The organism is Arthrobacter sp. MDT2-16 (assembly GCF_054510925.1).
The window spans coordinates 1-57671 of record NZ_JBTNDP010000012.1 but is presented as its reverse complement, the minus strand read 5'-3'; the positions used below and the strand labels follow the sequence as shown (position 1 = coordinate 57671).

Here is a 57671-nt window from a genome sequence, read left to right as displayed (position 1 = left end):
GTGTTGAGAGCCGAACTCAGTCATCCAGATGCCACGGACTGCCTTGCTAAGAAAGCGTTGTCGGGTCTCTCGTCGGCGGTCTCGATTGGAGGCGCTGCTGGTACCTGCGGATTTTCTTCGTCGTGGAAGCTCGAAACTGGGGCCAGTATGAAGTCCTGTGCTCCCTGGAGGACCTCTGCGTATTTCTCGGTGATGACGGTGGCGTCGATGAGATCGAAGGCTCGGCAGAGGGAGACTTGGCCGAGTTTGCTGCTGTCGGCGAGGACGAACGTTTTCTGGCTGTGTTCGTGGGCGAGTCTTTTCTTGTTGGCTTCCCGGATGTCGAAGGTTGTGATGCCGGCTGACCGGCTGATGCCGTTGGTGCCGATGAAGGCTTTGTCGAAGAAGAGGTCGTTGAGCATGCGGTCGGTGAGCGCGCCGACGATCGAGCCGAGGTCGGGCAGGTAGTCGCCGCCGAGCACGGTGATGTCGATCGTCGGACTGATCGGGCCGGAGAAGACTTGCGTGTTGGATGTGATCACGTGGACGCGGGTGCCTTGGAGGTGCTCGAGCATGCTGGTAGCCGTGGTGCCGGAATCGAGGTAGATGGTGTCGCCGTCCTCGACCAGACTCGCTGCTGCCCGCGCGATGGACGCCTTTTCTGGCTGGTTCAGTAGTGACTTGGCGGCTGCGGGGAGTTCGATGAACCGGTGGTCACGTCGAACGGCTCCGCCGCGCAGGCTGACGACCTGGCCCGCCTCCTCCAGGACGCGGATATCACGGCGGACGGTCGATGGGGACGCTCCGGTTGCGGCGATCAGCTCGTCGATGGACACTGCATCGCTGTCGCCGATCTTGTCAAGAATCAGCTGATGACGTGAATACGCTTTCATTCGGTAAATCCTTCCATCTCGGCATGCTCGCTTGCGCACCCACGCCCATCACTGTGAGAGAGGCGACGAGTGTGGCGGCTGACGCTGCAACACTTACTGGTCTCCCTTCGAGCAAGGCGACCGCGAACGCCCCGACGAACGAGTCACCCGCTCCAGTTGTGTCCACCGCCTGCACTGGCTCGGCAGGAACAAATTCTGACCCCTGGTCGGTGGCTACGACGCTACCGCGACTGCCCAGGGTGAGGATTACTCCTTGTCCGTAGCCACGGAGGTCCTGCGCAGCGACCTTCATCAGGTCGACGTCGGCGGAGTCACCGAGTGGCCGATGCAGGTAGAACGAGGCCTCGTCTTCGTTGACGACGAACCAGGTGCAGAGGCGGGACACCGACTGTGGGATCTCGCGGGCCGGTGCGGCGTTGTAGATCACAGGTACTCCCGCCTCGTGAGCGAGGCGGATAGCGCAGGCATTGGCTTCGGATGGAATCTCGTTCTGGAGGATCAGCATCTCGGCTTCCGTGATGCTGGTTCGGTGCCGCGTCACGAACTCCGCATCGACTGACCCGTTCGCGCCGTCGAAGATGGTTGCATAGACCTCGCCGGCACCCGTGATGTGTACGACGGCAGCTCCGGTACCAAAGGATGAATCGCGGAGGATTGCCTGGATATCGTGCGCCTCAAGGTTGGCGCGGCTCTGACGGCCGGTATCGTCGGAACCCACCGCCCCGAGGAATTGGACCTCGGCGCCGAGCCTGGCCGCCTGGACCGCCTGATTGGCACCCTTACCACCGAACGCCCCCTTCATGGAGGACGCAGGGAACGTCTCGCCGCGCCGCGGCAGGCGGTCCTGGGTCAGTAAGTAGTCGTAATTGATGCTCCCGATGACCAGGATGCTTCCCACCGTCATCTGCTCCTTCGCGTCGACGTGAAGCGCCCTGTGAAGGCGCACGTGATGTAGTGCACGGATCGTTAAAACGAGCGTACGGGGTCATGACGAATAGCGTCAACGATGCCCATTATGGCTACGTTGGTCAGAGCTACGGCGGCTTTTGTGACATTTTTTGGGAAGTCTTGACCATGGTGGTCATCGTGCGTATCGTTTCGGTCATGAAGTTCGCCATTCGACTCAACTCGTTCAACGCCGGCACCGGCGCCGAAGCCGCTATCCGACGGGTCGCTGCCATCGATGGCATCGACTACGTCGACCTCAATTACCCCGAACATTTCGTCGACCTCGAGCCGACGGCCATGAAGGGGCTTCTCGATGAGCTCGGGCTGACGCTCAACAGCGTCGCCATGCGTTTCCGCAAGGATTTCGCGCAGGGCGAGTACAGCAACCGTGACGAAGCAGTCCGCCGCGAAGCCATCGAGCTCACCAAGCGTGGTATCGATGCGGCCGTCGCCGGCGGCAGCGACCTCGTAACCGTCTGGCTCGGTTTCGATGGCTTCGACTACACGTTCCAGAAGGACTACGTCGCCGATCAGGCACGCATCGTCGAGGCCTTCCAGGAACTCGCCGACTACAACCCCGCCGTCCGCCTCAGCATCGAGTACAAGCCCTACGAGGAACGCGTTCACTCGATGATCCGCAGCCTCGGATCGACGATGCACATCCTGCGGCAGATCGACCGACCTAATGTCGGGGCTACGCTGGACTTCGCCCACATGCTGATGGCCGGAGATGCACCCGGATTCGGTGCCGCCCTGCTCCTCGCCGAGGACAAGCTGTGGGGTGTCCACCTCAATGACGGCAACAACGCACACGACGACGGACTCATGATCGGCTCGATCCACCCGTTCGAGACCGCCGAGTTCATCTACTACCTGCTGCGCTACGACTACGACGGCGTCATCTACTTCGACACCTTCCCCATCAGGGAAGAGGCCGAAGCCGAAGCGCTGGCGAACCTTGAGACCGTGAAGCTCCTCGTCGAGAAGGTCAAGGCCGTCGGAGTCGACCACATCACAAGCGTCATCGAGAAGGCCGACGGCATCGAGTCCCAGCGCCTGCGCAACGAGCTTCTGAGCGCAGCTCTCCTGAGCCGGGTCTCGTAGGCAGGATTTCGTGCGCAGGGCAAAACCCTGCCACCGCCGGCCCGGGGCCTCACGTCCCGGGCCGGCCCGGACACCATCCATACCAAGCAACAACGCAGTGTCTTAGAGGCCCTGACAGCAAGGTGACCTCAGGACTGCACGCTCCGCGCACCGCGAGAGCCAGCACGACCAATAAAGACAACAAATCCCATGACTAGTGGCATGACGGCATGCCCCGATCATTAGGTGGAGACGCAATGGCGCGATCAAGAACGGTTTTCTCTCTGTCCCTCGTACTGGCGATAGCCCTGGTGGCCCTGGTGGCCGGGGTCGTCGGTGGTCGGGCGACCGAGTCGAATGCTTCATCCGGCGGCGGCGGTGATGCCGGTGCTGCTGCGGGCGTGAGGGTGGATGTCATCATCCGGGCCAGCGATTCCGCGTACTGGCAGACCCTGCTCGCGGGTTCCGAAGCAGCTTCGGCTGACTACGGCATCGATGTCTCCAGTTTCGGGCCGACGTCCGAGACGGACATCGCCGGGCAGGTGCAGCTTGTCGAGAATTCCGTGTCCCGAGGAGTCGACGCGATCCTGATCGCTCCGAGTTCCAGTGAAGCGCTGAATGCCTCTATCGACGCTGCCCGCGAAGCCGGTATCAAGGTAATCACCGCCGATACCCGGGTGACCGCGGACATCGAGGGACACATCGGTACCAACAACATCCTGGCCGGCACCGTTGCCGGCCAGCGCATGTGCGACCTGCTCACCGAGCAGGGAAACACCACAGGCAAAGTACTGGTCGAGGCGCCGATCGCCGGCATCGAAGCCAACCAGGATCGCGACGCCGGCTTCCGGGCCGGGTTGGCTGAAGGCTGCCCGGACATCAACTCGGAGCTGCAAAGCTACAACAACAACGACATCGGCACCGCCGCAGCCCAGGTCAATGACGCCATCTCGGCGAACCCGGATCTGGTCGGAGTCTTCGCGGACAACAACAGCTCCGGGGTCGGCGCTGCAACGGCGATCGCTGACAACGACGCCGCCGACCGGATTGCCGTCGTCGCTTTCGACTCCGACCCGGCCGAGAATGCCGCACTGGCGGCTGGCACGATCGATGCACTGGTGGTTCAGAACCCCTGGTTCCTTGGCTATCAGGGAGTCGTCGAAGCCGCAATGTCCACTCAGGGTCGCATTCCTCCGGCCGCTCTCGATCCGGGTGTCGCCCTGGCAGACCGGGACAACATGGAAACTCCCGAGATCAAGTCGCTGCTCGAACCGCAGACAGCGGAAGTCAGCGAATGACCATCGTCCAGCCTGATGGCCAGGCGGTCCTCGAGCTCGACGATGTATCCAAGGCATTCGGCCCGGTTCAGGCCCTCAGCAACGTCTCCCTGAAACTTGTCCCCGGTCAGGTGCACTGCCTGGCGGGAGAGAACGGCGCCGGGAAGTCGACCCTGATCAAGATCCTCACCGGAGCCCTGCACCGCGACAGCGGCGACTTCGACATCGAAGGCCAACCGGTCACGACCGCCACACCAGCCGCACTTCGCACCGCGGGGGTCCAGGCGGTATACCAGGAGTTGAGCCTTCTGCCGCACCTGTCGGTGGGCGAGAACATGTTCATGGGCAGGCTCCCGTCCCGTTCCGGGGTCGTCCGGGCAGGCGATCTTCGCAGCCGCTGCCGCACCGTTCTGGATGGGCTGGGCCTGGATGATGTGAGCCCCGATGTCATCGTCGAGCGCCTGCCCGCCGCTACGAAGCAGCTGGTGGAGATCGCAAAGGTCATCACGGCCGCCGAGGTCAAGGTCATCGTCTTCGACGAACCGACCACCGCACTGACGGAGGCGGAATCGGATCGTCTTCTCGATCAGATCCGCCGGTTCCGCGAGCAAGGCGTGGCGATCCTTTACGTCACCCACCGCCTCGAGGAGATGTTCGCAATCGGTGACTGGGTCACGATCCTGCGCGACGGAGCCGTTTCGCAAAGCGGACCGATGAGCAACTACACCGAGGGCACGCTGATCAACGCGATGGTCGGCCGCGAGGTGTCCTCGCTCTACCCGGATGAATCCCGCAACACCGGTGCTGCCCGCCTCACCGTGCAGGGCCTGCGGCGGACAGCCGACAGTCCGCCGGTGGATCTCGAAGCCCGGGGCGGGGAGATCCTTGGCATCGGAGGACTTCTGGGCTCCGGGCGCAGCGAACTGCTGTTGAGCATCTTCGGCTCTGAACCCATCGCGGAGGGTGAAATCAGGGTCGACGGTGAGGTCGTCACCCCGGACAGCCCCCGCACCATGATGAATGCCGGAGTCGCGCTGCTAACCGAAGACCGCAAGGTCCTCGGGCTGCTACCGGAACTGTCGATCCGGGAGAACGTCACCGTGGCAAGCCTGCGCTCCGGGTCCCGGAAAGGGCTGCTGCCGGCCAAATCCCAGGCCGCTGAGGCAGATGCGCTGCTGGACAGCCTTCGCCTGCGGGCCGGTTCCTATGATCAGCCCGTCTCCACCCTCTCGGGGGGTAACCAGCAGAAGGTGTTGCTGGCGCGATGGCTCCTCACCAAACCCAAGGTAATCATGTTCGACGAGCCCACCAAAGGCATCGACGTCGGCGCCAAGGGCGAGTTGTACGACGTCATCAACGACCTCGCGCGGCAGGGCCTGGCGGTCATCGTCGTCTCGTCCTACCTGCCCGAGCTACTCGGCCTCGCGGACCGGGTCCTAGTCCTACGGGAAGAAGCTATCGCCGGTGAGCTCGACGGCGACGCCTCCGAAGAAGACGTTCTCCGCCTCGCCAGTGGCGGCACCGTCCAGGAGCCGCACCCGGATCACCTGCACGGCATCCCGCCACTGGTACACGACCCTCGACTGAACCCGGCCATCCCACAGAACATCGAAAGAGCACCCAATGCCTAAGCTAATGTGGCGTGAACCCATCGAAACCGCTGTCATCAAGACAGCGCGCCCCGACGACGCAGGCCCGGCAGGGAACGGCACGGGTGGGGAAAGTGCAGCTGGTGCTGGTGCGCGACCTAAGTCCCGAGTGGTGACCCTGGGCAGCATCGCGGGCCGCGAGAGCGGGGTACTCGTCGTGTTGCTGGTCGTCTTCGGTGCCCTGACCCTTGCCAGCGACGATTTCCTTACCGGCAACAATCTCGCCAACCTTGCCCGTCAGGTATCGATCTTCGGGATCCTGGCCATCGGACAGCTCCTGATCATCCTCACCGCCGGCATCGACCTCTCCGTCGGATCCATTCTCGGCCTTGCCGGTGCAGTCACAGCCCAACTGCTCGTCGCCGGGATGCCGATCGTGCCTGCCCTGCTCGTCGGCGTCCTCGTCGGCGCCGTCCTGGGCCTCGCCAACGGTCTGCTCATCACCCGGTTGAAGCTACCGCCCTTCATCGCGACGCTGGGTATGCTCGGCGTCGCCCGCGGCATCGTTCTGGTGATTACCGACGCCAACACGATCCAGGGACTGCCGGAGGGCTTCCTCACCATCGCCAATGGCTCGGTCCTCGGCATACCCAACCTGTTGATCCTGTTCGTGGCCATCACCGCCATCGCGGCGTTCGTCCTCAAGCGCACAGTGTTCGGCCGCTACGTGTACGCCGTGGGTTCAAACCCCGAGGCCGCACGCCTCGCCGGAGTCCCGGTCACCCTCGTGACCGTCGCCGTGTACACCATCGCCGGGTTGCTCTTCGCCGTAGGCGGCGTCCTGCTGACCTCACGCCTCGGAGCTGGCGTACCGACGGCGGGAACCGGGTTCGAACTCCAAGCGATCGCCGCGTGTGTCATCGGCGGAGCAAGCCTTTCCGGAGCCCGCGGCAGCGCCCTCGGCGTCGCATGCGGCGCCGTGCTCATCGGCGTGCTGAACAACGGTGGCAACCTCCTCGCCGTCAACTCGTTCTACCTCCAGATCGCGATCGGCCTCCTCATCCTCGTAGCCGTCGCCTTCGACCAGCTGAACGCGCGAGCCGCAGCCCGAGCCTGACCTCACGGCAGCCCGACGGCCAGCAACCCGATCACCGACACCATGTAGCCGCCTCCGCCACGTCCGCTGAGGCGGCTACAGGTTCCCGGACACACGACCAGAAGGACGGCAATGCTTAAAGGAATAGACCGCGCGATTTCCGCCGAACTGCTCATGGTGCTCATGTCTATGGGCCACGGGGACGACCTTCTCGTCTGCGACGTCAACCATCCCGCCGCCACGATCGCCAAGCACACCACCTTTGGCACCGTGGTCAACATGACAGGGTGCGACATACCACGCGCAGTGGAGGCTATCCTAACCCTGATGCCGCTCGACACGTTCGTGCCCGCGCCCGTCAAACGCATGAAAGTCGTCGACAACCCCGAGCAGCTCATGCCGGTGCACGAGCGTCTCCAAACCGTCATCGACCAAGCGGAAAGACGATCAGTAACCGTTGAAGCCCTCGAACGCTTCGACTTCTACGCCACCGCCCAACGCGCCTTTGCCGTCGTCCGCACATCAGACCCCGGACCCTACGGCTGCTTCATCCTACGAAAAGGCGTCATCTAACGCTCTACCTGCTATGCCGGAAACAGTAGCTCCACGAGATGTTGGCGGCTCGAACAACCTCGCTTCGGCCACATTGAGGCCACAAAATACATGCGGCGACCCTCCTATCTGCGCGAACAGCCGAAAACACCTGTTGAGTGCACCATGCCGGAAGCGGATGAGATGCGCATAAGGTGACCGATGGACAAGGGCCCACGACTTTTTAGTCCTGACAACGCGGAAGGAACCCATGCCCAACGACGAGACTGATCGGACGGTCTTTACCGAGCGGCTCATGCAGGAGGCCGGGGGAGCGCGCATCATCTGGGACTTCGATGGGGTAGTTGGCCATACTGAGCCGTTGCACGAAGCCAGCTATCGGGAGCTGGGCCAGCGGCGGGGATATTTCTTCGTGGTCGACTTCTTCGATGCCCTGGTTGGGCATACGGAGCAGTGGATCTGGGAACGATTGATCGCCGAAGGGTTTCCGGCCGCGTTGGATGAGATAGCGGCTCTGCACCGGGAACGAGGTGAGGTCGTCGCGCAATTGGCTCTAAGTCACCTTCAACCTTCGTGGCTCGCGGCCACGCTGATGCCGGCGCTTGCTTCCGTCGCATCCGAGCAGGTCGTCGTCTCCAACGGGGATCCCGACCTTATAGCAGCCCTACTCGCTAGGTGGAACCTCGGGTCCTTCGTGGAGGTCGCACGGAGAAAGCCGGGCCGCGATAAGGAAACGATTTTCCGAGTTCTGTGTGTCCCTCCGTGTGTCGTTCTGGAAGACAGCGATGCCTACTTGGCCCTCGGCAGGGAACTAGGAGCTTTCACCGTCAGCGTGCGACATTCCTACAACCGTCGTGCCGCACTCGAGGCGGACATCAGAACGCACCTTTGAAATCACACCGACCAGATCGAGGACCATGATGACCGCTCTGCCCACCAAGCCCGTGGTGCTGCTTCGGCCTGCTCCCCAGAAGCGCGACCGCATCTTCACTCCTGCCGCGTTGACTGCACTTCATGACGTGTTCACTGTCATCGACCTGGAGGACTCCTCCGATGATGAGGTCTTCGACGAGTACCTTCCAGAGGCTTTCGCGATTATCGGGCAGCCCGACCTCGACGCAGAACGGTTGTCCCGGGCGAGTCGGTTGAAGGCGCTCATCAACGTGGAAGGGAACTTCTTCCCCAACGTCGATTACGCCGCCGCTTTCTCCCGAGGCGTTCGGGTGCTGGGGTGCGGATCGGCTTACTCCCAGGCGGTGGCCGAGTACTCACTAGGACTGGCCATCGACCTCGCCCGGGGTATCAGCCATCAGGACGGCGCCATGCGCACAGGAGCTGAGAAGTATGTCAGCGAGTCGAACACCGGTGCGGTTCTCCTGCACCGGGCCACGGTCGGGATCCTTGGGTACGGGAACCTGGGACGGAGCCTGCACCGTCTCCTGCAGCCTTTTCACAACACCCTTCGCATCTATGATCCGTGGCTGCCGGCAGCGGTCATCGAGGACACCGGAGGAATCGCCTCGAGCCTGGAAGAAACGCTGTCCGCAAGCCAGTTCGTCTATGTCTTCGCGACGGCTACTGCGGACAGCGCTCACCTCCTCGACGGTCCGGCCCTGGACCTGCTACCGCCGGGTGCACGGCTGATTCTGGTGAGCCGAGCTGCGGTTGTTGATTACGATGCGCTGCTTGAGCGGCTCATCGCAGGCCGATTCCTCGCGGCCATCGACGTCTGGCCGATAGAACCAGTACCCGCGGACAGCCCCTTCAGGCGTCTCGAGAACACGGTCCTGTCTCCCCATCGCGCAGGAGGAATCACCCAGGCCTTCGAATCGATCGGGGACATGGTCGTCGATGACCTGAGCCTCATGGCGCGGGGGCTCGCACCGGTGCGCCTGCAGGCAGCGGCACCGGAACTGGTGGGCCGGTACCGCAACAAACCGGTCACCTGACCGAGCCGACACGCTCTGTCTATCTCTTGGGACGCAGGCGCGGGGGCTCGAGGAGTTGGCGGGCGACCTCGGAGTCGGTGATGAGGACGTTCACCCAGCCGCCGTTGATCGCTCCACGGATGGCATCGAGCTTGCGCATTCCACCGGCGACGCCGATCCGGCGGGGTATGCGGAGCATCGCCTCGGAGCTGATGGACACCATCCGCTCTTCGATCGCTGAGTTCATGGGTGCTCCGTCGATGTCGAAGTAGCGCAGACAGATCTCTCCGACCGCCCCGGAATCCAGGAGCGCTTTTTCCTCGGTTGTGGTCAGGGCATTGCCGCTGGCCTGCCATAACGGTGACGCGGGGAACGTGCCGATCCCGACCAGTGAGGTGTTGACCCGGTCCCAGGCCTCCGCGGTGCTGGCAACAGCGGGATCAGCAAGGAATGCCTGACGGATCTCGTGGTTGGCGACCAAACCTGGGGCGGCCATGTAGAACGGCTTGGCGGATGTCAGCTCGGCAAGATGCGACACCAGGCGCGTCGCCTGGATCTGCGCCTGCGGGCTACCTACGCCTCCGATCATCTGGATCACTTCGCTGAGGACCTTGCGGGGCCGGGACCTCATCGCCTCCACGGTCTGCAGCAGCGTTGTGCTCCAGTTGGAGATGCCGACGACGTCGTCGACCTCGATTGTCGTCTCCAGGTAGGTGGCTGCGCAGGACCCCAACCGCATCCCCAGGGAGGCGTCGTCCACCATGTCCGCGACGACGACTTCCTGCAACCCGTACTTCTCCTCCAGGGCCTTCTCCAGACCGACGTAAATGCCTGGCGGCTGCACCACGGACGTACGGACGATGCCAAGATCTGCGGCGAGCTTCAGGCAGCGCGACACCCTGGCCTGGGAGAGGTTTAACCGACCAGAAATGTCGGACTGCGCAAGCCCCTCCTCGTGATAAAGGACTGCGATCTTCGTCAGTAAACGCAACTGGTCCGGGCTCGCCGTCAAGAGCGATACGGGGTCGTTCGGGGGTGTCATACAGCACTTCCTTCCGAAGGGTCTGCAGGTCCGCTGAATATATATTCAGGCTCGATTTTGCCCTGTTTACCAGGGACGAGACGGTATTCCGCCACGGTGCCGGGTGTTACTTGCATCACGTGTAACAGCACCCTCACAAGCCCTCTGAATGGATATTCAGGCACGACTAATTGTTACAGGAGATCGTCCTCCAGCCCTTTTTTGGGCTTCGCAGGCTCCTAGACTCCAAGCACCAGATCAACTTCAGCGCCGAAGTTCCGGAAGGAATTTTCTCGACTGATCAACCCGTCCCAGGGAGAGAAAATGAAGTCAACGAAGACAGCATCACCTGCACCGAAGCTCGCCGGGGTCCTCTCGATCCTCGCCTTCTCGTTCGTCCTGTCCGGTTGTGGAGCGGCTGCTCCCACCTCCTCCGGAGGGGGCTCCAGTGCGGGGGCCGCGGAAGGAACCTCCTGTTCCGTCGACGGTGAGCCGTTCAGCACCGACGATGCCGAGGACAGCGTCGAGTACACCGAACTCGAGAGCACGCTCGGGGCGGTTCCCGAACCCGCCGAGGGAACCCAGATCGGGTCCATCATGAAGTTCCTCGGCAACCAGTACTGGGTAGCCCTGTCCGAGGGACAGACCGCCGCCGCCGAGCAGTACGGCGTGGAGGTGGAGGTCCAGGCCGCAGCGACCGAGTCCGACCAGGTCGGACAACTGAATTCAGCGGAGACCATGCTGCAGAAGAAGTACACGATGCTCGTCTCGCCGCAGACGGATACCAACCTCTGCCCGGCCGTGGAGAAGGCCGAGCAGCAGGACCTCCTGGTCGTGAACGTCAACGACGCCGTCCTGCCCGGCGCCAAGCAGTGGGTCGGCCCGAACCAGCGGCAGAACGGCGTGAACGCCGCGGAATTCGTCCTCGAATCCGCGGACGAGGGCGCACAGGTCGCCGTCATCGAAGGTCAGGCCGGGGTCTACGCCGCCAAGCAGCGCACCGATGGCTTCACCACGACCGCCGAAGAGGGCGGCCTCGAGGTCGTCGCCAGCGTCCCGGGTGACTGGGACATCGCAAAAGCACGCGACGCCGCCACCACGATCATCAGCCAGTACCCGGATCTCCAGGCGATCTACGCCAACAACGACGGCATGGCCCTCGGTGTTGCCGAGGCAGTCAACGCTGCCGGCAAGAAGGGCGAGATCATGGTGATCGGCACCGATGGCGTCGAAGCCGCGTACGACGCGATCCGCGCCGGCGACCTGACCGCGACGGTCGACTCCTACCCGTACCTCACGGGCCAGGTGTCCGTGAACGTCGCCCTGCGGATCCTCGGCGGACAGGACGTCCCCCGCGCCGTCTACACGCCGCAGGCACTCATCACCAGCGAGAACGTCGACGACGCACCCCCCACGCTCGACTGACGTGCCCATCGCAGACCCTGCCAAAATTCCAGCAGAAAGTTCCTTGGCGTGACACTCCCCATCAAAGAACCAACGCCTGCAGTGCAGGCCGGCCGCGGTGCAGCGGCCCCGACGAGGAAGGCGTCCCGGCTCCCCGACTTCGCCAACAACAGGATCCTGGGCGTCATCTTCGCCCTGATCATCACCTTCGCCGTCTTCACGGCCCTCGTGCCGTCCTTCCTCAGCATCTCCAACCTCCTCGAGATGGGCGTGCAGTCGGCCATCATCGCGATCATCGCGCTCGGCATGACCCTCGTGATCGTCACGGGTGGGATCGACCTCTCGGTCGGATCCATCGTCGGCCTCGTCAGCGTCATCTGCGCCGCGAACCTCGACACCTGGGGGGCTATCCCGACGATCATCGCCGGCATCCTGCTCGGCGCTGTGCTCGGGTTCGTCAACGGCAGCCTCTCGGCGGTGTTCTCCCTCGAGTCCTTCGTGGTCACTCTGGCGACCTTGAACGTGTACCGCGGACTGGCGTTCCTTTACACCGACGGGCTGCCGATCTTCGGCCTCGACCAAAGCTTCCGGAACATCCTCAGCGGAACGATCGGCACCATTCCCATCCCGATCATCCTGCTGGTGGCCATCACAGTCATCTGCTACCTGATCCTCAACCGCTCCAAGCTCGGGGTCCACCTCAAGGCCGTCGGCACCAACGCCGACGCGTCGCTGAAGAGCGGCATCGCCGTCAAGCGCACCAAGGTCTCCGCCTTCGTCATCGCCGGCGGGCTGGCCGGATTCGCTGCGGTCTTGTTGATCAGCCGCATCGGCGCAGCCGAACCGATCTCCGGCACCGGTTATGAGCTCACGGTCATCGCCGCCGTCGTCGTGGGCGGCACCAGCCTCATGGGTGGCCGCGCCTCGATCGTGGGAACGGTCCTCGGAGCCCTGCTCCTGGGTTCCATCCGGACCGGCCTCACATTGCTCAACGTCAACCCGTTCTTCCAGCTCCTCATCACCGGCCTCATCATCCTCCTCGCGGTCCTCGTGGACCGTGCTGCATCCCGATCGAAAGCGAAGCGCTAATGTCCTCCGTCAAGTACTCCACCCGCGTCAACTCCTTCGCCCTCGGCAAGGGAAAGAAGCTGCCCACGGGGGATGAGCCGATCCTGGAGCTCATCGCCCTAGCCGGCACCGTGCCGGGCCTCACCTCGCTCGAGCTGAACTACCCCGAGCACTTCCAGCACGACTCGGTCGAGGACATCAAGAACGCCGTCGAAAAGGCCGGACTGGACGTACCCGCCCTCCAGCTCCGTTGGCCCTCACCACGTTTCTCGAACGGCGCCTTCACCAACGCGGACGCCGAGATCCGCGCCGAAGCGGTCCAGATGGTCATCGAGGCCATCGACCTCTGTGCATCCTTCGGCGCCGACCACGTGCTGCTCTGGCCCGCCCACGACGGCTACGAGTACCCCCTGCAGATGGACTACACGAAGTCCTGGGCATGGATGGTCGAAAGCCTCCGGGCCGTCGCCGACCACAACCCGGCCATCCGGGTCTCCATCGAGTACAAGCCGGCCGACCCGCGGGGACGCACCATCCTCAACACCACCGGCGCCGTCATGAACCTCGTCAACGACACCGACCGACCGAACGTCGGCGTGACCCTGGACTTCGGGCACCTGCTGATGGCACGGGAGAACCCGGCGCAGTCGGCCGCGATGTGCCTGCAGTCCGGCAAGCTCTTCGGGCTGCAGCTCAACGATTCCCACGGTGTGGCGGACGACGGGCTCATGGTGGGCAGCATCCACCTCTCCGAGACCATCGAGCTCGCCTACTACCTCATCCGCGAGGGCTACGCCGGTACGTACTACTTCGATACCGACCCGGTGCGCGAGAATCCTGTCGAGGAGTGCGCCATGAATATCGTGCGCATGGGTGCCATCATCGAGATGGCCCGCAACCTCGTCAGGGACCACCCGGACCTGCCGACAGGACACGCCTTGGATTCCGCTCCCATTCTCTGGGAGACAGTAATGGGGGAGAAGTGGAAAACCACCGTATCTGTGTAGCCGGCTCCATCAACGTGGACCTGGTCGCGTACCTGGGTGACGCCCAGGACGCGACCAGGTACGCCGACGGTCTCGGTTTCCAGATGTCCGCGGGAGGCAAAAGCCTCAACACGGCCATGACCATCGCCGCCCTTGCCCCCGTCCAGCTCCTTGGCAGGGTGGGGGAGGACGACTTCGGCGCCTTCATCGCCCGGACCCTCACCAGTGCCGGAATCGACGTCAGCTCCCTGATCGTCGATCCGGAAGCCAGTACCGGCATCGGACACGTCAGGGTCAGTGCAGCAGGGGAGTACGACACTGTCGTCATCCCGGGCGCGAATGGCAACTTCGCCCCCGGGGACGTCGATCGTTTCCTCGAGAACACGACTGCTCCGGACTACGTCGTGCTCAACTTCGAAGTTCCCCTCGCCACGACGCGTCACGCGGCGCAGCGGTTCCGGGCTCTCGGCACCACCGTCGTGCTGAACCTTTCCCCGATTCAGGACGGCGCGCGGGATCTCCTGTCACTTGTGGACGTCGTCGTCCTCAACCGGGAGGAAGCCCAGCTCGTCCTCAACCAGCCGGGCGAGAACGCCCCGGAGCAGCTTCTCAAGGGATTGCAGGACGCCGGATCCCTCGCCGCTGTGCTCACCCTGGGATCGGACGGGGCTGCCTACATCGACGGTGTGGGCGGCACCGGGCGAATCCACGGAACGCCTGCAACGGTCGTCAATACCATCGGCGCGGGAGACACGTTCCTCGGCGCATTCGTCGCCCGCCTCGCATCTGGACGAGATTTGGCGGGAGCCCTGGCCTATGCCGACGCGGCTGGGCGAATCGTCTGCAGCAAGTCCTCCTCCTACCTGGTTGGTACGGACCGCCAGGAGCTGGAGCACCTCACACTCACCTCGGAGCACCCCGCTCCTGTCCTGAAAGCATCGGAACCAACTCATGGCTGAGAACATGATCGAACTCATCGACGTTCAGAAATACTTTGGCGGTGTCCACGCCCTCCGCGGGGTTTCCATGCAGGTCCCCGCCGGGCAGGTCACCGCAATCATCGGTGACAACGGTGCCGGCAAGAGCACGCTCATCAAGTGCCTCTCCGGCATCCACCAGCCCACCACCGGCCAGATCCTCGTCGACGGGGAGCCAGCTGACATTTCCTCACCGCAGGCATCACGCGACCTCGGCATCGAGACGGTCTACCAGGACCTCGCGGTCATCGACACCCTCAACGTCATGCAGAACCTATACCTCTCACGCGAGATCCGGACAGGAATCTGGCCTTTCAGGCTCCTCAACCAGAAGAAAATGAAGGCCGGGGCGAAGGAGATGCTGGCCCGCATCGGCAACACCACCCTCTCGCTCACCCAGGAAATCGGCGGCATGTCAGGTGGGCAGCGGCAGGCCGTCGCTATCTGCCGGGCCGTCGCCTGGGGAGCCAAAACCGTGATCTTCGACGAACCCACCGCAGCCCTCGGCCCGAACGAAAGCGCCGAAGTCCACCGACTCATTACGCAGCTCCGCGAGCAGGGCATCACCGTCATCCTCATCAGCCACAACTTCGAGGAAGTCATGGGTCTCGCAGACATCATTTGGGTGATGCGCCAAGGACGAGCCATTGCCAGCCGTAAGGCCTCCGAGACAACAGGCCGCGAGCTGGTCACGCTCCTCACCGGAGCGGACATCTCCGCCGCATAACTCACGAGCTCCACCGGTGGATCGCTTCAATCGACGACACCTTGAAGTGATCCACCGGTTTAACCAGGCAGACGTGCTGAGAAAATACCCAAACTGGACAGACGCTGGACCGCCGATAACCTTGATTATGTCGATGGTGTGGGGAGGGGGCGTTTGGTAGACGGGTCACCCACAGGTGGACGGCTCTGAGCCCTGTCCTTCGGGTTCTACCCGACAGCAGGTGGATGACCTGTTGTTAGATCGTTCCTTGCGTCAGCTGGCGTTGGGCTCAGCTGAGGCAAGGTAGGGGTCGAGCTTCGGTGAAGATTAGGGGCCGGAACCGCGCCGGTCGATCGTACTTCTGCGGATGATCAGTGTTGGCTCCAGGGTGATGCGCTGGTGTTCGTGCGTCCGTGGGTTGTCGATCTCGTCGATCAGCAGTCGCAGGGCCTCCTCGCCCATCTCGTGGCCAGGCTGGCTCACGGTGGACATTGGGATGGCAGCCTCGGAGGCGAACTGGTTGTTGTCATACCCGATGACGGCGACGTCCTCCGGCACGGAGATACCGGCATCCGTCAGTTCGTGGATGAGCCCGGCCGCTAGCTGGTCGGCCGGGGCGAGGATCCCGTCGGGCAGCGGACCCGCGCCGAGCAGGTCCCGCGCGATCGATCGCCCGCTGGTGCTCTTCAGGTTCCTGCTGACGATCACGTCGAGGCTCACGCCGTCGCCCTGTTCCCGCACGGCTCGCCGTGCCCCTTCGCGTCGGGCGTTGACTGCGTGCAGATCCTCGGGGCCGCCGGCGAACAGTAGGCGCGTCCGGCCGATGTCCATGAGGTGCTGGGCGGCGAGATAACCGCCGTGCTCCTCGTTGACTACTACGCTGCAGCAGTCGGTCCGGTCGCCGGCGTAGTTGACGAGCACGATGTTGCGTCCGTGGCGTCGCACGCGGTCCACGCCGTCGAGCCCTGCGTCGAGCGGGGCGAGGATGATGCCTGCCACGCGCGCCTCGTCGAAGATGTCGAGGTAGGACTCCTGCTTTTCGAACGTGACATCGCTGTTTGCGAGCAGCAGGGATCTTCCGGTGGAGCTCGCAGCGCCCTCCGCTCCGCGGGCGATGTCGACGAAGAGGGAGTTCCCCACGTCGGTGAGGATCAGCCCGATCGTGTTGCTCCTACCAGCGGCCAGTGATCGCGCGGCATCATTGCGGACGAAACCGAGCTCGTCGATCGCCGCGGTAACACGCGCGATGGTCTTCGCCGACACGATCTCCGGCTTATTGAGGACGTGCGACACTGTGCCGAGCGAGACGCCCGCGAGGCGTGCGACATCGTTCATGCTGGGGGCGACGGAGGAAGCATCGCTCGGTGGATGGACGGCTGTCACGGCACCTCGATCAGGGTTTGGCGCTGGACACTACCCCGGGCGGGGCGGCACCTTCGCAGGGCATCCCTCATGCTAAGCGACCCTCAGAATGCAACGGGTACCTGCGTGAAGGTGTGCGCGCCGGAGGAGACGGTGACCGGAGGCCGGCCGGGGAGGTCGACGACGGCAGTGCACCCCGTGGGGACGGTGACCTCGACCGACAGGGCACCGGTTTCCAGGGTCCACGAAATGGACGCTGAACCGTACGGTGTCTCGTGACGTGCGTTGGCCGATGTGAGTCGGCCGCCAGGGCGAGGACGGAAAAGGATTGACCGATAGCCGGGAGCAGCGGGAGCTATCCCTGCCACGACGCGGTGCATCCAGTCCGCGACAGCTCCGAGGGCATAGTGGTTGAAGGAGGTCATCTCCCCGGGGTTGATGGAACCGTCCGGCAGCATGCTGTCCCAGCGCTCCCAAATGGTGGTGGCGCCCTGCCCCACCGCGTAGAGCCAGGACGGGCATTCCTTCTCCATTAGGAGCGCGTACGCGGTCTCGATCTCTCCGACGCTCGTGAGGGCATCTGTCACGAGCGGCGTGCCGGCGAAACCGGTGGCGATGCGATTGCCCGCGCCGCGCACCAACTCGGCCAGCCGTGCGCCACTGCGCTTCCTTTGCTCCTCGGTCGCTGCGAGTCCGAAGACGAGGACCAGGGCGTAGGCCGTCTGTGCATCGCTGACGACCCTGCCGGAGGGGGACATGAACTCCCGGGCGAAGGCCTCCCGTACCTTGCGCGCCAATTCCCGGTAGTGCAGTTCATCCGTGGTGTGTCCGAGGATGCTCGCCATGTCGGCGAGGTGCTGGGCAGACCACGCGAAGTACGCCGTGGACACCAGATAGCGGTCGGTGGTGGCATCGGCCGGGTCATGCGGCGGGGCGGCGGGATCGAGCCAGTCCCCAAGCTGCATGCCCGTGTTCCAGAGGTAGGAGTCTCCGGAGCGGGCAGCCATGAGGTCCACCCAGGCCTTCGCGCTTTCGTACTGGGTGGCGAGCACCCCGGTGTCCCCGAACCGCTCGTACAGCGTCCATGGCGTCAGGACGGCGACGTCCCCCCAGACGGCGCCGGGCTGGATTGGGGTCCACTCCTCTCCACCGGGTATGACGGGCACGTACCAGGGGACGGTGCCGTCATCGAGCTGTTCGATGGCGACATCCTTCAGCCACGAGCCGAGCATGCCGGAGCAGTCGTAGAGGAAGGTGGCTGTCGGAGCGAATACTTGGAGGTCACCGGTCCATCCGAGGCGCTCATCACGCTGGGGGCAGTCGGTGGGGATGTCGACGAAATTGCCGCGCATGCTCCAGCGGACGTTTTCGTGCAGCCGGTTCACGTCCGCGTCGGAGGATTCGAACCAGCCGGTGCGTTCCATATCGGTGTGATAGACGCGGGCCGTGACGTCCGTGATGGGGTCCATGCCGTCCCACCCCGAGACCTCGGCGTACCGGAAGCCGTGGATGGTGAAGCGGGGCTCCCATTCGACGTCGTCCCTGCTGGCTGCGACGTAGACATCGGTGGATGCCGCTCCACGGAGCGGACGGGTGCACAGTTCACCGTCCTCGAGAACCTCCGCGTGACGCAGCGTGATCTCCTGGCCACGTTCGAGCCCGGAGAGGCGGAGCCGGAGCCGGCCCACCAGGTTCTGGCCGAAATCGAGGATCGTCCTGCCTGTCGGTGACGTGGTGACTGCGACGGGCGCGAGTTCCTCGGTGCAGCGCACGGGCGGACCGTCGGGGGCGACCAACGTGGCAGGGTCGCGGGGAACCGTGCGCACAGGCGTCCACCCGGTGTCGTCGAACCCGGGCGAGGACCACCCGAAATCCTCCTGGCGGGCGTCGTAGTGCTCGCCCTCATACAGGCCCGTGGTCAGGATCGGCCCGAAGCCGGCCCGCCATGAGTCATCGGTCGCGATCACCGTGGTGGATCCGTCGTCGTGGGTGATGTGCAGCTGGGCCAACAGTGCGACGTCCGTGCCGTACAGGTTCTGGTGGCCCCCGTGGAAGCCGAGTCGGCCACGGTACCAGCCGTCCGCTAGCCAGCCGCCGATAGCGTTTGGGCCCGCGGCCAGGGTTCCGGTCACGTCGTAGGTGGCATAGCGCAGCCGCTCCCCGTACACGGTCCAGCCCGGGGCGAGTGCTTCGCGGCCGACGCGTCGCCCGTTGATCTCTACCTCGTAGAGCCCGTGTGCGGTGACGTAGAGGCGCGCTGCGCGGACGGGCCGGGTCAGGTCAAAGTCCCGGCGGACCAGCGGAGGTCGGCGGAGTGCTTCCGGATCCTCGTTCCAGGCAGGGGCGATGGCCTGCGCCTGCCAGTCGGAGGGTTCGAGTAGCCCGCTCTCGACGGTCGCGGCCGGGCTCCAGTCGCTCGGAACCTCACTGTCCGGGCCCCATACGCGCACGCGCACGGCCACGGACGTTCGGGATGCGAGGTCCTCCATGGGCCACGGAACCAGCACGGAGTCGGGTGAGGTGACGACGAGCGAGGACGCCTCACCCGAGCTTCGGGTCACCTCGACCTCGTAGCGATGCTGGGTCCAGCCTGGTTCCGCCGTCGTCTTCCAGCTCAGCCTCGGTCGCCGCTCACCGATGCCGAGGGGTTCCCGGTGGTGTTCGAACGAGACGGGACTAACAATGTTCGGCATGGAGGATCCTTCGGTGGAGAGGTGCCGCCGGACGGCGGCGGGGGAGTGGTCGGGCGGGGCAGGGAAGGGTGTCATCCCTTCACGGAGCCGGCGGCCAGTCCCTTCATGACGCGCTGGTTGAGGAAGAGGTAGATGGCGAGCGTTCCAAAGACGTTGATGCAGATCGCGGCGAACAGAGGGCCGTATTGCACGGCGCCGAATTGACCGGTGAAGTTGAGCAGTCCGACCTGGATGGTGCTGAGGTCGCTGTTGTTCGCGAAGGTCAGGGCTATCAGGAGGTCGTTCCAGATGAAGAAGAACTGCACCAGGGCCACGGTGAAGACAGCGTTGCGGACCATCGGGAATCCGATGGACACGAACGAGCGGATGATGCTGGCGCCGTCGAGCGTCGAGGCCTCGAAGACCTCTCGCGGGACCGCCCGGAAGTAGGTGGCCATCATGAAGACCGTCAGGGGAAGGCCGGTGGCGGTGTACGTGATAATTAGCGGCCACAGTGTTCCGGTCAGCCCGGTATTGAAATAGGCGGAGAAGAGGGGGAGCAGGATCATTTGACCGGGCACCATGATGCCGGTCAGGAAGATCAGCAGAACGCCGTTGCGTCCCTTCCAGACCATGACCTCGAGCGCAAACCCCGCGGCGACGCCCAGGACGATGATCAGGGCCAGTGATGGCAGTGTTGCCATGAGTGAGTTGGCAACGAAGACCGCGAGGTTCCCAGTGGTCCAGGCTTCGATGTAGTTGTCGAAGTTCAGCGACCCGGGCAGGGACCAGACGGGGTCGTTGAGGAATTCCTGCTGGGTCTTGAAGGAGCCGAGCACCAGCCAGAGCAGCGGGTAGAGCTCGACGATGAGCAGGAGGGCGATCAGGAGGTGGACGGGCAGTTTTGCGAATCGTTTGCCGGTGCGGGACCGCGACCGTCGTGGTTCCTGGCGTTGCATCGCTTCGAGGGGTGCTTTGCGGGCGGGTACCTGTGTGCTCATGACGTCAGTCCTTGGTGAGGTCGCGGCGCGAGGACCGGAAGATGAAGATGGTCACGATCAGGCAGAGCAGCGTCAGCAACAGGGCAATCGAACTGCCGTACCCGTAGTCGCCGAAGGCGAACGAGGTCCGGAACATGTACAGCGTCAACGGAGTGGTCGAGGACCCGGGACCACCGTTGGTGAGGGCAACGATGGAGTCGAAGACCTTGAGGGTTCCGTTGATGCTGAAGATGATCGAGGACAGCAGCACGGGCAGGGACAGCGGAAGGACGATGTTCTTGATGAGCCGCCAGCCCGTCGCGCCGTCAAGCCGCGCAGATTCGAGCATGTCCTCGGGGATGTCCACGAGTCCCGCGTACAGCAGGACGGCGTAGAAGCCCATGGACCGCCAGATATCCATGAGGACGATGACCCAGAAGGCGCTGGAGGAGCTGCCGAACCAGTCGACCGATTCAACGCCCACGCCGTTGAGGAGGCTGTTGACGAGCCCGTTCTGCGGGGCGATCTCGAACATTTTCTGGAAGAGGAGGGCGACGGCGACCGTCGGCAGGACGACCGGGAAGAAGACGAGCGTGCGGATGACGTTCGAGGACTTCTTGAGAATGAACACGTACATCAGGGCCAGCAGGTAGCCCATCAGAATCTGTCCCACTGTGATCACGATGGCGTACCGGACGGTGAACGACAGGGCCGTTCGGACCTCGGGGTCCGTGAACAGGCGGGTGAAGTTGTCGGTTCCCGCGAAAGTGAACCCGGAAATCGCGTTGCCACTGAAGAAGGTGTAGCCCATCGACCAGAAGATCGGGACGAGCATCACAAGGGAATACACCAGCAATGCTGGGCCCAAGAGGATGGCGATGGCTTTCTTGTCGCCCAGTACTGACTGCATGGTGGTCCTTTTGTCTACGTCTGACGTGTGGGCCAGTCGGTGGCCCGGACGGTTTGAGCGCCGGGGAAGAAGGCGTTATCTTCCCCGGCGCGCTCGTACCCTACTTGAGGGCGGACTGCACCGTTTCCATGAACTGCTCGGGGCTCATGCTGCCGGTGACCAGAGGAGCGGCGTTGGTCTGGCTGGCCGTGGTCGCCTGCGTGCCGAAGAGGGCCTCGAACCAGAGGACGCTCTCACTGGTGCCGGCGATCGTGTCCTGGACGGTCTGGGTGAGGGGGTCGACCTCGACCTCGTCGTTGACCTTGAACCCGGAGATCGCGCCCTTCTCGGAGAGGCCAACGCTTCCGTAGTTCTCGGTGATGCAGGTCAGCCATTCGCCGGTGCTGTCGTTGTAGGACTTCTCGGAAATCGCCATCGGCAGTCCCACATTGGCAGCGTACTGGTTGTCGATTCCTGCGCCGCCTTCGACCTTGGGGAAGGGCATGAAGCCGATGTTGTCAGTGCCGATCTGGTTCGCTGCCTCGTCGTTGAAGTTCGCGAGGACCCAGCTGCCCATGTAGAGCATGCCGGCCTGACCGGTGAGGAACTGGTTGACTGCGGTGTCGTAATCGATGGAGCCGACACCCTCGCCGAAGTAGCCCTTCTGACCGAGGTCGGCGACCGCTGCGGCCGCCTCGACGTACTCGGGATCCGTGAGCTTCGCTTCGCCGTCGGCGACCTTCTGCAGTGCGTCCTTGCCGAGGTCGCTGAAGAGGTAACCGCTGATGAGACGGGTCAACGGCCAGCCCTGCTCGCCCGAGGCTGACAGAGGGGTGACACCGGAGGAGTTGAGAGTCTCGGCGGCCGCCGTGAAGTCCTCCCAGGTCTTAGGGACCTCAATGCTGTTGTCCGCGAAGAGCTGCTTGTTGTACCAGATGCCCTCGACGTTGTACTCGTACGGCAGGACGTTGAAGCCGCCGTAGAGCGCCTTGACGGTGTCAATGGCCGCAGGCTCCACCTGGTCGATGACGTCCAGATCGGTCAGCGTGGCCTCGAGGTCGAGGACGTTGCCGGATGCTGCGAGTTCCTTCGTCAGAGCGGGAGCGGAACCGGCAGCGAACTGGGAAGGCAGCGCGCCCTGGCCTGCCTGCAGTTGCAGCTGCTGATCAAGGTTGGTCTGCGGGACGGTGTCCACCTTCAGCGGCATCGCATCCGCAGCGGTCTTGCACTGATCCCCAGCCAGAGTCTCCAGGACAGCAGGGATGGTGGTGTTCTCCACGACGCTAAGCGTGGTGAATTCGCCAGCCTCGCTCTCGCCTCCGCCGTCATTCGAGCTGCCGGCACCGCAGCCGGTCAACAGCAGCGATACGGTGCTGAGTCCTACGCCCAGAAACAGGATCCGGTTCTTGTTACGCGTGGTGGCCACGTTTCCTCCTTGAAAGTGTGCGCCCCATATTTGAAGCGTTTCAATTATCGAGGGTAGGGGTCGCATGAACCTGTGTCAACAGTCACATCGGGTGCAGGTTGCTCCTCTTTTGCCCTACCCGGTTCGGACTGCCAAGCACTGCAAATGGTGTCGCGCACAACAAAGGGCCCGCCCCCTTTCGGTGTGGCGGACCCTTCGTTTTTGACGCTCTGCCGGTCGTGCTGGGCTAGCGCACGTTCACTGTTGAGCGAAGCGGCAGTGCCTGCGACGAGGAGCCGACCTCGAGGCCGAATTCACCGGTGGGCGTCGTCCAGGAGTCGCGTTCTGCGTCCCAGATTGACAGGGGGTGATCGGGTCCGTCGGCCTCGATGACCAGGTGAACCTGTGTTGTCTGATTCGGCTTGAGGGTGACCTTCTCGAATCCGACGAGACGCTTGCCGGGTTCGCCGGCGGCACCGGGCAAGGTCAGGTACACCTGGCCCACTTCGGCCCCTGCTGTTTTGCCGGTGTTCTTGATCTGGAACTTCACGTCCAGCGACGTGGTCCCGGTCTTCTTGTCCACCACGGGCTTCACACGGAGGTTCCGGTACTCGAAGTCGGTGTAGGACAGACCGTGACCGAAGCCGAAGAGTGGCTTGATGCCCTGGGACTGGTACCACTTGTAGCCGATGGCAAGGCCTTCGGTGTAGTTCACCTGCCGGATCTCCGAGGCACCCACAGGGGCGGTGGTGGAGCCGTTGGAGTAGATGCCGGGGTACTGCTCGGGCGTGTTCGTCGGCGTGTCGGCAAGGGACGCAGGGAAGGTCATGGGCAGCTTGCCTGAGGGGTTCACATTCCCCCACAGGAGGTTCACCAGGGCAGGGCCCTGCTGTTCGCCGGCGTACCAGCTTTCCAGCACGGCTTCGGTCTTTCCGAGCCATGGCATTTCCACAGCGCTTCCCGTTTGCAGAATCGCGACGGTCCTTGGGCTGGCTGCACCTACGGCATCGATCAGGGCGTCACCGTTTCCGGCGAGACGGAGATTCGGAAGATCGTTGAATTCACCGGACTTGTAGTAGCCGACGACGATGGTGACGTCAGCCTTCGCTGCGACGGTAGCCGCTCGCTGGGGGTCGGCACCGTTGTCGAAGACGACGGTGGAACCTTCTGCTGCTGCCCGCTCACGGACTGCATCCTCGATCGTCACAATGTTTTCGCAGGTGAGCGTATTCGGGGAGCCGAAGCGCCAGCTCATGCTGCACGCATCCTTGGCGCTGACCCCGTTGGTTAGCGTCTTCGATGCAGTCGGGCCGATGATTGCGATGCTCTTGGGCTTCGATGACAGCGGGAGGATCCCGTCGTTCTTCAGAAGGACCGTACCTTCCTCGACGGCCTGTCGTGCAAGATCCTTGTGCTCACTCGTGGACACAGAGCCGGGGGCCGCTGTGGGCAGTGGAGTGTCGAAGAGTCCGCCCCGGATGTAGGAGCGGACGACGTTGAACGCTGCGTTGTCGACGTGTTCCTCGGTGATCTCGCCTTTCGCCAGTGCCTGGTTCAGGAGAGCGGGGGTGTAGTAGATCGGGCGGTTGAGCTCCTGGTCCAGCCCTGCCTTGAGTGAGGGGGCAGTGGAATGGACGGCCCCGAAGTCGGACATGATGTATCCGTCGAAACCGAGCTTCGAGCGCAGGGTGTCGTTCAGGAGGGGGTTCTCGCAGGCGTAGATACCGTTGATCTGGTTGTAGGAGCACATGATGCTCTCCGGGTCGCCCTCGGTGATGGTGATCTCGAACGGGAGATCGTAGGCCTGACGCAACGTCCGCTCGTCGATGTTCGAGCTGCTCGCGTTTCTGGACACTTCCTGCTCGTTGGCGACGTAGTGCTTGACGTTGGAGAGTACAGGCTTGTCGGGATTGCCTTCCTCGATACCGCGGATCGCTGCCCCGGCGAGAGTGCCGCTGAGCAGCGAGTCCTCGCCGAAGTATTCTGCGGTCCGGCCGGAGAGCGGGGTGCGGCCGCTTGCAATACCTGGGCCGAGGACAACGTTCTTGCCCTTATCGAAGGCCTCGGCTGCCTGTGCAGCGCTCTTGTCGAAGACGAGGTTGCGGTTCCAGGTCGCTCCGAGGGCGATGGGTGCGGGGAATGCCGTCACGCCCTCCGTGAATCTCACGCCGTCGGGTCCATCGGTGTATACGACCTTGGGGGTGCAGGGAAGCTGAGCTTCGTACTGGACTCCGCCGAACGTCGTCGTGGTCGGATCATTTGCCGGTTGTTCCACGAGCCAGCGGTACTTCTGCCCGAGTGAACTGGCATCCAGCAGGATACGTGCCCGCTCATCGGGAGTCTTTGAGGTATCCATCCAGGGGCATTCAGCCGGATAAGGTTCGGCAGGTTGGGCTTGTGCCGCCGGCACCTGAGCTCCAAGGGACGCCGCCAGGAATCCGCCTACTGCTAGGGCCGCTAGGGCCCGTCGTGGTGATGTACGCGATCGGGGTTCCACATGTCCTCCTTGACATAGAAATTTGAAGCGCTTCAATTCTGTTTCGCATTAAGGTGGATTGATGAGTAGGTCAGGGCATGAGCTAGGTGATGTGTGATCGGGGTCTCATGTAGGCACCAACGTAGGGCCGGCTTTAGTGTCGCGTCAAGATCAACGTGTACGCACCTGGGGACCAAGCCCAAGAGGCAGGTAGATGTGCCAAGCCATGCAAGGGTCTAATCAGCTTATGCAGCCGGTGGTAATGAGTTCCGAACCGAGGATCGAATCGCCGATAATTTATCTTATGTCAGGTAGTGGTCCGGAAAGGGGTGGATCCCCTCCTCTTGGGTGCTCACTGCTATTCGGTACTCTTCGATGCGATCTGGTCGAACGACGCAGTAAGTTGGTCGCCTGCAGGCAGGGCGCGTTGCTCCGCGGCGGCAGGTTCACGTAGGTGTAGGTCGAGGTGGACACGTGCTCAATAGGGTCCTCGAGTTTACGGGCTAGGTAGGTGTTCTTCCGGAGACCCGCGAACACCTCGGAGCGCCGACCGGCGCACCAGGACAGTCACGATCGGGAGGCGTCGTTTAGCGGTCCTCGAACTCGTCGAGGCTCCACTCGTCCCTCCACAGGATGACTGGGCGCCCACCCTCGAAGGTCAAGGGCAGCCACACGTAGTCGGCGAGGGACGTGTTCACCTCAGCGAACTCCTCCATGCGTATGTCCCCGTCCCGGCCGGGTGCGAAGTGTTCTTCAAACGCGTTGTGCGCTTTGGCACCGTGTTCGAGATATGTGGGCAGCCAGCGATCCCCGAGGGCGATGTAGAGGTTTTTCTTGGCCGGGTGCTCGAAGACCGAAGATATTTGCGTGTGAAACGAAGTCCGTGATGCGTCTGTCGGGTGCAGGTCGCCGAGGACCGTGTAGGGGCCATGAATGCTCTTGGCAACAGCAGATTCCGAGGGATTTGGGTAGTAACCGGTGGTTCCTGATGTGAGGAGGTAGTGCTGGCGATTGTGCCGGAAATAGGCGGGTGCTTCACGCACGAACGGGGGCTGTGGCTGGGGGAAGTGGGTGGAGTAGTAGCCGGTGACGTCAGTGTAGTCGTCGGTGAGATCAGCAACGATCATTTCTGAATGAACTCGTTCGAAGATGTAATAGCCCTTGCCGTCGTGAGAATCGACGACGAGGTCGAAGTCGCCGGCGCTCATGCTCAGCGGTCGCAGCCAGGTCTGCACTATCGTGTAGGGCCCGAGGATGTGGTCCGCGACGAGGACGGTGGACCGCTGTACCGAGCCCTTGCTCATCACCTTAATCCAGCACACGAACTGCCCGGTCTGCTCGTTGTAAATAATGTGCGGTCGATCTACTGCCTGCTGCGGGTGAAGGGGATGGTCCGGGTCATCCTCGACCGGCGGAACAATCAGGCCGCAGTCCTCCCAGTTGTACAGATCGGTGGATGAGTAGCATCGGACGCCCCAATGCCAGATGTCGCTGCCAGGGACGGTGCGCTCCTTGTTCTCGCCGTACCAGTAGTAGACGCCGTCGACGGTAATGATGGAACCACCGTGAGCCTGGATCCTGTTGCCATTCGTATCGAGCCACGGTTGTCCTGGGTGAAATGCGGTAAGTGCGCTCATTGCCTTCTTTCTGTTGTGAGCGGGGCGAATTCATCGGGCTTCCCTGAGGACGTGTCCTTCTCCAATGAACCACCATTGGCGCTGACGCTGTCCCTGCACCGAGCAAGGCCTGAGGCAGTGGAGCTGCAGAAACTGCTTGCATGACGACGGCGCTGTAGTCAGTGCCGGGAGCCGGCGTGCCCGGGATGTCCCGCGCATAGCAATCTCTATTAGATCGATGGAGTCAGTGTGTGATGAAGCGATTCATCATGTCAATACGAGCGTAGAGGGTGAATCTGACCCTGTAGGTATAACGGTCCCGTCATAGCTGTTGACAGGGTGATCAAGTGGGCCTAGCTTCTGATGAAGCGCTTCATCAACGGCGTCACATTCAAGGAGGAATGGTGTCTACAGCAAATCAGCGAGCACGCCGAGGAACCCCCCTCATCGCTTTGCTCAGCGTTGGAGTTCTGGCCCTGACCGGTTGCGGCGGCAGCAGCAGCGAAGGCGACGGAGGTGGTGGCGGTGCCACCGCGGAGGCCGGGACATTCACCTACCTTGGCCAGAACGAGAACACGACCATCGTGGAGACGTTGGAGACCTTGGCTGGAGATCAGTGCTCGACGGAGAACGAGGCGGCGAAGTTCACGCCGGATGCTATTCCAGGCGCAACCTGGGATCAGCAGCTTCAGCTCCTGGCAGGGCAGGAAGGGCTGTCTGATTTCGGCATGGCGGCGGGCACGCCGTCCCTGATGAAGCAATTTATCGACTCCGGTCAGGTGCAGGACATCTCCACCGAACTGGAAGCGATGGGGATCGAGGACAAGATCCTTCCGGCCGCTGCGTCTACCATCCAGGCGCTGCACGGCACCGACGAGCTGTACGCGCTTCCGACGGAATTCAACATCGAAGGGTTCTGGTACAACAAGCAGCTTCTGGAGGACAACGGCATCACTCCCCCCGAAACGTGGGACGAGCTCGTGGATGCTGCGGCGAAGCTGCAGGCCGCCGGCATCCAGCCGTTTTCCGCATCCGGGGAGCAGGGGTGGCCCGTCACCCGCCTGGTCGGCAATTACCTGATGCGCGACTTGGGCCCCGATGCGCTGACGAAGGTTGCGGACGGGGAGGCAAAGCTGACCGATCCCGAGTACGTCAAGGCTGCTGATGAGGTCGCCGCGCTGGGGAAGGCCGGCTACTTCGGCGACGCACCGACCTCTATCGACTACGACACATCCCTCAACCTGTTCATGACAGGCAAGGCTGCCTTCCTCTACATGGGCAGCTGGGCGACGACGGCTTTCAACGACGAAGCCCAGAACAAGATCGGCGTCGACAACGTCGGGTTCTTCTCCTTCCCCGACGTTGATGGCGGCAAGGGCAGCAGCGACCAGGTCCCGGCGAACGTGGGCATCCCGACGATGTTTTCCAGCAAAGGCTTCGATGACTCCACCAAGGCGTGGATGGAGTGCATCGTCAACAACTACGGCGACACCGTGCTCAAGGACAGCGGCGTCGTGTCCGGTTTCAAGGTCGAGAACCCGCCTGCGGACCTTCCCGCGACGACGAAGCTGGTGCAGGAACAGATCGCGAACGCGCCCTCGAGCGTGCTGTGGTTCGAGGCGCTGATGACCTCGCAGGCCACAACCGTGAGCCAAAGCAACGGCGGTGGCCTGGCCAACGGCTCCGTCAGCGGCGAGCAGTTCATGAAGCTCGTTCAGGACGCCAACCAGGGCTGAGAAGACACACCATGAGGGGTTCCGAGACTCCCGTTTCGGAACCCCTTCATCATCCGTGAAAGCAGAACATGAACAAAGTCCTTGGAGACCGCAGAGCGATTTTCCTCCTGCTCGGGCCGGCGCTGCTGGTCTACAGCCTCGTCATGCTCGTCCCGATTTTCTGGTCGATGGGTTACACCGTCTTTGACGGTGGCATCCTCACCGGATTCACCTTCGTCGGATTCGGCAACTTCATCAAGTTCTTCAACGACCCGACCGCTCTGAGCGCAACGTGGTTCACCATTCGCTACGCGCTCATCCTCACGGTCCTACAGGTCGGATTCGGGTACCTCCTCGCACTGCTGTACACCTTCCGGATCAAGCACGCCTCAAGCTTCATCCGCACCATCATCTTCTTCCCCGTCGTGCTCCCCACCGTCGGCGTCGGGCTGCTGTTCCAAAAGCTCTTCGAGGCCGCTCCCACGACAGGTCCCGTCAATGGCCTGCTGAACCTCCTCGGGTTTGCGTCGGTGGACTGGTTCGGGTATCCCGAGCAGTCGTTCTGGGTGATCATCCTCCTGGACCTGTGGCGGTCGATGGGCTTCTACGCGATCCTGCTGTACGCCGGGCTGGTCGACATCCCCGAGGAGCTCCTTGAGTCGGCACGCATCGACGGCGCCTCCGGCTGGCGGCTGGTGCGCTCGATCGTCCTTCCCCTGTCGCTGCCGGTACTGCTCTCATCGCTGATCTTCAGCATCAACGGGACGCTGAAAGTGTTCGACACCATCGTCGCCCTCACCAATGGCGGGCCCGGAAATTCGACCACCCCACTGACGCTGTACATGTTCCAGACCTCATTCGCGTACGGCGAGTACGGGTACGGCAGCACCATCGCGACCATACTCACCATCCTGTGCCTGCTGGTGACGATTCTTATTTTTCGTTCTACTCGCCGTGATCTGACGAAGGGATGACCATGAGTACCGCACCTTCGACCACAGCACCCGCACCAACAGCACCCTCGCCCGCACCAGCAGCACCTTCTCGCAGAGCACGACGAATTCGTCGTTTCTTCACGCGCCTGCCGCTGGACATCGTGATAGCCCTGCTGCTGATCGCGGTCATCTACCCGATCGTCTGGCTCGTCCTGAGCTCCTTCAAGAGCCAGTCCGAATTCCTCAACGCACCCTTCTGGTCGCTTCCGTCCACATGGTCTCTCGCCAACTACACAACCGCGTTCGTCGATGGCGGTCTCGGCCGCTTCATCCTCAACAGCATCATCGTTGTCCTGCCGTCCCTGGCGGTGATCCTGATTCTCGGAACTGCCGCAGGGTTCGTGCTTGAAGTGATGGTCTGGAAGGGCCGGGCAGCTGTGCTCCTGACCTTCCTCGCCGGAGTCATGGTGCCAGCGCAGATGATCCTGCTGCCGCTGTTCACCATCTATTTCCGCCTCCACCTCACGGGAACTCTCTGGCCCCTGTTCTTCACCTACATCGGTATCGGCATGCCCCTGACGGTGTTCATGATGGCCACGTTCTTTCGTGCCATTCCGCGTGAACTGTTCGAAGCTGCCACCATCGACGGCGCCAGCATCTTCCGATTGTTCTGGCAGGTCGGGCTCCCCCTGGTCCGCAACGCCCTGTTCACGATCGGACTGGTGCAGTTCTTCTTCCTCTGGAACGACCTGCTCATCGCCCTGACCTTCACCAACTCCCAGGGTCTACGCACCATCCAGGCCGGGCTTCTGAACTTCACCGGACAGTACGGCGCCGTCCAGTATGGCCCCACGTTCGCAGGCATCGCCGTCAGCGTCCTCGGGACACTGATCATCTACCTATTCCTCAACCAACAAATCATGAAGGGCCTCACCGCAGGCTCCGTGAAAGGATGACAATGCGCGTCACCAGGCCTCGCGCCGAATACCGACCCGACGGCTTGGGAATCGGAACTGCCACCCCCCGACTGTCCTGGCGCATCGAATCGAACACCACCAATCTCGTGCAGATAGCGTACGAGATCCGACTCAGCCTGCCGGACGGCACCGAACATATCGCCGAGGGCCGGGACACCAACGAGCAGGTCTTCGTCGATTGGCCTTTCGCTCCCCTGCAATCCCGGCAGCGCGGCACAGTCGACGTCCGCGTGCAGACTTCCGACGGTCAGAAATCGGGTTGGAGCAAACCCCTGGACCTGGAAGCTGCCCTTCTCCGGCAGGCCGACTGGAACAGCGCGTTTATCTGCGTTTCCGAGAGTGCGCCGGCGGAAGGAATCCGGCCGGGCTACCTGCTGCGGTCCGAGTTCGCCGTCGGCAACGATGTCAGCTCGGCGCGCATCTACGCGACCGCCCACGGGATCTACACACTCACCCTGAACGGCGAACGCGTCGGTGATGAGGAGCTCGCACCGGGGTGGACCAGCTACCGCCACCGGCTTCGCTATCAAACCTACGACATCACCGACATCCTTCGATCCGGAAACAACGCCATTGGGGCAGAACTCAGTGACGGCTGGTACCGGGGCCGCATTGGCTTCCACGGCGGCATCTGGGACAGCTACGGCACGGACCTCTCCTTGCTCCTGCAGCTGGAACTGCACCACACAGACGGAACCGTCACCACAGTCCCGCTCGACACCCAGTGGCGCACATCCACCGGCCCGGTCATCGCAGCGAGCCTCTACGACGGAGAGCACTACGATGCCCGTCTGAGCCCCGCCGGTTGGAACGAGCCCGGCTTCGACGACAGCTCCTGGTCGCGACCGGCAATCCTTCCCCGCGAACAGTTCCCCGCCGAACTTCAAGCGCCCGTCGGAGTTCCAGTCCGGGAAACCCAGACACTTCCACCCTGCAGCGTCGAACACAGACCCGATGGGCGCATCCGTCTCGACTTCGGCCAGAACATCGCAGGCAGGCTCCGCATTTACCCCACTGGCCCGACCGGCCACACCGTGACCCTGCACCACGCCGAAGTGCTCGAGGGCGACGAACTCGCTGTCCGACCTTTGCGATCTGCTCCATCGGTGGACAGCTACACCCTCCGCGGTGATGAGCAACGAGAAACCTGGAGCCCCCGCTTCACCATCCACGGCTTCCGGTACGCCGAACTCGAGAACTGGCCGGGTGACTTCCACCCCGATGATGTCCAAGCCGTCGTCATACACTCCGACATGGAACGCACCGGCTGGTTCGAATCCAACGAGCCCCTGGTCAACAAGCTGCACGAAAACACCGTCTGGAGCATGCGCGACAACTTCGTCGACCTGCCCACCGACTGTCCCCAACGTGACGAGCGGCTGGGCTGGACCGGAGACATCCAGGTATTCGCCCCTGCAGCGAGCTTCCTCTACTCAAGCGGCGGGATACTTGCCAGCTGGCTCGCTGATGTCGCCGCTGAGCAGGGACCGACCGGCGCCGTCCCTAACTTCGTGCCCTGGATCGCCTGCGGATTCCCCGAGGAATCCTCCGCCGCATGGGGCGACGCTGCCGTCATCGTGCCCTGGACCATGTACCAGCGCAACGGTGACACCGCCATCCTGAGCCAGCAATTCATCAGCATGACGGGATGGGTGGACCACCTCGCCGGCATGGCAGACAGCACAGGCCTGATCCGCGAAGGAATGCAGCTAGGCGACTGGCTGGACCCCGCCGCGCCCCCCGAAGATCCTGGAGCAGGAAAAACTGACAGGTACCTCGTCGCATCGGCCTACCTTGCGCATTCTGCCCGCCTGACCAGCCAAGCAGCAAAGGTTCTCGGCCTTGCGGACGAAGCGGACAGGTACCGGATACTTGCCGAGCACACCACCGTAGCGTTTAAGCACGAATTCCTTTCACCCGCCGGCCGGCTCGTAGGCGAAACCCCTACCTCATTGGCGCTGTCTCTCGTCTTCAACCTAATCGATGACCCGGTTCAACGCACCCGGGCCGGCACCCGTCTTGCCGACCTCGTCCGCGAGGGCAACTACCGGGTTCAGACAGGATTCGTCGGCACTCCCGTGATCTGCGACGCCCTGGCCCTCACCGGCAACATCGAAGACGCCTATCGGCTCCTACTGGAGAAGGAATGCCCTTCATGGTTGTATCCCGTGAGCATGGGCGCCACCACCATCTGGGAACGCTGGGACAGCATGCTCCCCGATGGCACCGTCAACCCCGGAGAAATGACGTCTTTCAACCACTACGCCCTTGGCGCCGTGGTCGATTTCCTCCACCGCGTCCTCGCAGGACTCGCGCCCGTTGAGCCCGGCTACCGACGAATCGCCATCGCTCCGCAACCCGGATTGACGTTCACCTCAGCTCGCGCTCAGCACGTCACTCCCTATGGGCTTACATCCGTGGAGTGGACGCTCGACGACGATGTGTTCTCCCTCGAGGTCGTCGTTCCTCCAGGAGTGACCGCCGACATCCACCTTCCCGGCGGGGGCGACGATGTTCGGGAGGTTGGGTCCGGAAAGCATCACTTCCGAACCCACATCAGGTCTCTGGCAGAAGTTGCCTGAAGCGGGCCGCCCCGTGGTGCAGCGAGAGGTGTTGCACCACGGGGCGCCCGCCCCTGGCCGCTCTCCCTGGCCGTCAGGCGCGTCCCATGGAGCTTTCCCTGACTGTTAGCCGTGGGGGTATCACTACGTTGCGATGCAGGTGGTGTTCCTCGTTTTGGAGCTCATCCAACAGAAGTTGCATGGCTGAACGCCCCATCTCGAAGCCGGGTAGATCGATTGTCGAGATGGGGACTGCACTTCCGTAGGCCGACTTGTTGTCATCACACGCGACGATGGCGATTTCTGCAGGGATTTGGACGCCTCCCTCCAAAAGGCGTTGCATCAGACCGAACGCAACAAGGTCGGCTGCCGCAACAATCCCGTCAGTGCCGCCCGTTTGCTGCCCGAGCAATTGTTCGCCTATCACCTGCCCGTCCTTAATGCGGACGTCTGACGAGTCCAGGTGCTTAAGGGTCGCGTAGCCGGCGGATTCGGCCACGGCTCGCTGCGCTCCTCGCCACCGGCCGCCAACCGCATGACTGGTGAGCGGTCCACCCGCGAAGGCAATCTGCCGTCTACCCAGCCCGATCAGGTGATTTGCCGCTAAATAACCTGCGGCCTCATAATCGGTTGTCACCGTGCAACTGGTCGCATCGCAACTTGGATCGATGTCCAGGAGTACAACATGCTGTCCGGCTCCCCTGGCATCAGGAACCCCCGCTAAATCGCTTCCCACAGCTGTCAGTAAGGTGCCAGCGACCTGCTCCTGAGCGAAATGCTCCAGGTACGCTTTTTGCTTCTCCACACGCACATCAGAATTGGCCAACAGTAGGTAGAACCCGGATCGTTCCGCTTCCACCTCCGCCCCACGCGCCATGTCCGCAAAGAACGAGTTTGCAAGGTCGACGAGGACAAAGCCTACGGAGTTGCTACTGCCGGCAGCCAGGGAACGCGCAGCGCTGTTGCGCACGTAACCCAACGCGCTGATCGCTGCCTGAACGCGCTTCACCATCCCGGGATCGACCCGATCAGGACGGTTAAGAACGTTCGAAACCGTCCCGGTGGAAACCCCCGCTCGGCGCGCCACATCACTGATCGTCACCGCCGTTCGCTGCCGCGAGCGACGTCCGGACCCCTGAGTAACTCCATGAAGCGGTTCATGAACCATAGAGGGGATACTAACCGTCGAGGGCGGACCCCACTACCTACAGCGGGCCAGAGGGGGATTTCGTGGCTTAGGTGCCAGTACAGCTCGACCAACACCTCCCCAGCGAAGGCATCAGCTGAGTGCACAGCCTTCCTTGAACGCATCGCCGACGACATCGACGTCTTCGACAGCGCGTTGACGAGGCACGCCACCCTCGAAACAGGCCTTCCTGCCGCCCGCATCGAAAGCAGGCGCGCCCCGCAGCGGACAGCGCGAAGGAAACCGCTAACGAACCCTATGTCAGGTGGTGGTTCGGGAAGGCGCTGGAGCCCCTTCCATCGGAAGGTGTCCGAGTCGCCCCAATAGTGCAGAGAGTGTCTGCACTATTGGGTTAGTCCGTATCGAGCTCCAGGGCGTTGACGATCGCTTCGGGTGACGGCAGCGCTTCCTGCTCGGCTTCGGGAAGGGCCTCATAGGTGTAGGAGGCGACCGCGACAGGTTGGGCTGCTGCATCCAGGGCGTATCTGACTGTGTGTTCGTTCTTCGCGCCGCATACGAGGATGCCAACGGAGGGCCGCTGTCGAGGCAGCCTGATCTTGTCGTTGACCACTGAAACGTAGAAGTTCAGCTGTCCGAGGTGCTCTGGCTTGAACTTCCCGGCCTTGAGCTCCACGACCACGTAGCGCTCCGTCGGGATGTGATAGAGCAGAAGGTCGATGTAGAAGTCATCACCCCCGACCTCGAGATGAACCTGGCGTCCAACGAATGCGAAGCCGGCACCGAATTCCATGAGGGTCTGTGTCATGCGCGATGACATGGCTTCCTCGATCGCAGCCTCATCCGACTCTGGGCTGAGGCCGAGGAAGTCCAGGACGAGAGGGTCTTTAGCTACTTCGCGAGCTAACCCTGGTCCCTCCTCTGGCAGTCGCGCTTCCAGGTTGTTTGGAGCTGACCCTTCCCGCTCATGGAGTTTGGAAGCGATCTGGTGTTCAAGGACGGCCAGCGACCACCCATGGCGGACACTGCGGGCCGCATACCACTCGCGCAGGCCCTGATCATTGAGCTGCTCCAGCAACGTGACGTTATGGCTCCAACTGATTTGTGCAGACAGTGTCTGCACAAATGCCTCACTCCCCTGCCACGCGTCAGCCAAAGCACGCATGTAGTACAGATTCCTCCGTGAGAACCCTTTCATATGCGGGAATTGACCGCGCAGATCCTCGGCCAGGCGACCGAGCACCTTACTCCCCCACGGCTCGGCCTGTTGTTGCTCCAGGATGGTTCGGCCGATGTTCCAGTACAGCTCCATCATGGAAGCATTCACCACACGCTGAGCTCTCGCCTGCGCCGCTCGTACGGCATTGGCTAACTCGATCAGCGTCTCTGCGTAGCTCGGCGGAAGATCAGGTTCAAGGACAGTCACGTCCCACACCCTAGTAGAGCGTCCTGCCTCAAACGATGAGCACGGTAACGACGACTACAGGGCCGACGCCATGTCAGCGATCAAGAGTGAGACTGGAACACCTCAGAGACTGTTGCACCAGACTGCGGCGACGCACAAACCCCGCTCATGCAGCGCGATTGTCCAACAGCTTGTTGGACATTTGTACCCCGCCGCATCCGCCTCGCCATAGCTTGCCCAATGGCCAGTCCACCGGCAGATTAAGAACCAAAAAACGAACAAGTCTGCTTTCGGTTGCACTGCCAGGTCACCGCAAGACTCCGACTGCGGAAGTAACGTACTTACAGAGTTCGGAAACTCCTATAGGACCCCGCGGCTTGGCGCTCCCAATTGTGAGGCATCGGCCGACTCGCCTTACTTAGGCGTGACGTCCTCGGCGGGGGCTGTGGTCTTGCTCGAGGATGTACTTCACGCGGCTCAGTAATGTGACAGCAGCCAGCTGGTGTTGCTCTCGGATGGACGCCACCGAGCGGGCGTGTACGGCTAAACCGTAAGTGCCTGTTCGAACTCGAGGCTGGTTCCGGTGGAATCAGGGGTAAGGCGGTAGGTCGTTCTTGCCGCGGGATCGTTGCTGCCGACATGCCTGATGACGGCGAGCTGCTCAGGGATTTCCTCGACAATCTCTATGAGGTGGACGTGTTCCTGACCCTCGCGGTGGGAGATGAATCCTTGCATCTCCCCCACCCCTTCCGGTGTGCCGGTCACCTGAAAAGCATTCACGACTGTCGGCTCGAGGAACATGGCGGCTTCGGCGGGCTTGATCACAGCTCAAACTTCCGCGGGCGTCACGGAGATGTGCGTCGATCCTGAAACTCGGATGACTTCATTTCTTGTGCGCTGAATCATGGATATGTCCTTTTGCTGAGACCGGAACCCCAAGATTTGGGGCTTCCCGACGCTGATTCTTCCCGATCACACATACGCGTTGCGCTACCGCCACCCGGCTTAATCTTCTAGCGCCCGCACGGCGAAGGGATGGGTTGGGTGAGGGCTGTGCCTTCCCTAGCGGCTACAGGGAGCGGCCGTTGTCCTTCTTCACCTGGTCAGCTCTACGACTTGCTGCTGCCGCGTCCCTCCTAGCTGATGCCGCTTCGCGCGCCTGGCGCTCCGCGGCAGTGGCCTTCCGACTTTCGATCAACTCGGCCTGCCGCTGGCTGAATCCTCCACCAGGATTGGTACGACGTGCAGCAGGGCTGTTCTTCTCATTCACAGATGCCTCCTTTCGACCCTGGTCCTTCGCATCAAACGTTGGTTCGCCTGCAGCCGCTGCTGCCTGTGCGCGGTGCCTGGCGAGCACACGGGCGACGGCAGCCGACATATCGTCGCCCTGCTGCGGTACCGGCTCGGTCTGAATAGCTTCCACAATCCGTGCCTCACGCTGCTGCGGCGCCGGTAGCGGATCGCTGGCGGCGGCGCGTTCTGCACGCATCTTGTCGATGACGCGCCGGGCAGCAGCTTGCTCGGTGGCCATCCGGTCGGCGATTGCTGCCTCGTCCGCTGCTTGCTGGCTCTGAGCGGCCGTTCGCGGTGCGATGGTGGTGAGTTCACTGTCTTTGTGCAGGGCAGTGGCGCGCTCGATGAGGCGCTGCGCGGTGGGGTCGTCCCGGTATTGCTTGGGGATCAGCGCGGTCTCGTGGGTGCCGATGTTGTATCGGTTCCGGTACGCCTCGGTCTCGGCCGCGATGCGGTGCCACTCGGCTGCTTTCGCGTCCTTTCCGGGCACGGGACCGAGGGCGTTCTTCCACGCAGGCTTTTCTTCCGCGAGCTGCGCGCCTCGGACCACGACCCTCTGCCCGAGGTGCGCCCGGAGCCGGTCAAGCTCGGTCCGGTACGACGAGGGCACCAACTCATCGCGCAGCAGGACGGACGGCGCAAGATCCTCACTGACCGACGTGGCAGCTGCTGGCCGCATGCTCTCCGTGCTGATCTGGGGCAGTGCGACGGATCGGAGCTCCTGCTCGTACCGGATGGCGTCGCCGATGGTGACCTGGTGTGCGGTGCGGGGGTCTTCCCCGCGGGCGGTGCGCTCGATCGCGGACTGGCCCGGTGAGAGATCCTGGCGGCGTTCCAGTTCGACGGTCATCGCCTTCACGATCCACTGGTCTTTCAACACAGTTCTCTGTGTCTCTGTGTTTCCTGTTGTGGTGGGGTCGACGGACTGGACTCGCTGCAGGGCATCAGTGCGCGCGTCGGTGAGTCTGTCGGTCGGCATGAGTGCGAAGGGGCGTGCCGCCCATTCCCTGTCCAGCCCGGTGTCCATTGGTGCTTCACCGGGCGACCGGCGGGGCAGCTCGGCTCCTGCTGCGTGCCTCGTGGCCTGATCGGCGAGCCGGGCCAGGTGCTCATCGGACACGGCCCCGAGGGGACGGTGATCGGCGTTGGTGAGGAGGCTGTGGGCGGTGTCGATGCGCTGCTCGAGCCGGTATGCGAGGACGGCTGCCGGGTCCTGGGCTCCGTCGAACCCGCGAAGGTGCCCGGTGTCGGCGTGCTGCCCGCGCCCGTTGCTGTCCCTGTTGCTGTCGGGGCTGATGCCGGCGGCCTGGGCGAGGAGTGCGGCGGGGTCGAGTCCTTGGGTTTCTGCTGTACGCAGGTGGGTGGCTACTGCTCCCCATGCTTCGTGGGAGGTGAACTGCACGGCGGTCCGCGGTCCCATGACCTTGGCTGCGATGGTCTTGGTCTTGGCTTCCCATGCGGCATTCTCGACCTCGTTGTAGACGCCGGCGAGGGTGGCGACATCACCGGTTCGGACGGCCTCTAGCCGTACTGCTTCGTGCGCGGACAGGGTGCGGTCGTAGTTCGCGGTGATCGTGGACAGGACGCTGTCGCGGGTGACGCTCTGGTCGTTGTCGTCGCCGAGGGCGACGTAGAGCCGGTTCGTCTCGCGTCCTCGGGTGGCGGCGACGTAGGCGCTGGCGCGGTCGGTCCGCTCGTCGAGGATCGCGTGCGCGGTGTCCACGGTGGCGCCCTGGGCGCGGTGCACGGTCGCGGCGTAGCCAAGCTGGCCGTGCTTGTGGAGGTAGTCGGCGTCGACGGTGATCCGTCCCCGGTGGCCTGCGTGCCGGAGGGTGATGCGCTGCCGCTCCTGCCCTGCAGCTGCGTCGGCGGCTGTGTTGGTGGCGGGGTCGGCGGTGACCTTTTCGACGGTCCAGACGTCATTGTTCTTGACGAAGTCCTTGCCCTGGTTGACCTGCAGGGTGCGGTCATTCTTACGCGTGACGACGGTGTCCCCGGCATAGGCGCGGAGCCCGTCGCGGAGGACCACGGACGGTGTTGCTTCGGTGATCGGACCGGTGCCGTCGGTGAGGTCGCCGGTGGCGATCCGGGCGGCCTGTGCGCGGGCGTTGAGGTCGGTGACGGTCGCGTTGTCGGTGGCGACCAGCAGCGAGGTCCTACCGGCTTGGGTGTCGGTCATCCACGCCGCGAGGGCGTCCTGCGTCATGGCCTCAAGGGTCCCGGCGGTGACGCGCTTGTTCTCGAGGTACCAGTGAAACGGAGTATCCGCGCCGGCGGCGGGTGGTTCGCGCAGCGCCAGGGATGCCTCTGACTCGCCTTCCATGCGGAAGCGGTGGACTTCCTCGAGGCGGATCGCTCCGACTTCGTTGTTGAGCAGGCGCAGCGCGCCGCCGGAGCCGATGGCGCCGAGCTGGCGGTCATCTCCGATCGCCCTGACGACGGCGCCGTTGCGGGCGGCGACGGCGACGACGTCGGCGAGTTTCGGGGTGGTGACCATGCCGGCCTCGTCGACGATGATCACATCGCCGGCCCCGAGAGCGAAGGCACCTGCGCTGGTGCTACTGCCGGATTGGTGGTTGCGGTGAGCGGCCAGGAACGCGTCGATGGTGGTTGCTTCGGCTCCGAGGTCCCCGCTCATGACGGCGGCCGCGGTGGCGGTGGGCGCGAGTCCGATGACCCGTCCACCGCTGTCCCGGACGGCGTCGGCGGCAAGGGAGAGGCTGGTGGTTTTACCTGTGCCTGCGGGTCCGATGCCGAGGGTGAGCAGCTTCTCGTCGGTGGCGAACGCACGCGCCAGGTCAATCTGTCCTGTCGACAGGGCCGGTCCCCCGCTCGTGGCCACGGCTTCTGTGTGCTGGGCGAGGATCTTCTCGAAGCGTTCCGTGGAGACAGCGGGAATGACGGTCTTCTGTCCAGCGGTGAGGACCTTGTGCTCGGCGTTCAGCACCTCGTGGGAGGTGAACAGGGCGCTGTCGGCCTGCTGAAACTGGCTTGAGCCGTCCGCGCGCTGGAACTCGCGCAGGCGCGGTGTGATGGCAACAGGCGTGACCTGGAGGCTGTGTGTGCCGGTCACGGCGCGGGTGACTTTCTCCACGGTTTCGTCGGTGATGGTCTGCCCGGGGAAGGCTTCTTTAAGGTGTCGGCGGGTCTGGGCGATGACGTGATTTCGGCCCCATGAGGCACGCTTCGCCGACAGCTCGTGCACGATCTGACGGGCATGCTCGTGCACGTCGAGGTCAGCGACACTCGGGACTGCCCGGGCGCCATCGGGGGTGCGGGGACCGGCACTGCGGACGTGCTCGAGGAGGGCAGATCCGACCGGCATCCCCATCCCGCCGTCCAGACCGGTGCTGTAGTCCTTTTGCCATTCCTCGACCAGCTCGGAGAGCCGGCGGGCGCTCTTCTTCTCCGGCCGGGTCTCCAGCGTGGCCTGCTGTGCGAGGGCGATCTTCTGCTTATCGCTGGGCGCGTACCCGTGCTTGTCGGTGAACTCGGCCTCCAACCGGTTGATCGCTCCGGAGATGTTGGTGCGCCTCGAGGATGCCCGGTGGATGCTGTCCAGGTCGATGCCGGCGACCTCGTAGACGGGCTCTCCGCCGCCAGTGGATCGGGCGACGGTGCTCACACCGAGGGACGCGCAGACCTTCTCGATGACCTTCGCGTTGTACGTCTCGGACGCCGCGACGCCCATCTTGTAGAGGGTGCGTCCATCAAGGGAGGACCACTTCCCGTCGCTGCCCTTGACCTTGTTGGCGATGACGACGTGGTCGTGGAGTTGGGGGTCTCCGGCGCGGGAGTCGTAGTGCCGGAACTGGGTAGCGACGAGTCCTTCCTTGACGTCGATCTGGCGGACCCCGTTTTTCCCGCGGCGGGTGTAGGTGGCGTTCTTCTCGAGGAAGCTGATCGTCTCGGTGATGGCTTCGTTGTGTGCTGTCTCGATGGCTTTGCGCGCTTCGTCGCCGCCGAGCGCCCACAGCAGGGATACGGATTTGGCGGGCGAGAACACCAGGTCGTACCCGGCGACGGTCTGCTTCGAGGGGGTGGTGTGCGCGGTGATGTACCGGGCGAGTTCTTCGTTGCTGCGGGCGTTGCGTCCGTGGGATTCACGGAACAGCTCCCCACCGACCCGGGACCGGATTTCGTGCATGACCTCTTTCGGTAGCGCCTTGTCTGCGTTGTCCGGGCCGCTCCACGCGGGTCCGCTGGTGCGCCGGAACCGGGCCACTTCTTCGTCGATGCGGCGTGTCATCGTCGTATCCGCTGCATCGTATTGGTGGTACTTCTGGCCCAGCTTCACGTCGCTCGCCGTGCCACCGGTGGCGAGGATGCTCGCCGCCTCGGGGTGCCGGCCTTCGCCGAAGAGGGCTTTCATCTGCGCTTCGGTGACCTCGCCGGTCACGCCCAGCAGTTGCTCGGAGTGTCCGACCCACTGACCCGGAGGCATGCCCTCGACGGTGTAGTAGTCCCCCAGCTCCCGGTCGCCTGCGCGCAGTTCGTCGCCGCTGGCGACCTCGGAGGTGTAGTAGGCGTAGCCGTCCCCAGCGCTGAGCTTATGGACGGTCATCACCCTCTCATCCTCACCCACTCCCCCACCCCATCTAAGGCGGCACGCCGCGCGGTTTTGGCCTCATTTATCAAGATGCAAGAGGTGTGACAGATTCTGCTGGTTGGAAGGGTGCTAAATCGCTTGGTGACGACGGAGGAGGAAACCCAGATGAGGCGCCATGGAACCCAGCACAATCTGTCCATCGATTCTCGATGCGGTTGTGCACATGAGAATGGGCGGTGGGTAACACGGTTTTCGTTATCCACGGTTCGTTCGATTGTGTGGAACCGCAAACGGACGTTATCCACCAGGTGGGCAGCATAGAGACGTTGGTTATCTCGGAGCTGTCCACGTGTAGTCAACGCTCGTTACATCCAGCCCGAGCGTCAGCGAGGCCCGCATGAAAGGTCTATGGCGCCGGCATGAGCGGAGAGCTGAGTGTTGCGCCTGTGACGGGTGGGCTCTGACCGTTAGGTTTGCAAGGGAAAGTGTGTCGGATCGCAAGTCGCGGCCGGGGCAGCGTCAGATACAGGTTTTGAACGCGGGATGAGTGAAGGGGACGAGTCATCATGGCAGCACCGAGGAAGTCAGCGCAGCAGGTAGCGGCACGGGAAAAGGCGAGGGCGAAAGCCCAGGAGCTGACCGAACGGCACGAGCGGTTGATTGACCTGGCGGCGGAGTTCTTTGAGCAGGAGCAGCAGGCAGAGCAGATCCGCGCCGAGGCGCGGGAACGCGCCGACGTAATCTTGGCGAAAGCCGAGCAGGACGCCGAGGCGGCAGCGAAGGAAGCCGGCGCGAAGGTGCAGCAGATGCTCGACACCGGGGAGAGCCGCGCAGCGGTCGCTGCCCGACTCGGGCTCAGTACCGCCGAGATGAAGCGGGCTTTGGACGGTGCCAGTGGTGCCGCCGTATCCGCGGATGCGGCGAAGGACGCGGGGACGGCGTCGACTCTGGCGGAGACAGCGGACAAAGTGGCAGAGCAGGTTGCCGCCGAAACGAAGGCCGCATAGCGCGAAGCTTTAGCGGGCGGCACAAAGTGAGGGGACCGATTGGTGTGGGTCCCCTTTGAGCGCAAAAAGCAGTTGCTCAGCGCTGGCTTGGGTTGGCTGCTATCGGGTCAGGTTGTCATCGCGGAAGGAGTAGACGACTTCCACAGCACAGGTAGCCGCGGGGCAGACCCTCTCCTGCACCACCGGGTTCAATGGCTTGGCGCAGACGGCGCCGTTGCCATTGCCCTCGGCATCGACCTGCGCGGGGAGTCGGTAGCGCAAGGCGGACAGTTCTGCGACGTCTAGAAGCTGATTGCTGGCGGGGCAACCGGTCGTCGAGGCAGGCTCTGCGAGAGCCACCGTTGACGGAATGAAGGCAAATGCCGCAGTTGCCGCGGCGATGAGGGCGAAGCGTTTCATCGGAGTTCCTTTCGGCAGGACCGCACCGTTGCGGCCACCTCCAGTGTGTTCCTCCTCCGATCGACCGGCAATGAAATCGCGCCCCCTCTGCCGCACATCAGCCCAGCGCCTCCCCGCTCGTGTCGGTGTGCGGCGCGGCCGGTGCGTGCATACCTGGTGTGCGGCACCGAAGCCACGGTGAGCTTGAGTGCAAGGACGGCGGTTCGTCGCCGGCGACCACAGCTCGAGGTTCCCGCAGCGGCGGCGAACCGCCCCGCCCACCAGCGGAGAGCCGACCCGCTCCCCTATTCCATGCAGCCCGGGCCGGAGCCAGTGGTGCAGGGCTGTCGCTCCTGCACCACCGGTCCCCGGTGCTACTCGGCCGCGTACTCCTCCGCGATCATCTCCTCCTCGTCTGCGTGGACTTCCTCGAACGTCTCACCCGGCTCTGCCTGCGCGGCCCCCTCCACGTCCTTCGTGTCTTCGTCGGGTTCGGTGGTCTTGTTAGCGCTGTCGAGAATGATCTGCTCGACCTCACTCGGCGTGTACCCCCACGTGACCAACTGCGTGAGATAGGTCAGGTGGCTTGCGATCGGTGAGCGCCACGAATCCTTGGCGATGGTCTTCTCAAATCCTGCACAGACCAACGCGATCATGGGCACCTCGGGTCGGGTAGTGGTCTTCGCGACGTGGTCGCGGAGCGGGTTCCACCCCCACGATTCCTTGCCCTCAATCTTCGCTCCGGCCATCTCAGCGGCCACGGCTCCCTCGTAACCGCTGGCAACCTAAGAGTGGTGGGTCAGCGCGTGGACGGTGAAGTACTGCCAGCCCTTCGGTGCCTGCTTCTTCGCCAGCAGGGACCGAACGAAGTCGCGCCGGACAACAGTCGCCGATTCCATGGCCTTGTTGTTGGCGATCAGGGTCTTCCGCTCGGCCTTCTGCTCATCGTTCATCGGTCCCTTCGGGGCCGCTGTGCTCGTGGCGTGTCGGAGGGTGAAACCCAGTTCCTTCCATCCGGTAACGACCGGGATGGTGGTGTACTCGCCGTGGTAGTTGTTGGCGATGCAGACCGCGTTCGCGTCCTCGTCCGTGGCTCGTTTTCCGTCGGTTCGGAGTAGACCGGTGACGACCACGTTCTCGTCCGTCGGGTAGTAACCGTAGCTCACATCTTTCACGACGGCGGTCCCGGCGGCTTCCAGTTCGGCCACCAGTGCGGCGCGGGCTTCCTCGCGTGCGCGCTTGTCGCGCATCTGCTGGGCGACGTGCGCGAGCATGTCGGGCTCGTCCGCGATGACCGATTCCAGTTCCTCGGTGGCGTCCTCGTCGCCTTCGAACTCGGCCAGTACGAAGGCTTCCTCGATGCTCAGGCCCTTGGATAGTGCGGCTTCCCCTGCGGTGCTCTTCTTGGTCTTCAACGCTCCCTCGACTTGGGTCTTTGCGCGTCCGGTCTTCTTCGCGATCTGCGCCGCGCTCACTCCCAGCAGGGACAGCTGGTGGAAGGCGTCGGCTTCGTCCGCATCGGTCAGCGCGGAACGCTGAACGTTCTCCACGACCTGCGTGGTGATCCACTCAACTTCCTCCGGGCTGGCGACGACCATGACCGGGATCAGGGGTGTCTCGGCTTCGACCGCGCTGCAGGTGCGGCGCTGGCCCATCAGGACGTGCACGGTGCCGTCGTTCTTGCGGTGTGCGATCACGGGTTCGATCACGCCGTGCTCCTCGATGCTCGCAATGAACTCGGCGTCAGGGCGGCGTCCTTGCGCACGTTCACGTCCACGGTGAGCGTGCGAGGGTCGATCATTTCAAGGGTCGGCTGAGTGGTCAGCTGAGCGTTCATGAGTGTTGCTCCTTGGTTGCAGTGGTGGTGTCGGGGCCCCTTGGTGACCAGCAGTGGATCCTTTCCCCGTTGTTTTTTGCCTGCTGGCGAGCTTGCTCGCTCGTCCCCGACGGAGCACTGTCAACCCGTAGGGCGGGGCCTGCTAAGAAACCTCGAAGGAAATAAGCGACGCAGGAGCGCCGTAGAGGTTTATGGCCGGCCACGTCGCGTAGCGATTGATGGTGTGGAGCGGGGGCGCATAATCCGACGGACAGCAGCAAAAAACGTCAGGGTCGGGTGCGACGAAGAAGCGCCCGCGCCTTATCAGGCCGGAGCGAAGCGAGAGGACCATTGCCCTGGTTGGAGCGCTAGCGGAAACCAGGAAAGCACTACAGGTCAGACGCCCGCGACCGCCGGCCACGGATGGCTTTTCCCTGGGCGCGCAGCTGCCGACAAAGTGCTCGCCGTAGGGTGAGTTTAATGCGTGATTTCGCGAACCTCCTCGTACAGCTCGCCCTGATCGTCGGCGTCCTGTTGATCGCCCGGCTGGTCTTTGATCTGAGCCTAGGAGGGGTGCTGGCTGGCTGTGGCGCGGGACTGGGCATTGCAGTCACTCAATACGTCGGAGCCCGGAGGGCTAAGCGGGCGAGCGTTCACGGTGACGGCCGCCGGCTACCGGAGGGTTAAAAGGTGGAAGCGGGAGCTGCACCACCAGCTCCCGCTTCCGTACTGCTTTTCTTGCGTTTCCCTGCAACCAGGAAATCTATAGGGCCCGGTTCTTCTCTTCCTCGAGAGTCCGTCGGCCTGGCCGGAGGGCCCCCGGTGCGACCGGTTCCCACTTCCTGCCTTAGTTGTGCTTGCGCTGCAGGCGCTTCACCTCGCGCATCACAGCTGCTTCGATCAAGTCTGTCACAGACCGGTACCCCTCTGCCTGTCCTGCGGCGAGGAACGCTGCCCGCACCTGACCTGCATCGTCCTGTGAGAAGTACGGCGTGAAAGACGCTGGTTTGCGTTTGCTCATGGTCGCCTCCCTCCTTGTGTCGATCGTCGCGACGGCTACTCGTTGCTAAAAGCTCCTGCGGGTGGTGGCGGCTTGGGGTCGCCGGCTAGTCCGCCCACCTCACCCTTCTTGTAGATCCTGAGGACGTCCTGCCAACCCTCGGGCAGCCGCTTCCGGTGCAGCGGGCAGAGGGTGATTCCCTCGTCTGCGATATAGACCCAACCCTGCGGCGTCCCATCCCCTGTGAACGTCAGCGGAGACGTCCGCCCGCACTCGGCGCACTCGGCCAACTGGTCACTTGCTGGTCGATTCGTGGGCATCCGTCCAGTGTGCCTCAGTGAGTGATGCGGGGCGGGTGGTCAGCTCTAGCCGGCCACCCGCCACTCGCTTAGAACGGGGGTTCGCTCTCGGGGCCGTCCCCCCATCCGCCGGCGCCAGCGGCTCCAGCTGCTGCAGGGGCTCCCCACGGATCATCCGCGGGCTGCTGCTGCCACGAGGTGCCCGGCTGCGCTCCTCCCTGAAAGCCTCCCCCACCCTGGGCGTTGCCTCCACCGGCGCCGCCGGAATTGCTGCGCTGAGTGCGGGCGACCTTCGCGGAGGCGTAGCGCAGGCTCGGCCCGACCTCGTCGACCTCGAGCTCCATGACGGTGCGCTTCTCGCCTTCCTTAGTGTCGTAGCTGCGGGACTTCAGCCGGCCCTGAGCGATGACGCGGGTCCCCTTGGTCAGGGTCTCGGCGACATTCTCGGCCGACTCGCGCCAGACATTGCAGCGCAGGAACAGGGTTTCCCCGTCCTTCCAGTCATTACTCTGCCGGTCGAAGGTGCGCGGGGTGCTCGCGATGGTGAAGTTCGCGACCGCTGACCCGCTCGGGGTGAAGCGGAGCTCGGGATCCGCGGTGAGGTTCCCAATGACGGTGATGACGGTTTCTCCGGCCATGATGCTCAACAGCCTTTCGTGTGGGTGCTGGTGTAGTCGTTGATGAGTATTTGAGTAACTGAGTATTTGAGTAGACGAGGCGGCCATCGCGACTCGGCTACTTGCCGTCGAGGGCGATGACCTGCGCAATCTTGGTGGGGTTCAGGCCGGACCAGTGATCCTCGCTGCCATTTCGCTCATAGACCACAATCGGTGCCTGGCTGTAGCCGAGCTCGTTCGTGACATAGTCCAGTGCCTGGTCGTTGGTGGTGATGTCCACGGTGACGAACTGGACGCCGGCGGCGTCGAACAGTTCCTTTGTCTTCTTGCATCCGAAACAGCCCGACGGCTTCTCGTAGACGGTAATAGTCATGGCGCTCAGTCCTTAGTTACGTATCAGCTTAGTGAAAGTCGACTGCTGTGCTGCTGGTACCAATTCTAGCGTTTATCCATGTGAAAAAAACAGAACTCATATGGTGCAAATTAGGCTATTCAACGGCCCTTTTTTAGTCGGCTGGGCCGACGATTTTCAGCTGGGTCCAGCTCTCGCGCGGCTCTCCGGCGGCTTCGTGAAAGTGGCGGTCGTCGCGCAGCTCGGGGCGGGCTTCAATGTAGCGGAGGACGTCTTCGGCGCATATGTCGTCCTTGTCGCTGATGGGCTGGATCCAGTCGTTCTCTTTGGGGTTCTCCTGCAGCCAGGTGAGCATTGCGTCTTCGTCGATGGCGATTCGGACGCAGTCGGCCTGGGTGGTGGTCCGGTTTATGGAGAGCAGCATTTCGGGCATCAGTGCGTGCCTGCTTTCGAGGTAGTGGGATGAGGTGAAGGGCCGGGCCGCACCCCGCCCGCTGGGGCGGGGTGCGGTTGCTGGCCGCTTACTCGACGGTGTCGCGTCCCTGCGTCCATCCGAAGAAGGGCTTGCGGTAGCGGCTGGGAAGCTCGGCCGCCGTCACGGGCAGGTCCTTCGGGCCGTCTGACTGGCCGGACTTCCAGAACCAGAACACCGATTCGGTGATCGCTTCGTGGCAGGCGGTCTGGGAGCGGAACCAGTGTGTTTCGGTGTCGCCCTCGACGTACTGGCCGTACCCGAACAGCTCCCCTGCGTCGTCCTTGCTCTTGGCGACGGCAAGGATGATGTAGGGCCACGATCCGGCGTCCCAACCTTCGGAACCCCAGTTAGGCAGCACAGCCCATGCCGTACCGGTGAGGGTTTCCATCCAGTCGTACCCGTCCCCGCTCCGGTCATCTACCGGCAGGGCAGGCACCGACACAGTCTCGGCGGTGTCCTTGGTCGTCTTGTTCTCGTTCACGGTGTTGCTCCTTAGGTGCAGTGGTGGTGTCGGGGCCCCTTGGTGACCAGCAGTGGCCTCTCTCCCCCGTTGTTTTTGCCTGCTGGCGAGCTCGCTCGCTCGTCCCCGACGGAGCAGTGCTCAACGCCGTAGGTGCGAGGGTGCGCCACTCCTGGGAGGAGATAAGCGACGCAGGAGCGCCGGACAGGATCGGCGTACCCGATGCCGGCGGAGCCGGTTGACGCTGTGGAGCGGGGGCGCACAATCCGAAGGACAGCAGCAAAAACGTCGTAGACAGAACAGGATCGGGTGCGACGAAGGAGCGCCTGGGCCTTCTCAGGCCGGAGCGAAGCGAAGGACCGCTCAGGGGTTGGTGACGCTGGGTAGGCTCAGGAGGTGACTGGGATGAGGGGACAGCAGATGTTTAGGACTCCCGTGCTGAGGGACCGCGCCAAGTACTTCATCTACCTGGGTATCTTCGTGCCCACCGTCGCGGTCAGGATGACCGAGGAGATTATGGGTGGCGGCGGCGCGCACGAGTACCTGATGGTGGTCTTCGGAGGCCTGCTGCTCTCGTGCCTGCTCGGCGTCATTCCCGGCCTCATCATGGAATGGCTGACCGGGTCCAAGACCACCGCGATCGTCGCCTGGGCAACCGGCCTATCGGCTGCCGCCTGTGTGAGTGTCAGCTACGGTGTGCTGAGCCTTATCTGGGACAACGCCATCCACTACCCTGGATGGGTTCAGATCCTCTGTCTGGGAGCTGTCACCCTGTGCGTGTCCGCCGGCGTGGGCTACACCCTGCGCGGCACCACCGTCCAAATCAAATCCTCGCCGATCAAGAGCCGCGCGGCTGGGTAATCCGGTTGAAAGAGGATTGGAGCTTCGGGGTCGATACCCGTGCTCGCCCAGCCGACGACGACGACGCCGCCGCCGCCGCCGCCGATGAAAGGATGGGCACATGAGCCGCCAGCCGCCGAGTCTTTCCCCGGAACCTTTTCTTCCGGGAGGCCTGCCACTGCACGGACGATTCGCCCGATTCCAGGGCGTGCTCTTCGCCTGCAGGATCGGCGCATTCCAGGGGAACGGTCGACTGGACGATGACGTGACCCTGATCGCTCGGGACACCGAGAACCCCGGGCTGGAATGGTCCAACGCACCCCACCCGTTCAACCCGGCCTCTTCAGAATGGACCCGGGTCGTCAAACAGTGCGATACCGACGAAACTTTCTCCTGCATTGCAACCGCACTATGGCGCGGCCTCGAACTGGGAGGCCTCGACTACACCCCCTCCACCCGACTTATTGGGGGCTACCTCAGCCATGGCCCCGCCGGGAGCACATCTGCCCTTGAATCCTTGCGCGACCTGACGCGTCTCGACGCCACGACGTGGCACGGCCGAATACCTTTCGACGAGATGGAGCGCCTGGAGATCCGCAGGACCCCAATTCCTCCCATTCCTTCACGGCCCGAGCCCGCGGCGCCATGGTGGATGCCCTCAAGACGGCGCCGGAACGCCGGCGCGGCAGAGGTTTAGCCGAGCCAGTCCGGGGGGCCGGCGAGGCCGATTCGGTAGCGCGCGGCGTCCTCGGAGGGGCTGTGCGGCCCGAGGGCCAGCTGGAAGGTCCGCAACTGTAACCGGGTGCGCTGCAAGCGGAGGCGGGCCACGGTCGAGCGGTCGCCGCGGCCGGGTACCCCGGCGAGGGGGGCAATGGACGGGGAGAGCACCAGTGCCCCGGCGCTGGCGAGGCCCTTGTAGAAGATGCGTTCGGCCCGGTTCAGCCCGCCGGGGGCGGAGAGGAAGGCGAGGAGCTCGGCGGGGACGGGTTCGAGGTCCGGCTCCAGCGCGCGCAGGGCCTCGGCAAGCTCCTGACGGCTGACTGGGAGGTCCTCGGCCCCGAGGGCCCGGGCGCTGCGAGACCAGTCGGCGACGTAGGTGTCGGCCCAGGTGCGGCCGAACCGCGGGGCCAGGTCGTGGCCGACGGCTTCTTGGGCTCCGAGGAAGGCGTCGGTGAAGGCAAGGTGCACCCAGCGCAGCAGGGAGGGATCGGAGGCGGAGTAGGCGCGGCCGTCGTCGGTGGTGCCGCGGACCCGCCTGTGCATGCCGCGGACCCGCGCCGACTCCCGTTCGGCGAGTTCCGCGGAGCCGAAGGTGCTCACAGTGAGCCAGCGCGCGGTCCCAGCCAGGCGGGCCCAGGGGTCGCTGCGGTAAGAGGAATGCCGGGCCACTCCGGCCATTGCCAGCGGATGCGTGCCCTGTCCCAGGAGGGCCGCGACCCCGCCGACGAGGGTGGAGAGGTCGCCGTGGACCCGCCAGACGACACCGTCGGGATCAAACCAGCCCGGTCCCTCCCCGACCAGGGCGATGTCGCGCACCCAGTCCGGCGCCCCGGTGGGGTCACCGGACACCCGGGCACGGAAAGCACGGCGGACGCGGTGGGCCAGATCGGCGGGGCGCGGTATCGAGCTAGCAAGCATCATGCTCCAACGACGGTAGGTCGGGTACGACGGACACCCCGGACAGGACTCCACTACGAAGCGTAGAACACGGCCCTGACACGTGAATTGACGCACGTGACCAAGTGGACGATTTCACCCTCCCATCCTCAGAAAAGCGTTGGCGCTTCGGGGTCGATGCCGGTGAGGAGGGGCCGGATGATCGGCTCATTCCAACCGTGCTCGAGGAGGGCTGTGCGCAGCTCGACGGACCGTGCACGAAACTGGGCACGGCCGACGCCACGCCACCGGAAGGTCGAGGCGTTGGCATGCCGGCCCTTCTGGGACCGGTCGAGCATGTTCAACGCCTGAGTACCGGGCAGCAGGTGCGTGTCCGTCCCGGTACTGACGTGAACGCACAACGGCACGTCGCAGACGTGCATGAGCGAGATGCCGGGGTGCAGAGTCTCTCCGGTGAGGTGTTCGTAGGCGTAGCGTTGCGGCCGCAGGGCGCGTTGCTCACCGTTCCGGGTGACCCAGAACCGTCCGTAGCCGTCGTCGGCGACGGCGCCGGTCCAGATCCAGCAGTCATGCGGCCGCGGGCCCTTGATGACTTTCTCCCAGAACCGGTCAGCCTCTCCCCTGCGCTGCCTCACCGCCTGCTACCCCTGCCGGGACGTCATCGGACCCGTGCCTGCCGGTGGACGATTGGTCGGCGGCCTTCCATTCTCACCACGCCGATGATGACCAGTGCAGCCGCGGCAATGACCGGCCACTCGGCCCACCACGGGGAACCGGAGATGGCGACCGGGACGAGCAGCAGGAAGAACCAGAGTGTGATCGCCAAGGCGCCGGCGACTTGGTTGCGGACCCGCGGCGGGATGGGCAGCAGCAGCAGCGGCAGCCGGAGGATGGCGCGGACGAACCGGTAGCTAGACCGGATGCTCGAGTTGAGCAACCAGCGGATCAGTTTGATCATCATGTTCTCCTGATCATCGAGAGACCTCTGGTGCGGGCCTAGCCCCGAGTGCTTCGACCTCGGCTGCTGAATTCGCAGGAGATTTCGATTTCGGCTTTCGCCCCTTTGCAGGAGTCGCCTGGTCACGCTTGAGTGTCCGATAGATCGTCGTCCTGCTGACTCCGAGGACCTGACCGATCTGTTCGACGGTCATGTCCTGCTGCTCGTACATCCGCCTCGCGGCCGTGGCCTGTTGAAGACTGAGTCGCGGTGGGCGCCCACCGGTGCGGCCTCGAGCTCGGGCTGCTGCGAGACCGGCCTTAGTGCGCTCCTTAATGAGGTCACGTTCGAACTCGGCGAGAGCGGCGAAGACGTGGAAGACCAGGCGTCCACCCGGTGAGGTTGTGTCGATCGTTTCCTGAAGTGACTTGAACCCAATGCCCTTGTCCTGGAGGGCTGTGAGCTGGTCGATGAGGTGACGAATGGAGCGGCCGAGCCGGTCGAGCCGCCACACCACGAGCGTGTCCCCCGGCCTGAGCTGACCCAACAGCTTCGTGAGCTCCGGCCTCTGATCAAGGGAACCCGAAATAGTGTCGACGAACACCCGATAACAGCCGGCAGCAGTCAGCGCGTCGACCTGCAACGCGGCGTCCTGGTCGGTCGTCGACACTCGCGCATAGCCCAGAAGGTGACCCATGCACTTCAATGTAGCGAAACTCATCCCAAAGGTGAAGAAGTGAAACATAGATTCTGGCACTGTGTATTGCTACACATAATGAGCTTCTACACGATGGTTCGCGGCACCCCAACTGCGTGTAGCAAATACGTTGGTGGTCTCAACCGGTCAACGCACCGCTGCTAGTGTGCTCGCCAGCCTAGGCGAATCTTCCTCGCGTCGATGGAAAAGTGCTTGTCCGTCTAAGCACTACTCGAGGCTACTGTTCGCGATGTACCCACAGAGGCTCTAGTACGTCCCGCCACCCACGCTCCATTTCACCACCGGTGGCATCGCAGGCTGCTCTTGCGGGGTCAGCAGTGATCCGCCGACTGATAACTAAACTTGTCTTTATGGCAGGTTAGCTTTACTTTGGAGTATGAAGAATTTCACTCGCCCAGAAACAGCAGGCCTCCTCGGGAGCCTGGCTGCTTACGTGCTGCTAACCGTGTGGGCTGTCATCCTCTACAACACTTCGGAGCTGGCGCCGACGTGGTCGACCGGAGTGCTCGGCGGGGGTGCAGTGGCTGCTCTCCTCGTCTTCTTCGGTGTCACAGTGCGAGCAACACGGCGACAGGACCAGGAAGGAGTGGAACGTGAGAACGCCGCTCGTGCTTCGATGGTGACTGTGCTTGTCGTCGTGGCCGGCGGCTTGAGCTACTCCTTGCTGGAAGCATTTGCGGGAGCTCCACGCCTGACAGCCGCCGTGATCGCGGCCGCAGCAGGCCTCATGTGGATCCTGGCCTGGACATGGTTGAGCCGGGAGCCATAGTGATTTCCAACCGTTTGCATGTCCTCAGGGCCGAGCGACGCTGGAGCCAGGCAGAGCTAGCCCGTCGAGTGCACGTTTCCCGGCAGACGATTGTCGCGCTGGAGAACGGGCGCTTCCAGCCAACCCTTCAACTAGCCTTCCGGATCGTCCATGTATTCGACACGAACATCGAAGACGTCTTCACCCCGGACGCAGAAGATCTCACTCTCGTCGACACCCAGACATGACCCCTCAGCTTGGTCGGTGAACATGTTGGGCTCGAAGCGCGAAGACGCACGATAGGGCTTTTCTTATGGCGCTGCAGGGCTGATTCTCGCGGAGGGGCTGAAGGCGTCGGCGGCCGTTCCCCAGTCGAGGACCCTTCGTGGTCTGGTGTTGATCTTGGCTGCAATCTCGTCGAGGTCTTGCTGACTGAACTGACGCAAGTCCCCATTCTTCGGTAGGTACTGCCGTAGGAGCCTATTTGTGTTCTCGTTCGTGCCGCGCTGCCAAGGACTGCGTTTGTCGCAAAAGTAGACCGGCAGACCCAGCTCGGCGGTGAGCTCCTGATGCTCAGCCAACTCGCGCCCTCGATCCCACGTCAGAGACAGCCGTTGCTCCGCTGGCAGTCCGCGGAAGCTTGCTGTCAGCGCGTTCCGGACAACATTGGCTTTGATGCCGTCCGGCAGGTGCACCAGGCGCACGTATCGTGTCTTGCGATCAACCAAGGTCGCGACAGCCGACGGACGCCTACCCATGACAAGGTCACCTTCCCAATGGCCGGTATGAGTTCGCTCGTCAATGTGAGTAGGCCGGTCATGAATGGAGACCATGTTCTTCAGTCGTCCGCGTTTGCTGACCCTCGCGGCCCGTGGCACCCGCATTGTCCGCCCGGACCGCAGGTGACGTGACGGCCGGCCAAGGCACTTTGCTAGAGCTTTGCGCTCAGCGATGTAGATGGAGCGATAGATTGCCTCGTGTGATAGCCGCATAGACGGATCCTCCGGATACGTGCGGCGCAACCACTGGGAAATCTGCTCCGGCGACCAGTCCTGTCCCAGCTTGAACGCGACCACGATGAGCAACATCAGGTTCACGTCCAAGCGCTGCGGCTTCGGTCGCCTCGCCACAGAAACTGCTCTTTGGTCCGCTTTCACGGCTCGGTAACTCTCCCGCCCACCGTTACGGCGAATCTCCCTCGAGACCGTCGACGGTGCACGACCAAGTCGCTCAGATATGACAGTCGCTGAATGACCTGCGACGATGCCGCGGGAGATCTCTTCCCGGTCCGCCGTCGACAGGTGCCGCTCGCTTCGCTTCAATGCGGGCAACCGGATACCACCGGACTGCAGCAAAAATCTTCGCACCTTCTGGTTCGTCGTCCCCAAATCCCTTGCAATTGTCCGCAGCGAATCGCGTTGCCGCCACTGCTCCCAGAGCTGGTCCTGCTGCTCAACCGTGAACCCATAGTCACGCACCGTCTCCATCACCTGCCCATCCTCGATCACGGGCGTTGCGTTGACCGGTTGAGACCACCTTTGTTTATGCCACCCTTGGCCTGCGCGAAACGGGATCCGACGCCTACACCGATCTACGCACGAATTCGGAAGGATTTACAGAGAACTACCTCGCCGATCCGGAACTCCGTTCCGGCGGTCGCCTCCGCGAGACACCAGCCACCTCCTAGAACCCAGACGTCGTCGCGCAGCAGTTTTAGTTCACAAAACCTAGCGTTGAACAGCGGCTTCCGCCAAGGCATGGGCAGTAGAAATACCGGCGAACGCATCGCCCACTCGGACTCGTGACACAAGTGCGTCACCCTTCTAGGTGGCGCTCCTGCGCATAGGGCTGAATGATTGCCGGAACTTCGAATGACGATAGTCAGCAAATATCTGGCCCGTTAATTAGCGGGTAGCAGTTCCTGGTCCGTGTTGAGGATGCAGTCGTTGAGGACTGATCGTCGCTGCCTGTGCTGCTTTGTTTGTGAGGTGACGGCCCAGTCTCGGGCGGTTCAGGTACCGGGCTTGTACATACCCAGGACGGTGTTAAGGAGCGCATCACCGGTGTGCGCGGCAGGAAACACAACCGCGAAAGCCTTGACTCCGCGAAGGCTAGAAACGCTACCACTCACCAGACATTGGACTCGCTTAGCCGCTCCCAAGGTCATCCGCCTACAAGCGGGTGGAACCCAAAGGATGAAGCTCAAAGCCTTTCACTTATGGGTGAGTTGTGACTTCGGTCAGGTCGCGATGGGCGTTCCATTAAAACCCCTTAGTGGGACGCCACAATCTCAGCTGATCTCTATTTTTTCTCATTGAGCCTACCGATACGGCGCTGTTCTCCATGCGATCACCCTCCGCCTTTTGTACTAGGGGCCTACCCTAGAGTGCTCCTCCGTGGGTCCGTCACGTACGGCAAACCGCTCCATGTAGCCGTGCTGGGATGATTCCACGTGCCCGGCCATGAGCCGCTCCGCCTCGGCCTCGTTCCCTGCGTCGATCGCCGCGAGAATCAGCCGGTGCTCGCTCCAGGACTGCTTCCCGCGGTTGTCGACGTCGACTGCGTAGAGCCACTCGATTTTCCCCGAGATCTGGCGTAGCAGGGCGGTCAGCGACGCGCTGCCGCTGAGCTCGGCGACCCCGAGGTGGAAGCGGATGTTCAGTTCGGGCAGGTCCGCGAGGGCGTCAGCCGCCACGGCGCGGTCGCCGTCGTCGAGGATGTTTGCCAGCGCCCGCCTCGCGGAGAACCATTCGGTGCTCGGCGCATCGGCCGCGAACTGCGCTGCCATCCGGCGTGCCGCGCGGCGTGCGATCGTCGCTTCGATGACGCGCCGGACGGCGAAGAGGTCCTCGGCGTCGTCGAGTGGGATCTTCGCCACGGTGGAACCGGCGTAGGGTTTCGATTCGACGAAGCCCTCCGCCTCCAGGGCGCGCAGCGCCTCCCGGACGGGGATGCGCGAGACGCCGTACTTGGCGGCCAGCGCGGCCTCCGTCACCCGGGTACCGGGGCGCAGTGCGCCGAAGATGATGTCGCGGCGGATGGCGTCGAGGACGCGCTGCGGCGCTGCGGCGTCCTGCTCAGGCCGCAAACGCTGCGCCCGGGATGGCTCCAAGAAGCTCCTTCGTGTAGTCCGCCCGCGGCCGGTTGAACACGTCGTCCACCGGGCCGCTCTCGACGACGTCGCCTGACTTCATGACCACCACGTCGGTGGCGATCTGCCGCACCACGGAGAGGTCGTGCGTGATGAAGAGGTAGGTGAGTCCGAGCCTATCCTGCAGATCGGCGAGGAGCGCCAGGATCTGGTCCTGCACGAGGACGTCCAGTGCAGAGACCGCCTCGTCGCAGATGAGCAGTTCGGGCTCCAGGGCGAGTGCCCGGGCGATGGCGACGCGCTGCCGTTGACCGCCGGAGAGCTCGTTGGGCCGGCGCTGGGCGACGGCGCGCGGCAGGGCCACCTGGTCGAGGAGTTCGGCGACCCGTTCCCGGCGGCTCACGCGATCGCCGACACCGAAGATGCGCAGCGGCTCGTCGATCAGGCGCTCGATGCTGTAGGTGGGGTCAAGGGAACCATAGGGGTCCTGGAAGACGGGCTGCACCTTGCGGCGGAGCGCCCGGCGCTGTGCACCGCGGGTGGTCGTGAGTGATTCGCCGTCGATCAGGGCCTCCCCCGACGATGCCGTCGCCAGACCGAGGATGATGCGCGCTACCGTCGTCTTCCCGGAGCCGGACTCGCCGACCACCGCCGTCGTGGTTCCGCGCGCCACCTCGAAGGACACGTTGTTGACCGCGCGCACGGTACTGCCGCGCTGGCCGCGGAGGGCGAACTCCTTGACGAGCTTGTCGACCACCAGGATCGACGGCGCCTTCCCCGCCAGCGACGGGACGTCGACCAGCGGTTCGGCGTCGAGCACCGCTGCCACCGAGGGTGCCGCCGCGACGAGCTGCTTCGTGTACTCCTCCTGCGGATCCAGGAGGATCTGGCGTGGAGTCCCCACCTCGACGATCCGGCCCTCGGACATCACGATGATGCGATCCGTGCGGTCCGCGGCGAGCCCCAGGTCGTGCGTGATGAACAGCAGGGACGTTTCACGGGCGTCGACGAGCGACTGCAGGTGATTGAGGATCTGGCGCTGCACGGTGACATCGAGCGCTGAGGTCGGCTCGTCCGCGATCAGCAGTTCCGGCTCTCCCGCCAGGGCGATGGCGATGAGTACGCGCTGGCGCATGCCGCCCGAGAACTCGTGGGGGTACTGCCCGTAGCGGCGCTCGGCGTCCGGGATGCCTGCCTCGGTGAGCAGGGCGACCGCCCGCTTCCTCACCTCCGCGCGGTCCGGTCTCTCCACGTCGCGCCGGCTCGCCACGATCGCGTCGGCGACCTGGGGACCGATCTTCATGGCGGGGTTCAGGTTTGACATCGGATCCTGCGGCACAAGACCCACGCGCTGGCCGCGGATGCTCCGCAGGACCGGTTCGGTCGCGGTGGCGAGGTCCACGACGTCGCCCCGGGTGCGGCCTGCACCGAGCACGATCGACCCGGAGGTGATCTGCCCGCTCCCGGGCAGCAGCCGGAGGATCGCACCGATGGCCGTCGATTTCCCGGAGCCGGACTGCCCCACGATCGCCACGCGTTCACCGCGCCGCATCGAGAAGCCGACCCGGTGCAGGACGGGCGTCCCGCCGAAGGCGACCTCCAGTCCGGTGACTTCGAGAATGTTCTCAGCGTCCTGCAGCATAGCCCTGTGCTCCTCGGGGGTTGGCGGCGGCGGAGAGCACGCCGGTCTCGTGGTCCTTGCTGACGGAGGAGAGCCGGCCGAGCGACCAGTCCCCCGCGCGCGTGACGACATGGCCCCGGCGTTCGAGCTCCGCGATGACGTCCTCGCCGAGCCGGTCCTCCACCACGGCGCCCCCGGGCTCCCAGGTG

Annotated in this window: 51 protein-coding genes and 1 pseudogene; 21 read left to right on the top strand and 31 right to left on the bottom strand. The window is 63.6% G+C overall.

Annotation, left to right across the window (positions count from 1 at the left end):
- Positions 1 to 20 precede the first annotated feature (20 nt).
- Positions 21 to 815, bottom strand: a complete 795-nt coding sequence (locus ACX80N_RS16655; protein WP_459340266.1) for a DeoR/GlpR family DNA-binding transcription regulator — start codon at positions 813 to 815, stop codon at positions 21 to 23.
- A 22-nt stretch (positions 816 to 837) separates the two neighbouring features.
- A complete protein-coding gene (locus ACX80N_RS16650) occupies positions 838 to 1776 on the bottom strand; it encodes a ribokinase (protein ID WP_459340265.1) in 939 nt (312 codons plus the stop codon).
- Between the two features lie 200 nt (positions 1777 to 1976).
- On the opposite strand from ACX80N_RS16650, the gene ACX80N_RS16645 reads away from it, so the two are divergent.
- From ACX80N_RS16645 to ACX80N_RS16615, 7 genes are all read left to right on the top strand, one after another.
- Positions 1977 to 2924, top strand: a complete 948-nt coding sequence (locus ACX80N_RS16645; RefSeq protein ID WP_459340264.1) for a sugar phosphate isomerase/epimerase family protein — start codon at positions 1977 to 1979, stop codon at positions 2922 to 2924.
- 236 nt (positions 2925 to 3160) lie between these two features.
- Complete coding sequence (locus ACX80N_RS16640) at positions 3161 to 4201, top strand: substrate-binding domain-containing protein (RefSeq protein ID WP_459340263.1); 1041 nt, start codon at positions 3161 to 3163, stop codon at positions 4199 to 4201.
- Positions 4198 to 5811: a sugar ABC transporter ATP-binding protein gene (locus ACX80N_RS16635; protein ID WP_459340262.1), complete on the top strand. Its 1614-nt coding sequence runs from the start codon at positions 4198 to 4200 to the stop codon at positions 5809 to 5811. The genes ACX80N_RS16640 and ACX80N_RS16635 overlap by 4 nt, the downstream gene beginning before the upstream one ends.
- Before the next feature lie 130 nt (positions 5812 to 5941).
- Entirely contained in the window at positions 5942 to 6886 is a 945-nt protein-coding gene (locus tag ACX80N_RS16630; RefSeq protein ID WP_459340261.1) for an ABC transporter permease, read from the top strand.
- Between the two features lie 111 nt (positions 6887 to 6997).
- Complete coding sequence (locus tag ACX80N_RS16625; RefSeq protein WP_459340260.1) at positions 6998 to 7438, top strand: RbsD/FucU family protein; 441 nt, start codon at positions 6998 to 7000, stop codon at positions 7436 to 7438.
- Positions 7439 to 7667: 229 nt separating this feature from the next.
- On the top strand, positions 7668 to 8309 hold the full coding sequence (locus ACX80N_RS16620) for an HAD family hydrolase (RefSeq protein WP_459340259.1): 642 nt from the start codon (positions 7668 to 7670) through the stop codon (positions 8307 to 8309).
- Between the two features lie 28 nt (positions 8310 to 8337).
- Positions 8338 to 9366, top strand: a complete 1029-nt coding sequence (locus ACX80N_RS16615; RefSeq protein WP_459340258.1) for a hydroxyacid dehydrogenase — start codon at positions 8338 to 8340, stop codon at positions 9364 to 9366.
- A gap of 19 nt (positions 9367 to 9385) precedes the next feature.
- On the opposite strand, the gene ACX80N_RS16610 is transcribed toward ACX80N_RS16615, so the two are convergent.
- Complete coding sequence (locus tag ACX80N_RS16610; protein WP_459340257.1) at positions 9386 to 10387, bottom strand: sugar-binding transcriptional regulator; 1002 nt, start codon at positions 10385 to 10387, stop codon at positions 9386 to 9388.
- 303 nt (positions 10388 to 10690) lie between these two features.
- Between ACX80N_RS16610 and ACX80N_RS16605 the strand changes: the two genes are divergently transcribed.
- Genes ACX80N_RS16605 through ACX80N_RS16585 form a run of 5 tightly spaced genes read left to right on the top strand, consistent with a single transcriptional unit; the run spans position 10691 to position 15528 of the window.
- Positions 10691 to 11791: a sugar ABC transporter substrate-binding protein gene (locus ACX80N_RS16605; RefSeq protein WP_459340256.1), complete on the top strand. Its 1101-nt coding sequence runs from the start codon at positions 10691 to 10693 to the stop codon at positions 11789 to 11791.
- Between the two features lie 48 nt (positions 11792 to 11839).
- On the top strand, positions 11840 to 12859 hold the full coding sequence (locus ACX80N_RS16600) for an ABC transporter permease (protein ID WP_459340255.1): 1020 nt from the start codon (positions 11840 to 11842) through the stop codon (positions 12857 to 12859).
- Positions 12859 to 13845 (top strand): sugar phosphate isomerase/epimerase family protein, encoded by a 987-nt coding sequence (locus tag ACX80N_RS16595; RefSeq protein ID WP_459340254.1) that lies wholly within the window; start codon positions 12859 to 12861, stop codon positions 13843 to 13845. The genes ACX80N_RS16600 and ACX80N_RS16595 overlap by 1 nt, the downstream gene beginning before the upstream one ends.
- A complete protein-coding gene (locus tag ACX80N_RS16590; RefSeq protein ID WP_459340253.1) occupies positions 13821 to 14783 on the top strand; it encodes a PfkB family carbohydrate kinase in 963 nt (320 codons plus the stop codon). The genes ACX80N_RS16595 and ACX80N_RS16590 overlap by 25 nt, the downstream gene beginning before the upstream one ends.
- The gene (locus tag ACX80N_RS16585; protein WP_459340252.1) at positions 14776 to 15528 is read left to right on the top strand and encodes an ATP-binding cassette domain-containing protein; all 753 of its coding nucleotides are present in this window, start codon (positions 14776 to 14778) and stop codon (positions 15526 to 15528) included. The genes ACX80N_RS16590 and ACX80N_RS16585 overlap by 8 nt, the downstream gene beginning before the upstream one ends.
- A gap of 306 nt (positions 15529 to 15834) precedes the next feature.
- Here the strand turns inward: ACX80N_RS16585 and ACX80N_RS16580 are convergent, their stop codons facing one another.
- The 7 genes from ACX80N_RS16580 to ACX80N_RS16550 all read right to left on the bottom strand — a co-directional run bounded on the left by ACX80N_RS16580 (position 15835) and on the right by ACX80N_RS16550 (position 26928).
- Positions 15835 to 16842, bottom strand: a complete 1008-nt coding sequence (locus tag ACX80N_RS16580) for a LacI family DNA-binding transcriptional regulator (RefSeq protein WP_459340251.1) — start codon at positions 16840 to 16842, stop codon at positions 15835 to 15837.
- A 131-nt stretch (positions 16843 to 16973) separates the two neighbouring features.
- Positions 16974 to 19562, bottom strand: coding sequence for a family 78 glycoside hydrolase catalytic domain (locus ACX80N_RS16575; protein WP_459340250.1), 2589 nt, complete (start codon positions 19560 to 19562; stop codon positions 16974 to 16976).
- 71 nt (positions 19563 to 19633) lie between these two features.
- Positions 19634 to 20542, bottom strand: a complete 909-nt coding sequence (locus ACX80N_RS16570) for a carbohydrate ABC transporter permease (RefSeq protein ID WP_459340249.1) — start codon at positions 20540 to 20542, stop codon at positions 19634 to 19636.
- 4 nt (positions 20543 to 20546) lie between these two features.
- The gene (locus tag ACX80N_RS16565; RefSeq protein ID WP_459340248.1) at positions 20547 to 21431 is read right to left on the bottom strand and encodes a carbohydrate ABC transporter permease; all 885 of its coding nucleotides are present in this window, start codon (positions 21429 to 21431) and stop codon (positions 20547 to 20549) included.
- Between the two features lie 100 nt (positions 21432 to 21531).
- The gene (locus ACX80N_RS16560; RefSeq protein WP_459340247.1) at positions 21532 to 22836 is read right to left on the bottom strand and encodes an ABC transporter substrate-binding protein; all 1305 of its coding nucleotides are present in this window, start codon (positions 22834 to 22836) and stop codon (positions 21532 to 21534) included.
- Positions 22837 to 23062: 226 nt separating this feature from the next.
- A complete protein-coding gene (locus ACX80N_RS16555; RefSeq protein ID WP_459340246.1) occupies positions 23063 to 25171 on the bottom strand; it encodes a beta-glucosidase family protein in 2109 nt (702 codons plus the stop codon).
- A 707-nt stretch (positions 25172 to 25878) separates the two neighbouring features.
- Positions 25879 to 26928, bottom strand: a complete 1050-nt coding sequence (locus ACX80N_RS16550) for a family 43 glycosylhydrolase (RefSeq protein WP_459340245.1) — start codon at positions 26926 to 26928, stop codon at positions 25879 to 25881.
- Positions 26929 to 27311: 383 nt separating this feature from the next.
- On the opposite strand from ACX80N_RS16550, the gene ACX80N_RS16545 reads away from it, so the two are divergent.
- From ACX80N_RS16545 to ACX80N_RS16530, 4 genes are all read left to right on the top strand, one after another.
- Positions 27312 to 28643 carry an ABC transporter substrate-binding protein gene (locus ACX80N_RS16545; RefSeq protein ID WP_459340244.1) on the top strand — a complete coding sequence of 444 codons (1332 nt, stop codon included), beginning with the start codon at positions 27312 to 27314 and terminating at the stop codon, positions 28641 to 28643.
- A 68-nt stretch (positions 28644 to 28711) separates the two neighbouring features.
- Complete coding sequence (locus tag ACX80N_RS16540) at positions 28712 to 29596, top strand: carbohydrate ABC transporter permease (protein ID WP_459340243.1); 885 nt, start codon at positions 28712 to 28714, stop codon at positions 29594 to 29596.
- Positions 29597 to 29598: 2 nt separating this feature from the next.
- The gene (locus tag ACX80N_RS16535; RefSeq protein ID WP_459340242.1) at positions 29599 to 30513 is read left to right on the top strand and encodes a carbohydrate ABC transporter permease; all 915 of its coding nucleotides are present in this window, start codon (positions 29599 to 29601) and stop codon (positions 30511 to 30513) included.
- A 2-nt stretch (positions 30514 to 30515) separates the two neighbouring features.
- Positions 30516 to 33116: a family 78 glycoside hydrolase catalytic domain gene (locus ACX80N_RS16530; RefSeq protein ID WP_459340241.1), complete on the top strand. Its 2601-nt coding sequence runs from the start codon at positions 30516 to 30518 to the stop codon at positions 33114 to 33116.
- Between the two features lie 73 nt (positions 33117 to 33189).
- Here ACX80N_RS16530 and ACX80N_RS16525 read toward each other — a convergent pair whose 3' ends face one another.
- The 4 genes from ACX80N_RS16525 to mobF all read right to left on the bottom strand — a co-directional run bounded on the left by ACX80N_RS16525 (position 33190) and on the right by mobF (position 41501).
- Complete coding sequence (locus tag ACX80N_RS16525) at positions 33190 to 34197, bottom strand: LacI family DNA-binding transcriptional regulator (RefSeq protein ID WP_459340240.1); 1008 nt, start codon at positions 34195 to 34197, stop codon at positions 33190 to 33192.
- A 436-nt stretch (positions 34198 to 34633) separates the two neighbouring features.
- On the bottom strand, positions 34634 to 35665 hold the full coding sequence (locus ACX80N_RS16520) for a PDDEXK nuclease domain-containing protein (protein ID WP_459340239.1): 1032 nt from the start codon (positions 35663 to 35665) through the stop codon (positions 34634 to 34636).
- A 522-nt stretch (positions 35666 to 36187) separates the two neighbouring features.
- Entirely contained in the window at positions 36188 to 36469 is a 282-nt protein-coding gene (locus ACX80N_RS16515) for an SRPBCC family protein (RefSeq protein ID WP_459340238.1), read from the bottom strand.
- Between the two features lie 244 nt (positions 36470 to 36713).
- Positions 36714 to 41501, bottom strand: coding sequence for a MobF family relaxase (gene mobF / locus ACX80N_RS16510; protein WP_459340237.1), 4788 nt, complete (start codon positions 41499 to 41501; stop codon positions 36714 to 36716).
- Positions 41502 to 42052: 551 nt separating this feature from the next.
- Here mobF and ACX80N_RS16505 point away from each other — a divergent pair.
- Positions 42053 to 42493: a hypothetical protein gene (locus ACX80N_RS16505; RefSeq protein ID WP_459340236.1), complete on the top strand. Its 441-nt coding sequence runs from the start codon at positions 42053 to 42055 to the stop codon at positions 42491 to 42493.
- Between the two features lie 99 nt (positions 42494 to 42592).
- Here the strand turns inward: ACX80N_RS16505 and ACX80N_RS16500 are convergent, their stop codons facing one another.
- The 9 genes from ACX80N_RS16500 to ACX80N_RS16460 all read right to left on the bottom strand — a co-directional run bounded on the left by ACX80N_RS16500 (position 42593) and on the right by ACX80N_RS16460 (position 47911).
- Positions 42593 to 42892, bottom strand: a complete 300-nt coding sequence (locus ACX80N_RS16500) for a hypothetical protein (protein WP_459340235.1) — start codon at positions 42890 to 42892, stop codon at positions 42593 to 42595.
- Between the two features lie 353 nt (positions 42893 to 43245).
- Positions 43246 to 43632, bottom strand: a complete 387-nt coding sequence (locus ACX80N_RS16495) for a hypothetical protein (protein WP_459340234.1) — start codon at positions 43630 to 43632, stop codon at positions 43246 to 43248.
- A 24-nt stretch (positions 43633 to 43656) separates the two neighbouring features.
- Positions 43657 to 44580 carry a ParB/RepB/Spo0J family partition protein gene (locus ACX80N_RS16490; protein ID WP_459340233.1) on the bottom strand — a complete coding sequence of 308 codons (924 nt, stop codon included), beginning with the start codon at positions 44578 to 44580 and terminating at the stop codon, positions 43657 to 43659.
- On the bottom strand, positions 44577 to 44708 hold the full coding sequence (locus ACX80N_RS16485; protein WP_459340232.1) for a hypothetical protein: 132 nt from the start codon (positions 44706 to 44708) through the stop codon (positions 44577 to 44579). Before ACX80N_RS16485 ends, ACX80N_RS16490 begins: the two co-directional genes overlap by 4 nt.
- Before the next feature lie 826 nt (positions 44709 to 45534).
- Positions 45535 to 45708: a ParB family protein gene (locus ACX80N_RS16480; RefSeq protein ID WP_459340231.1), complete on the bottom strand. Its 174-nt coding sequence runs from the start codon at positions 45706 to 45708 to the stop codon at positions 45535 to 45537.
- A 367-nt stretch (positions 45709 to 46075) separates the two neighbouring features.
- Complete coding sequence (locus tag ACX80N_RS16475; RefSeq protein ID WP_459340230.1) at positions 46076 to 46624, bottom strand: single-stranded DNA-binding protein; 549 nt, start codon at positions 46622 to 46624, stop codon at positions 46076 to 46078.
- A 97-nt stretch (positions 46625 to 46721) separates the two neighbouring features.
- The gene (locus ACX80N_RS16470; protein ID WP_459340229.1) at positions 46722 to 46976 is read right to left on the bottom strand and encodes a glutaredoxin family protein; all 255 of its coding nucleotides are present in this window, start codon (positions 46974 to 46976) and stop codon (positions 46722 to 46724) included.
- 133 nt (positions 46977 to 47109) lie between these two features.
- Positions 47110 to 47388 carry a hypothetical protein gene (locus ACX80N_RS16465; protein WP_459340228.1) on the bottom strand — a complete coding sequence of 93 codons (279 nt, stop codon included), beginning with the start codon at positions 47386 to 47388 and terminating at the stop codon, positions 47110 to 47112.
- 88 nt (positions 47389 to 47476) lie between these two features.
- The gene (locus tag ACX80N_RS16460) at positions 47477 to 47911 is read right to left on the bottom strand and encodes a hypothetical protein (protein ID WP_459340227.1); all 435 of its coding nucleotides are present in this window, start codon (positions 47909 to 47911) and stop codon (positions 47477 to 47479) included.
- A gap of 384 nt (positions 47912 to 48295) precedes the next feature.
- On the opposite strand from ACX80N_RS16460, the gene ACX80N_RS16455 reads away from it, so the two are divergent.
- Positions 48296 to 48751, top strand: coding sequence for a hypothetical protein (locus ACX80N_RS16455; RefSeq protein ID WP_459340226.1), 456 nt, complete (start codon positions 48296 to 48298; stop codon positions 48749 to 48751).
- 100 nt (positions 48752 to 48851) lie between these two features.
- On the top strand, positions 48852 to 49427 hold the full coding sequence (locus ACX80N_RS16450; protein WP_459340225.1) for a hypothetical protein: 576 nt from the start codon (positions 48852 to 48854) through the stop codon (positions 49425 to 49427).
- Here ACX80N_RS16450 and ACX80N_RS16445 read toward each other — a convergent pair.
- The 4 genes from ACX80N_RS16445 to ACX80N_RS16430 form a co-directional block, all read right to left on the bottom strand.
- A complete protein-coding gene (locus tag ACX80N_RS16445; protein WP_459340224.1) occupies positions 49424 to 50371 on the bottom strand; it encodes an oxygenase MpaB family protein in 948 nt (315 codons plus the stop codon). The two genes, ACX80N_RS16450 and ACX80N_RS16445, sit on opposite strands and share 4 nt — an antisense overlap.
- Before the next feature lie 125 nt (positions 50372 to 50496).
- Complete coding sequence (locus ACX80N_RS16440) at positions 50497 to 50982, bottom strand: hypothetical protein (protein ID WP_459340223.1); 486 nt, start codon at positions 50980 to 50982, stop codon at positions 50497 to 50499.
- Positions 50983 to 51005: 23 nt separating this feature from the next.
- Positions 51006 to 51305, bottom strand: coding sequence for a hypothetical protein (locus ACX80N_RS16435; RefSeq protein ID WP_459340222.1), 300 nt, complete (start codon positions 51303 to 51305; stop codon positions 51006 to 51008).
- 13 nt (positions 51306 to 51318) lie between these two features.
- The gene (locus ACX80N_RS16430; protein ID WP_459340221.1) at positions 51319 to 51981 is read right to left on the bottom strand and encodes a recombinase family protein; all 663 of its coding nucleotides are present in this window, start codon (positions 51979 to 51981) and stop codon (positions 51319 to 51321) included.
- 397 nt (positions 51982 to 52378) lie between these two features.
- Between ACX80N_RS16430 and ACX80N_RS16425 the strand changes: the two genes are divergently transcribed.
- Complete coding sequence (locus ACX80N_RS16425; protein ID WP_459340220.1) at positions 52379 to 52771, top strand: hypothetical protein; 393 nt, start codon at positions 52379 to 52381, stop codon at positions 52769 to 52771.
- Positions 52771 to 52998, top strand: coding sequence for a helix-turn-helix transcriptional regulator (locus tag ACX80N_RS16420; RefSeq protein WP_459340219.1), 228 nt, complete (start codon positions 52771 to 52773; stop codon positions 52996 to 52998). The genes ACX80N_RS16425 and ACX80N_RS16420 overlap by 1 nt, the downstream gene beginning before the upstream one ends.
- A gap of 63 nt (positions 52999 to 53061) precedes the next feature.
- Here the strand turns inward: ACX80N_RS16420 and ACX80N_RS16415 are convergent, their stop codons facing one another.
- The 4 genes and pseudogenes from ACX80N_RS16415 to ACX80N_RS16400 all read right to left on the bottom strand — a co-directional run.
- Positions 53062 to 54237 (bottom strand): IS30 family transposase, encoded by a 1176-nt coding sequence (locus ACX80N_RS16415; protein WP_459340278.1) that lies wholly within the window; start codon positions 54235 to 54237, stop codon positions 53062 to 53064.
- Between the two features lie 881 nt (positions 54238 to 55118).
- Positions 55119 to 55862 carry a GntR family transcriptional regulator gene (locus ACX80N_RS16410; RefSeq protein WP_459340218.1) on the bottom strand — a complete coding sequence of 248 codons (744 nt, stop codon included), beginning with the start codon at positions 55860 to 55862 and terminating at the stop codon, positions 55119 to 55121.
- Positions 55828 to 57483 carry a dipeptide ABC transporter ATP-binding protein gene (locus tag ACX80N_RS16405; RefSeq protein WP_459340217.1) on the bottom strand — a complete coding sequence of 552 codons (1656 nt, stop codon included), beginning with the start codon at positions 57481 to 57483 and terminating at the stop codon, positions 55828 to 55830. Before ACX80N_RS16405 ends, ACX80N_RS16410 begins: the two co-directional genes overlap by 35 nt.
- Positions 57467 to 57671, bottom strand: a pseudogene (locus tag ACX80N_RS16400) (transferase); the annotation flags it as partial. The gene ACX80N_RS16405 and the pseudogene ACX80N_RS16400, both read right to left, overlap by 17 nt.

Bases quoted from the DNA above. Each gene is read 5' to 3' on its own strand.
- ACX80N_RS16640 (WP_459340263.1), top strand. From the start codon at position 3,161: ATGGCGCGATCAAGAACGGTTTTCTCTCTGTCCCTCGTACTGGCGATA.
- ACX80N_RS16605 (WP_459340256.1), top strand. From the start codon at position 10,691: ATGAAGTCAACGAAGACAGCATCACCTGCACCGAAGCTCGCCGGGGTC.
- ACX80N_RS16470 (WP_459340229.1), bottom strand. From the start codon at position 46,976: ATGACTATTACCGTCTACGAGAAGCCGTCGGGCTGTTTCGGATGCAAG.
- ACX80N_RS16635 (WP_459340262.1), top strand. From the start codon at position 4,198: ATGACCATCGTCCAGCCTGATGGCCAGGCGGTCCTCGAGCTCGACGAT.
- ACX80N_RS16415 (WP_459340278.1), bottom strand. From the start codon at position 54,237: ATGGAGACGGTGCGTGACTATGGGTTCACGGTTGAGCAGCAGGACCAG.
- ACX80N_RS16535 (WP_459340242.1), top strand. From the start codon at position 29,599: ATGAGTACCGCACCTTCGACCACAGCACCCGCACCAACAGCACCCTCG.
- ACX80N_RS16565 (WP_459340248.1), bottom strand. From the start codon at position 21,431: ATGCAGTCAGTACTGGGCGACAAGAAAGCCATCGCCATCCTCTTGGGC.
- ACX80N_RS16570 (WP_459340249.1), bottom strand. From the start codon at position 20,542: ATGAGCACACAGGTACCCGCCCGCAAAGCACCCCTCGAAGCGATGCAA.
- ACX80N_RS16615 (WP_459340258.1), top strand. From the start codon at position 8,338: ATGACCGCTCTGCCCACCAAGCCCGTGGTGCTGCTTCGGCCTGCTCCC.
- ACX80N_RS16625 (WP_459340260.1), top strand. From the start codon at position 6,998: ATGCTTAAAGGAATAGACCGCGCGATTTCCGCCGAACTGCTCATGGTG.
- ACX80N_RS16645 (WP_459340264.1), top strand. From the start codon at position 1,977: ATGAAGTTCGCCATTCGACTCAACTCGTTCAACGCCGGCACCGGCGCC.
- ACX80N_RS16505 (WP_459340236.1), top strand. From the start codon at position 42,053: ATGGCAGCACCGAGGAAGTCAGCGCAGCAGGTAGCGGCACGGGAAAAG.
- ACX80N_RS16475 (WP_459340230.1), bottom strand. From the start codon at position 46,624: ATGGCCGGAGAAACCGTCATCACCGTCATTGGGAACCTCACCGCGGAT.
- ACX80N_RS16580 (WP_459340251.1), bottom strand. From the start codon at position 16,842: ATGAACGATGTCGCACGCCTCGCGGGCGTCTCGCTCGGCACAGTGTCG.
- ACX80N_RS16555 (WP_459340246.1), bottom strand. From the start codon at position 25,171: ATGGATACCTCAAAGACTCCCGATGAGCGGGCACGTATCCTGCTGGAT.
- ACX80N_RS16610 (WP_459340257.1), bottom strand. From the start codon at position 10,387: ATGACACCCCCGAACGACCCCGTATCGCTCTTGACGGCGAGCCCGGAC.
- ACX80N_RS16585 (WP_459340252.1), top strand. From the start codon at position 14,776: ATGGCTGAGAACATGATCGAACTCATCGACGTTCAGAAATACTTTGGC.
- ACX80N_RS16430 (WP_459340221.1), bottom strand. From the start codon at position 51,981: ATGGGTCACCTTCTGGGCTATGCGCGAGTGTCGACGACCGACCAGGAC.
- ACX80N_RS16450 (WP_459340225.1), top strand. From the start codon at position 48,852: ATGAGCCGCCAGCCGCCGAGTCTTTCCCCGGAACCTTTTCTTCCGGGA.
- mobF (WP_459340237.1), bottom strand. From the start codon at position 41,501: ATGACCGTCCATAAGCTCAGCGCTGGGGACGGCTACGCCTACTACACC.
- ACX80N_RS16445 (WP_459340224.1), bottom strand. From the start codon at position 50,371: ATGATGCTTGCTAGCTCGATACCGCGCCCCGCCGATCTGGCCCACCGC.
- ACX80N_RS16540 (WP_459340243.1), top strand. From the start codon at position 28,712: ATGAACAAAGTCCTTGGAGACCGCAGAGCGATTTTCCTCCTGCTCGGG.
- ACX80N_RS16575 (WP_459340250.1), bottom strand. From the start codon at position 19,562: ATGCCGAACATTGTTAGTCCCGTCTCGTTCGAACACCACCGGGAACCC.
- ACX80N_RS16620 (WP_459340259.1), top strand. From the start codon at position 7,668: ATGCCCAACGACGAGACTGATCGGACGGTCTTTACCGAGCGGCTCATG.
- ACX80N_RS16485 (WP_459340232.1), bottom strand. From the start codon at position 44,708: ATGAACGCTCAGCTGACCACTCAGCCGACCCTTGAAATGATCGACCCT.
- ACX80N_RS16465 (WP_459340228.1), bottom strand. From the start codon at position 47,388: ATGCCCGAAATGCTGCTCTCCATAAACCGGACCACCACCCAGGCCGAC.
- ACX80N_RS16500 (WP_459340235.1), bottom strand. From the start codon at position 42,892: ATGAAACGCTTCGCCCTCATCGCCGCGGCAACTGCGGCATTTGCCTTC.
- ACX80N_RS16550 (WP_459340245.1), bottom strand. From the start codon at position 26,928: ATGAGCGCACTTACCGCATTTCACCCAGGACAACCGTGGCTCGATACG.
- ACX80N_RS16595 (WP_459340254.1), top strand. From the start codon at position 12,859: ATGTCCTCCGTCAAGTACTCCACCCGCGTCAACTCCTTCGCCCTCGGC.
- ACX80N_RS16425 (WP_459340220.1), top strand. From the start codon at position 52,379: ATGAAGAATTTCACTCGCCCAGAAACAGCAGGCCTCCTCGGGAGCCTG.
- ACX80N_RS16455 (WP_459340226.1), top strand. From the start codon at position 48,296: ATGAGGGGACAGCAGATGTTTAGGACTCCCGTGCTGAGGGACCGCGCC.
- ACX80N_RS16405 (WP_459340217.1), bottom strand. From the start codon at position 57,483: ATGCTGCAGGACGCTGAGAACATTCTCGAAGTCACCGGACTGGAGGTC.
- ACX80N_RS16480 (WP_459340231.1), bottom strand. From the start codon at position 45,708: ATGAGCAAACGCAAACCAGCGTCTTTCACGCCGTACTTCTCACAGGAC.
- ACX80N_RS16435 (WP_459340222.1), bottom strand. From the start codon at position 51,305: ATGATCAAACTGATCCGCTGGTTGCTCAACTCGAGCATCCGGTCTAGC.
- ACX80N_RS16530 (WP_459340241.1), top strand. From the start codon at position 30,516: ATGCGCGTCACCAGGCCTCGCGCCGAATACCGACCCGACGGCTTGGGA.
- ACX80N_RS16650 (WP_459340265.1), bottom strand. From the start codon at position 1,776: ATGACGGTGGGAAGCATCCTGGTCATCGGGAGCATCAATTACGACTAC.